This is a genomic window from Arcicella gelida (assembly GCF_034931025.1).
Taxonomy (GTDB): domain Bacteria; phylum Bacteroidota; class Bacteroidia; order Cytophagales; family Spirosomataceae; genus Arcicella; species Arcicella gelida.
The window spans coordinates 1-57,671 of record NZ_JAYGIL010000035.1; the positions used below are offsets into that span (position 1 = coordinate 1).

A 57,671-nucleotide genomic window follows, 5' to 3' on the forward strand; every position below is an offset into this window, starting at 1 on the left:
TGAGATAACATCTTAAAATACATTAATAAATCTATTTCAAGATACAAAAAAACGAGCAGAAAAGCTAAGGCTTTCTGCTCGTTTATGAGAGTTAATAAATAGACTTTTTCAGTAGCCTCCAATTTCTTGGGGCTTTTTTGTTAGGTTTTAACATATAAAATACTGAATAAAAGCGATTAAAATTTCTCTTTTAACTCTCTAAACATTTCAATTGGAGTAATAAATCGTACACCAAAATGATTACAGGGTTCTGGAATCTTAATTTTAGCTTTCATTTCAGGTCGGCTTACTTCATAGGTTACAATTACATTATTATTTTTCATAGCATAAGCAATTAACCAAGGGTCTGCTAAATCTGGAGATAAAAATTCGTCTATCGCTGTTTGTTTGTAATGATGATTGTTTGCTACTGCCCAATTAGCAATTAATCCATATTTGTCTATACAATTGCTACTATCAACAAAAAAGTTACTCTTAATATCATTATGACACCATTTTCCTAAAATATCTGGATTCTGATGATCGTATAACTCTTTTTTTACTTTGTCTATACTGAAAATAACGTCATCATCCGAAAGAGTAATGAGTTTGTCCCAAAAGCTCGGAACAACATCAAAAGGATAGTGCATCCTATGAGCTTGTATAAAAACGTTGCTATCTAATAAGTACTTGCTCATTGGTATAGATATTCTGTTACAAATTTGCTATAAGTGTCTCCTTTTAAATTTGTTAATTTATAAGCATCTCGGTATAATAGTTTATTATTTCTGACAGCACTATTAATAAAAGAAGCGAATCTCAAGCTAATCCTCTTTTTTGCCGTTGCGTAGTAGTTCCCTCCTGAGCCTTGTTGTTCTTTCTTGGCTTTAAAATCAGCCATGAAATTGTTATAAAAATTAAAAAAATCTTCTTTACTAATTAACTTTAAGTCTAAAGCTCTTCTGGCAATCACAATCTGACTTACTTTGAATATTCTACTTAAATACTTGAAATTTTGAGTTGTTTGCCATTTTGTAATGAAGTAAGTTTCAGGTACTAAAAATTCAGCAGCAACTTTATCACAAAGAATTTCAATGGGGTCGTCAGCTGGAAGTAGGTCTTTATTGTTAAATCCTGCACTCTTCCCCAACCAAACGTGAGCTAATTCATGAATGATAGTAAACATCTGAGCAGCCTTAGCATCAGCAGCATTAATAAATAAAAAAGGTGCTTTTTTATCAACTAAAACAAAACCTCTACATTCTTCAACTTCAATTTTTCTTTTTGTATTTGTACCAACAATTCCGTTATAATTAACAATTATTCCTATTTCCTCAATCTGTACTGTGAGAAACTCCAAGGCATCTTCCCATTTATCATATTTACTTGCCCAATCTATCTCTAAACTCAACGTTTTTCTAATATCATTTACGATAACTAATGGATTAAGATTAGGATTGTACTTGTATTTACCGACAAATTCTAAATCCTCAAAACCTAATTCATCAAGATATTCTACTAACCAATTTTGTCTATCTTGTATTAGTTGAATGGTATGAAATACATTTAAAGAAACTTTATTGCTAATATTATTCCCTGTTCTAAAAAAAGGAATATCTATTTTTTCATTTGGAGGTTGTGGTAAAAATAAATATCCAAATGGTACATGGACTTTGTGTGTAAAGTCTTCTAATTGTTTTACTGTGGGAAAGACTTCTTTATTAATCCACTTTTGTACTTTAGGGTTTTGAGCATAGAATTCTTCTGGTTCCATCCCATTTCTTCGGATAGCCCATTCAATAATTTCACTATTGATATTTTCAACTCTTGTACTCATATTACAAAGGTAATAATTTTGTTTTAGGCTTTTAAAAATAGATTTCAAACTTATTTCTTAAGGCTTCATTGCAGTTCCAAGTAATAATTTTCATTTTGTTTATAGGAAGTATTTTTTCGTAGTTTTTATATAAATATCTGAAAGTATTATAGTATTTACATTGAAAAACTACTCAAAGTTTAAATGTTTTTCCTTAGAGATAATTACATCTTCCTTAATCCATTTTTAATTTTCTTCTGAGCATTAATATTTTTCCTCAGAAGCCATTAAATCTTCCTCAATTCATTTTTAATTTTCCTCTGAGTATAAATATTTTTCCTCAGAAGCCATTAAATCTTCCTCAATCCATTTTTAATTTTCTTCTGAGCATTAATATTTTTCTTCATAAGCCATTACATTTTCCTCAATTCATTTTTAATTTTTTTCTTGGCATTAATTTTTTTCCTCTGAGACATTTGCATTTTTCTCAATTACTTTATTAACAGATATTTAGCTAAATAAATATTGCATTTCGTGCCAAATGATTCGATTATTTCTATAATTTTATAGTACAACCTATCCACTAATAAAGACTTTACAATTTCTATTCATCCTTTAAATAATGTGACCTATGGCATCTAACACAGAAGCTACCTTTGGGGCTAAAATTGCTAACGCTTCAGCAATTTCAACACATCTTAAAAGTTTTATTGGCTATATTGCCCCCACAGCCGATACAAGTATTGTTAATTATGATGCTTTGATTGAAGCAACGAAAGTCGAGAATAGTAATGTCATTCGAAAAAAGAGTGAATATTCGACGGCAGTTGATACCCGACAAAAGCATTTTTCCAATCTTCCCACTTCAGTAGGCAAATTACTAAGTCCGATTGCAGCAACGCTCAGGGCTAAATTGGGTAAAACATCAAAAGAAGTAAATGATATTTCTGTATTGATTACGAAAATCAGAGGAGAAAGAGCTACCAAACCCAAAGAAGGAGATACTAAGGAAAAGATTAGTCAGTCGGAACGTTCTTTCGGAAGTATGACACAAAACTTTGCGGATATTGTTAGTACATTAACGGCTTTAGGAAGTAATTATACACCTGTGAATGAGTTAATCAAGCTCCCGAATCTTCAAGCAAAGATTGCTGAAATTAATCAAGCCAATAATCTTGTAACAAGTACTTATGGAGGGTTAAAAGTGAGTGCTGAAAAACGGAATGCTTTGTATGAAACGCTTGCGGAAAGAACACAAAGGATTAAAGAATCTATTAAAAGTCAGTATGGCGTTAGCTCTACGGAATATAAATTGATAAAAGGTTTAAGAGTATAGTTTAAGAGGAAATAAATACTAACAATAAAGTAAAAACGGCTGCCTAAAATTTAGACAGCCGTTTTTGTTGATTAGTCAATGATACCTTTTTTGACAATCCTTTTGTTGTTTCCTGAATATTGATTTTATATGAGATGCTAACCTACTTCAACAGGTGGAACAATTACTACATCACGTTGCACTATGGTAAAATTTAGACCTTGCTTGTAAATCAGTAATGCAACGGGGTCGTTGATGTCTTTAAAATCAAACTTGTATTTACCTACTGTCGTAACAGGTATTAATGTGGTATTTTGAGCAGTGATAGTAATGGGTACTTTCGTTGTCAATTGTTTACTTGCCTTGAGTTTTAGATAATAAGTACCGTCTTGTTGAAGATTCTGAACGCTAACAGAGCCTTCTTTGCTAGTTTCGTAATCGTATCTGTTGCCATCCATATCTACAATTTCATAATAATCAATATCGGCGATGCCTTCCCAATCTACCTTCAAATGTAAGCCTTTATTAGCGTCGATAGTTTTGATGGCTAGTTCACTTTTCACTGTATCAACGATGACCTTATCATTATGAATATCCTTAATTTTTAAATTGTAAAGAAGGTTGCGTCCTTTGGTAGGGCGATAATCCATCAAGTTTAAAGAAACAATACTCTCTGTTGAACCAGCAGGAATCACAAAATACATTGAGTTGGTATTAATACTATAATAATGGTTATCACTTTGTTTTTCTAAAAGTACAACAAGGTCTTCATTGATAGGTTCGTTGATTTTAAGTTTTACTTTTACATCACTGGATTCATCCACATTTAGCGTGCTAAACTCAAACCCTACTAAAGCTTTAGTAATCGCTTTAGTTTCATAAATGTCAAATTCAAAAGAACCATTTTGCCCTAATTGAAGTGTGCTACTTAACGATTTAAAGGTAACTGTACAGTTTTCAATTTCAGGCTCAACCGCTGAATCTTTGATTATTTTTAATTTAATTATTGCCGTCGAATCACCAGTTTTGATAGTTAGAGGATTAGGAGTAATCAATTGAAAGTCTTGTCCAAGAGTAGCCGAACCATTGAAGTTAAATTCAATTACTTCATCTTTTTTAGATGGCTTATTCAAAGCAACTTTGATACTAAAAGTATCGCTTTTACTTTCCTCAAAAGTAATCTTGGTAGAGTTTGAAAATTGAATACTTGAAATTTCAGAATAGACATTAACTTCTTCTTCTGATGCACATCCCCAAGTAATTAATAAGAGCGAGATGAATACACTAATTTGTTTCATTTTCATGACTGAGTTTAAAGGATAAAGGTTAAAAATTGTTTTTCTTTTGATTTGATTTACAGGAAACTATGTAAGATTAAAAGTATAATTACTACATTGCTTCGTACAACGATAATACTGACACCAATAATGTTTTAGAGGTTGGAAAGGATGATTGAAAAAGGATAAATGGATTTTAAATAATGATGAGCGGTTGATGATTGAGAGAAAATAGACTAATCACAACATACATTTTATTGAAGCAGAGCAATAATCAATATAATGCGGTTTAAGTATATTGGGATGTAAGAAAAAGGGGACAGAGTCTTGCAGTTCCAAGTAATAATTTTCATGTTGTTCGATTAAATAAAAGAGTACCAGTAGCACGAGTTTCCAACTCGTTAAGCTTAATTATAAACGAGTTGGAAACTCGTGCTACTGTTATATAAAAAAAGGTCAGGCATCAATACCTGACCTTTTGATAAAACAATTCCCATTCCAATCACCTACTCAATCCCCAATAAAATCTCTGTAACATTCTCCGAAGAAGTTAAGTCCACCCAATTGATATATACTTCTCTGGTTTGAGTTGTTGGTTTATGTCCTTGTGCGAATAGTTGATTAAACAGCTCTTTATAAACAGGCATAATATTGCTGAAATCACCATGATGTGTATAAGCAAAAGCCTTGAAAGAAGGATGTTCTAGTAATTCATAATGTGCAGGAATTGTTACTTCTTCGTCACCCACAGGCAAGGCAATTTCTAAGATAAAAGGCTTTTCAACATCGCCAGTTGCACCCCAATAGATAAACTCAAGAGGTGCTGAAGTGTCTAAGCCCAATTGACCAGCGGTAGCATAGAGAGTCTCTATCTCACGCATAGCAATGGCGTTTACATTTAAAAGGGTTGTTTCTGTACGATAAATAAAATACTTCTGAGTAGGTACTTCTTTTACTTGTGTGTTCATTTGACTGTTGAGGTTTTATTTTTTGATTAACAGTACAAAGTAAATCATGCTTACTGACAACAGTATGTCAGTGAAAAATGCTTTTTTTTATAGATTTATTTTAATTGTTTTTCTTGATGAATATGTCCCCAACGTCTTATTTCTTTTACAATGGGATAAAGCGTTTCGCCGTACTCAGTTAGTGCGTATTCTACTTTTAGCGGTACTTCTGCAAAAACAGTTCTGTTTAAAATTCCATCGGCTTCGAGTTCGTCTAATTGCTTGGCAAGCATCCTTTCGCTAATGGTTGGTAAGGTTCTTTTCATTTCTCCAAAACGATTGATTCCCTTTTTAATCAGCACAATCAGCGTTGTTTTGCATTTTCCTTTGAGTACTTTCATAAATACATCCGAAGGACAATCTTGTTCGATATAGTTTTTTTCTAAAATCATAAAAATTAAGTACTTGATTATCAATAAAACTACACTATTTGTAAGTACCTGTAACGAATGTAACTACTTGACTTTCAATATTTTTTTGTGGAGGTTTACAGCATAAATATAAGCGAATAAACAAAACAAAGATAAAACCATGAACCATTCTTTTAAAGCTTTACAGATTATAGAAAGTGCTGAGAAACAATATACACGAGCGATTGTACAAAGAGAGATTTCAGATTTACCAGCGGGAGATGTTTTAATCAAAGTGCATTATTCAGCATTGAATTATAAAGATGCTTTATCGTCAATAGGGAATAAAGGTGTAACAAAACAATTTCCACATACGCCTGGCATTGACGCTGCTGGCATTGTAGAAGCGAGTGATTCTCCAGAATTTAAAGTGGGCGACGAAGTAATTGTTACCAGTTATGATTTAGGAATGAATATTTCGGGCGGTTTGGCTGAATATATTTCTGTGTCAGCCAAATGGATTGTGAAATTGCCCACAGGTTTAAGTTTAAAAGAAGCCATGATTCACGGAACGGCTGGATTAACTGCTGGTTTGTGTATCAATGCTTTAATCAATTATGGATTAAAACCAGCACAAGGAAAAGTTTTGGTAACAGGCTCAACAGGAGGAGTGGGGACTTTGTCGATTGCCATTTTAGCTAAATTAGGTTTTGAAGTTGTGGCTGTAACTGGTAAACCTGAAGCTGTTGAATTCTTAAAACAAATAGGAGCAAGCGAAATTGTAAGCAGAGAAGCCTTAGATGACCAATCTGGAAGACCATTATTAAAATCAACTTATGCAGGAGTAATTGATACTGTTGGTGGAAATATTTTAGCGACTGCTTTGAAGTCTTTAACTTACGGAGGTTCGGCAGCGATTTGTGGTTTGGTTGCCTCTGCCGAATTGCACACAACTGTTTTACCTTTTATTCTTCGTGGAAATACTTTGTTCGGAATTGATTCTGCCGAATGTCCGATGTCTTTGCGAGAAAACATTTGGCAAAAATTAGCATCTGATTGGAAACCAACAGATTTAACAATACTCGCTAAAGAGATTACTTTAGAAGAAGTACCCGCCCAACTGGATTTGATGTTGCAAGGAAAAGCTTTTGGGAAGACTATTGTTAAACTATAATTTTATGAACCGTAGCACGAGTTTCCAAACGCCAAATTACTATGACACGAGTTGGAAACTCGTGCTACGATTTATTATTCTTCCCACTCAAAACTACGAGTGACGGCTTTTTTCCAATAATGATATAATTTCTCTCTTTTTGACGCTTCCATATCTGGCTTCCAAGTTTGTGCGATTCCCCAGTTTTGTTTTAAATCGTCTAAATCTTCCCAGTAACCTATTGCTAAACCTGCTGCATAAGCAGCACCTAAAGCGGTTGTTTCAATCATGGCAGGACAAACCACGGGAACGTCCACCATATCTGCTTGAAACTGCATTAAAGTTTCATTGACTACCATTCCGCCATCTACTCTTAATGATGAAATCTCAATACCTGCATCTTTTTCCATCGCTTCCAATACTTCTAAGGTTTGAAAAGCAGTAGCTTCTAAAGCTGCACGAGCAATATGTGCTTTGGTAACATAACGAGTAAGTCCAACAATTACACCACGGGCATCCGCTTTCCAATAAGGTGCGTACAAACCAGAAAATGCTGGCACAAAGTAACATCCACCATTATCTTCAACAGAATTGGCTAAAGCTTCAATCTCAGCACTATTTTTAATGATTTCTAAATTATCACGAAGCCATTGTACTAACGCTCCGGTAATGGCGACAGAGCCTTCTAAAGCATATTGTACTGGATGATTCCCAAACTGATAAGCAACGGTAGTAAGCAAGCCATAAGTTGATGGCGTGATTTTCTCGCCTGTATTCATTAACATAAAACAACCCGTGCCGTAAGTATTCTTTGCTTCACCTGCGGAAAAACAAGTTTGTCCAACCAATGCGGCTTGTTGATCGCCTAAATCACCTGCAACGGGTACGCCTGAAAGTACGCCACGAGCTTCTCCATAAATTTCACTGCTTGATTTAATGGCGGGTAACATGGCTTTAGGAATATTCAACTTGGTAAGAATATCATCATCCCAAGCTAAAGATTGCAAGTTCATTAATTGCGTTCTACTTGCATTGGTGACATCTGTAATATGGATACCTCCATCTGTTCCTCCTGTTAAATGCCAGATGATAAAAGTATCAATATTTCCAAAAATAGCAGTTCCTTCTTCGGCATCTTCACGCAAGCCTTCTACGTTTTCTAAAAGCCATTTTAATTTTAAGCCACTAAAGTATGTTGCTAAAGGCAAACCTGTTTTTGCTCGAAAACAATCTGCTCCGCCTTCATTGGCTAATTCAGCTACCATGTTTCCGACACGAGTATCTTGCCAAACGATGGCATTATAATATGGTTGACCAGTGAAACGATTCCAAACAACTGTTGTTTCTCGTTGATTAGTAATGCCCACCGCTGCAATATCTAAAGGCGAAAGGTTGGCTTTGCCTAATGCTAAACCGATTACTTCTTGGGTATTGCTCCAGATTTCATCTGAATCGTGTTCCACCCAACCTGCTTGTGGATAAATCTGTGAATGTTCTTTTTGTCCGACAGAGATTTGATTGCCTTGTTTGTCGAAAATGATGAAGCGGGTACTAGTAGTCCCTTGATCGATTGAGCCGATATACATTTTTATGATTGCTTTTGATAGTTAAATTAGAGCGATTGTTTTAATCGAAATTTAGTGATTTCAGCAAACATTACCATTCATGAATGGAATTAATATCAGTCTTTTATTACGATTGAGAGAAATAAGCATAAACGTCTATAACATAAATACTGTTTTTGTATCAATTAAAGTAGCGTATTTTAATTTAACAACTCAGCATTCATCATTCACAATTCAAAACTCATACTTATTTCTCTCAATTGTAATCTTTAATGTATTTTACTTCTTAGCGTCAATATCTTTCAAAAGTGTATCTACTGCGACTTTCAATTGCTCGTCTGTTCCTTTAGCAATCCAATCTGGTGTGTTTTCAACGATAATATCAGGAATGGCTGCACCCAATTCTTGGTTTTTATCAGTTGCTTTAGTGTACCATCCTCTTCCCGGTAATCTTACAAAAGAACCATCCATTAAAGATTTTCCTCCCGTAGAAATTACTGAACCATTGGTTGGTAAACCTACTAGTTTACCAATGCCTAAAGATTTATAAGCATGCGAGAAAATTTCTGCATTAGAATAACTTCCTTCATTACAAAGTGCGATTGAAGGTTTTGTCCAAGCGGCATAAACCAAACGTTCTCCGATTGGATAATACTCTCTGAACTTTTTCTTATCTTTTTCTAAATCAGTACTTGCACCTCTTGGAATAGTATAAGCATGTTGTTTGTAGTTCAAAATCGTCATTAAATAATCGGTTGTTGAACCGCCACCATTATAACGAACATCAATCAAGATGCCTTCTTTTCCATAGCCAGCAGCCGTAAATTCTCTTTCTACTACTTCAAAACTTGGGAAATCCATTCCTTTGATGTGGATATACCCTAAACGACCATTAGAGAATTTCTCCACTAATTTCTTTCTGCTGTCAACCCACTCATTGTATAAATTATCGCTGATACTTTGTGTAAGACGAACTACAACTTCTCTGTTTTTTCCATTGGCGTCGCTAACATTTAAGAGTACTTTTTCATTAGCCAAGCCATTTAATAAACCATAAAAGTTCTCGCTTTCACTTACTGCCTGTCCATTTACAGCCGTAATCACTTCTCCTTCATTGATTAAGCTCTTACTTTTAGTCACTGGAGTTTCTGGCACTACGTGGTTTACTTTCATTCCTGTTGCCGTTGGAATCAATTCAGTTCCTAATAAACCTGTAATTTCTCTTTGTGTTTCAGCACGGTCTGGTGCTGTTAAGCCCATGTGGCTTGAGTTTAATTCACCCAATAGTAAATTAAACATATCTCTGAAATCATTTGAAGTACTGGCATTGATACAACGCTCTTTGTATTTATCATGCAATTGTAACCAATTATTTCCGTGGAATTTAGGGTCGTAAAAACCATCACGAATGGTTCTCCATGCTTCTTCAAATACTTGTGTACGCTCTGCCAAATAATCAATTTTCATTTTAGCAACGAATGGCAAGGCCTCAGGCAATCCTGTTTTCACATCAACACGAGAAAGTGCACCACCTAATTTTGTATAATAAGTGTACTTGCCTTCTTTATCGAGCGTCAAATTATTAGGGTTACTACCACCTTTGGTAATTTCTTTTAATTCTTTGCCATCCCATTTAATACTAAATAAATCCCTTCCTTTTGCCGAACTACTTGTAGTTGTGTAAAAGAAGGTTTCGCCATCTTTTGAAATCACAAATTCGCTTTCATTACCAGGAAAATTTGTTACTTGTACTACTCTTTCATGAATATTGTCAAAATCAATCACAATTGGTTTCACTCCTTTTTTGTCTGGTTTAGCATCGGCTGCTGGCGTTTCTTTTTCTTGCCAATCTTGTGTCTCTTTCTCCCAGTCTTCTTTTTTCAACCATACAAACCAAACATCTGCACTACGAGCAGCGCTTCTTTCAGAAACAAAACCTAATTTTGAACCATCAGCACTCCAAAACGGATTACCATCGCCACGTGGGTGCATAGATACGTTGACAGGCTTGCTTGAATTATCGGCAGTTCTGATAAATACTTCTTGGTTAAAATATAAATCTCCTTGACTATAAGCTAAATATTTGCTGTCTGGACTCCAAGCTATATCACTAGGTTTGTTCCAGCCTTCACTTAATATTTTTTCGTTCGTTAATTTCCCATCAGCACTGATGTCTGCTACTACAAAATTTCCTCTGCCTTTAATGTAGGCTATTTTCTTATTATCTGGTGAAACTACTGGTGAAGATTCATCTTCTGTAGTTTTTGTAATTTGTGTGATTTGATGTTTCAGCGATTTAAAAATATTACGTTCTGAAGCATCGGATGAATTTACTAAATACAAATCAAAATTGCCATTGTTTCTATCACTTGTGAAAAGTAACGTTGAATCATTCAACCAAGCAGGTTCAATGTCACGGAATGAGTGCTGAGAAACATTGATACTCTTTGTTTTTTCTTTATCTGCTTCTTTGATAAAAATTTCACCACGAAGACTATACGCTACTAATTTTCCATTTGGCGATACTTTAAAGTTGTCTAACCCTGTGGCAAATGTTTTTTGTTCAGAGGCATCAAAGCGTTCGTCGGCATTGATGTTTACATTAATTTTTGCAACCGAACCGCTCGTTACGTTATAAGTAAAAAGAGCCATTTCTTTTTCAAAAACAATAGTATTGCCATCTTTTGAAATACTGAAATGACGAATTGATTCATCCTTGAATTGCGTTAGTTTTTTAGGAGTGCCTTCTGCTTTTCCGTCGCCTGAAATTTTGATTTGATAAAGGTTATAAGCACCATCTACACTACTTAAAAAGTATAACAAACCATTTTTTCCCCATTGTGGAATAATATCGTTGGTTTCGAACAAAGCAATTTTGTTAAAGCTTTTTGCTTTGATATTATATACCCAAATATCCCTGTTTGAACTACCATTATAAGCCTGACGAGCTACAGGATTGATGTCTCCACGTACAAAAGCAAGAAAATTCCCATCAGGAGAGAGTACTGGGTCGAAGCCTACGGCGTCTAGCATTCTTGATTCTGTTCCTCCTTTTGCACTAATTGAATATACTTCTTGTGGGCGTTCAATTTGCTTAAATTCACGACTGGTCGAGAATAAAATTTTATCTGCTTGCGTCCAACTTGCTACTAAATCTTGAGCTGAATGGAAGGTCAAACGTTTGGGTAAACCACCCGTTGAAGGCATTACAAAAATATCATTATTGCCAAAACGAGTACCTGAAAAGGCGATTTGCTTGCCATCTGGACTAAAAATTGGATTACTCTCATAAGCTTCATGGATAGTTAATCGAGTGGCATTTCCACCTGTACTAGGTACTGTCCAAATATCTCCTTGATAGGAAAATGAAACAACAGAACCATCATTATTAATACTTGGCTGACGAAGTAATAATGGACTTTGTGCCATTGTACTGCCTGCGGAAAGCATTGAAAGAAATAGAAAAAGATGCTTTTTCATGAATAAGAAATTGTTTGATGAAGATTTAAGCTACAAATAAGTAATAATTTGCTAAAATAATAAATTATCAAAAGGTTATTCGCCAAACAGCATCAATAAAGCTATGTTTGTTTAGTGATAAATTAAAATGATGAATTAAAAAGCAAATTGTCATTTCTACTAAGAATTGAGTCATAAAAGTAGAGCAAAGTATTTTTTCCAATAAAGAGAACAATTTTTCTATACAGAAAAAAAATGTCACTATATAGGAATATTATTTTTCTGTATAACAATGGAGCATTGTTATACAGAAATAGGATTTTGTTGTATGTCAATGGAGCATTGCTATATAGGAATAATATTTTTCTGTATAACAATAGAGCATTGCTATATAGGAATGATATTTTTCTGTATAACAATAAAGCATTGCTATATAGGAATGACATTTTTCTGTATAACAATAGAGCATTGCTATATAGGAATGACATTTTTCTGTATAACAATAGAGCATTGCTATATAGAAAAATGGTATTCCTAAAAAGAAAAATAAAATACAAGTACAAAAAAGATATTTTGCTTTATGTCTCTGTCTTCTTGAAGTGCTATAAATCTTTAAGTCCTAAAATCTATGCAATTAAAGTCGAAAGAAAAGTTAAATATAAGTACAAAAAAATGGGCTATCCATCTCTGAATAGCCCATTACTTAATATCTAAAGTATTGAAATGCTTTAAACTATAATCTTGCCTCTTTTGTCTTTAAACTCTAAAGTCCTCCCAAAAAAATCTTGCTTCTTGTGTCTTCAAGTCCTAAAGTCCTATATCTTAAAGTCTATTTGTTACAATCCTTACAAACTCCCTGTACCAACAAATTTGTTTCCACACGTTTGTAACCTTCTGGAAGGATAAAGTTAGGAATTACTACATGGTCTAAACAAGTAGTTAATCCGCAAGCTGTACATTTAAAATGAACATGGTCATGATGATGCGTATGGTCTCCTGCATGGCAATTATCCTTACAAAGTGCATATTTTACACCACCCTCATCATCCAATACTTTATGAATCAACCCTTTATCAACAAACGTTTTCAGCGTTCTATAAACCGTTACTCTATCGAATTGTTCTGTTAATTGTGATTCCACGTCGGCATGAGCAAGAGCGTGTTCTTTGCTCATGAAAACATCCAAAATACCTTCACGACAATCAGTTTGGCGAAGGTTATATGTTTTTAATGTATCTTTTATTGCTGGTTTCATTCTATCATCATTGCATTGTCAAACTGCAACTTTACTAAGTTAGCATAAATTCCTTCATCAATCAAAACCAATTCATCATGCGTTCCTTTTTCTGCTACTCCGCCATCTTTCAACACATAAATGGTATCAACATTGCGAATGGTAGCCAAACGGTGAGCAATAATAATGGTAGTACGGTCTTGCATCAAACGGTCTAAAGCATCTTGCACCAGTCTTTCAGATTCCGAATCCAAAGCACTTGTAGCTTCATCCAGTACCAAAATGGCTGGGTCTTTCAAAATGGCACGGGCAATCGCAATTCTTTGTCGTTGACCACCCGAAAGCTTCACGCCACGCTCGCCAACGATGGTTTTAAATCCTTCTGGAAACGAATTAATAAATTCTAAAGCATTCGCTTTTCTGGCTGCTTCAATCACTAAGTTTTCATCTGCTTCTGGATTTCCATAAGCGATGTTTTCATAAATCGTTCCACCAAAAAGCATTACTTCTTGTGGTACAATGGCAATGTTTTTCCTTAAATCTGTAATATCGAAAGTATTGATGTTTTTACCATCTACCAAAATATCTCCTTTTGCTAGTTTGTAATAACGCATCAACAATTGTACAATTGTTGATTTCCCTGCTCCTGAATGACCCACCAAAGCTATTTTTTCACCTGATTTTACTGATAAAGAAATATCTTTTAATACTGGCATATCTGGACGAGAAGGATATTGGAAAGCAACATTGCGATACTGAATTTTTGGTGTTCCATCATTGGATACTTCTGTTTTAGTTACTTTACTTGGAACAGTAATGTCAGTAATTTTTACTTCAGATTCTTCTCCTAAAATTTCTAAGATACGTTCAGAAGCTCCCACTGTTTTTTGAATTTGTGCATACATATCGCCCAAACCACCTACTGAACCACCAATAAAACCTGTGTAAATAATAAACGTGAAGAGGTCTTTGAAAGCTAATTCGCCTTGCAAAACCAAGTTGCCTCCATACCAAACTACGCCCACAACACCACCAAACAGTACGAAGATGATAAAAGAAATAAAACCACCTCTGAAACTCGCTGCTTTCAAAGCATAATCAACTACTTTTTGTACGGATAAACCATAGCGGTGTGCTTCAAGACTTTCGTTGGTAAATGCTTTTACGACGTTGATAGACTGTAGCGTTTCTTCAACGATGATATTGGTAGCGGCTAATTCATCTTGTACTTTCTTTGCATTTTTACGGATGAATTTCCCGAAAATAATAGCGGCTATTACTAAAAACGGAAATGTAAGCAACATAAAAAGAGTAAGCTTACTCGACAAGTAAGAAATTAAAATAATACCACCCACCAAAGTAAATACTTGGCGAAAAAGCTCAGCCAATGTAATCGAAAGAATATCTTGTAATTGAGAAACGTCGGTTGTGATTCTACTCATTAATTCACCCACACGATTTTTCTCGAAAAATGGTACTGGCAAAGTAATGATTTTAGAATAAAGTGCATTGCGGAGGTCACGCATAGACTGCTCCGATACTCTTGTAAAAGTAATTACTCTAAAGAATGAGAATACCGATTGAAGAATTAACAGCCCTACAAAAATTAAGGTTACTTCATTCAACGTGAACTTAGGTGCTTCATGAAAAACATTTTGCAATTTGTCTGTTACCATTCCACTACTCATTCCTGTAGTAGCGTTTGCCATTTGTTCTGGTGAAACAATTGCACCAACCATTTGCCCCATTAATAAAGGAATACTCATAGTGGTGATTTGAGAGAGTATCAAAAACACAAAACCTATGGCAAATGTGCCTTTATAAGGAAGGGTGAATCTGAAAATCTTCAAAGCTTTTTTGAAACCTTCTTTACTTACTTTTTTCTTATCTTCTGGAGAAACTCCTGCTCCAAAACTGCTACTTCGCTTTGCCATTATTGGGTTTAATTATTAATTAGCCTTCAGCCATTGGCTTTCAGCTTTGAGTCAAATGTATTTATTTTGCTTTAGGCTCTAAGCCATAGGCTAAATTGTATGCGTTTTATAAAACCTAAGTAAAAGGACGTTATTAGTTAACTGTATATCTGTTATCTGTATTTAATTTAAAATCAGATAGTTAATACTATATTCAAACATAAATTTATTGTCAATTTAATTTGTCCTTTTACTTATAAGGATTTGAGAATAAAGTTCTCATTAATAGACAATTATGTAAGTCCTTATAGGTTTAAAAAACTAGGGCTGAGAAAAATCCAACATCCGAAATCCCAAATCTCTGACATCGAACATCATTCTTCGTCTGGTAATCCTTTATAATTTGATTGCTCGAAGATTTTCTGAGCATCTGTTTGCTTCATTAATTCTTGAATCGTCAGTTTTTCGTTTTCATCAAAGTATTTTCCAATAATTCGCCAGCCTAACCAACGACCGATAGCTCCTGGACAGGATGCACCAATTTCTGCTGTGACTGGTCTGTCCATAATATACCTTGCTTTGATAGGGGCATCGTTTGTATAGAGTAATTTATTATCAATAAAATGTGCCCAAATATCTTTTTGAAAAGTATAGCAGTCTGTCAATTGTGCATCAGAATATCCAATAAACAAACTATCTGCTTTAGAGGGCATCATTGTATGTCCGAAAACATAACTTTTCCCATACCAAACCATATCCGATAATAACGATTTTTCAGAAGGTTTGGTTGCATTGTATTTGGCCGAAAGTAAAAGTACAGCTTGTGGCACGATGGCATTGGGTGCGGCTTTTCTTAATTGGTAATCGTAGATGTCTGGAAGGAATTTACCTTTCTTTCCCATGAAATAATCTAGTCCAATAATAATTAATGAGTCCGAAATCATTAATTCTGGACTACTTAGTACATCTTGAGCAAAAAAACCTGTGAAAATTGTAATAATTTTAGGCTCTTTAAAGTCTGGGTAGTAATATTTGAGATGCTGAAAAGCTTCTTTAAAATCATCTTCAAGCTGAGTATTTCCGAAAAAAGCAGGTTCTTGAGATTGTTTGTAAAAATCTTGAAAAGCTTGATTGGTAATAACAGGCAATAATCTTTCTGCTAATTTCTCAAAATCTTGGGGTAAAACCTGAAAATAAGTACTGGTGAAGCTTTTGTGTGTATTGAAAAAATTTATGAGCTGATTTTTATCTTTGCATGCAAGTAATTCTTTGTCAAGTCGTTGAATAGAAACATTTACTTGTACCTTACTTACATCAGGGTCAGAAGCTTCATTTCCTTCAGAAGAACAAGCAAAAGCCAGACTTACGATGAAAATGGAGATACAATATATTTTTAATTTTAGAAGCATACGCTTTTGGATTAATAGTTTTACCGCTTTAGTCGTGTTTTATTGAAAACAACTTATTTAACAATACAAAATTATGAAGAAAAACGCATTCTTAATTCTTTTTATTCTGTTGATGACCTCCAAAGCCTACACACAGAATTATGGATACGGTTCCAGATACAGCAGTGGCTACCGTAGTGGTTTGTATAAATTAAAAATTGGCTTCAAGTTCTCCCCGAATATTACGCTCAACGAAGTAGAAACTACTAAAGATTTCAGAGATTTAGAAGCTTCGGGCATTAACTTGAAAATGAGCTTAGGACCAATCATTGATTTTTACTTTGCTGAGAAATACGCTTTTAGTACAGGTTTATGGTACACTGTTAAAGGTGAAAGTTATTCCGTTGGTAATAATTTTTATAATAATGATTTGTTTGCAGAGTATCCGCTCAGCACAGATGAACGTACTGGTAACAAAGCCGCTTTCAATTTACAATATTTACAAGTACCCGTAACGCTAAAAATCTTTAGTGATGGAGTGATGTCGGATACTCCGGTTTATTTACAATTTGGAGGAGTATTAGATTTGAAAATTGCAGAAAAACCTATTGACAAAGCTAGTAATCCACTTTATCAATATAGTCAAAGAGTAGGAAATCAACCCAGTATATTCAATATGGGCGATGTTGGTTTATTATTAGGTTTAGGATTTGAAAAAAGAATTAGCGGAGGAGACGACTCTTTTATTTTTGGCATACAATATCAAAGAGGACTCACAGAAATCAATAATACTAAAGCCTATAAAGATTTAATCACGAAAAATGGTTTAATCTTACTTGATTTAGGTTTGAAGTTTTAGAACTTTTCAGCTTTGAAATCTATTACTTTTTTGCCTTTCATTTTTACGAGATAAAGATTGTCGTATTCGGTATCAGGAATGATTTTCAAATCAAATTTGACGCCTAAAAATCGAATAACTTCTGGAACAGTATTAGAATGACCGATGATTAAAATGTTTTTACCTTGCATGTTATCGTGCTTGATTTTATCGAAAAAGTAAGCAGTTTTAGCACTGTAAATAGCAGTATCTATTTTTTGATTGATTCTTAAAGAATCTCCAGTTTGTTGTACTCTTAGGTATTCGGTAGCATAAATTTTAGCTATTTTTTCATTAGCTAATCGCTTGGCTAAAATTCCTGCTCGTTGATGTCCCGCAGTATTTAAAGGGCGAAAATGGTCATCTCCTTTATACGCCAAATCTTTCTCAGCATGACGGACAACGAAAATAGTAGCTTCTTTAGCACAAGAAGAAAACAACAAAGTAATTCCTAAAAAGAGTATTAGTTTTTTCATTTCATCAAGCTTTATAGATTATTTATTTACAGATTTTCTTTTAATCCGTAAATACCTATCTGGGTTGTCTGGAAAATTTTTCAGCGTAAATCTACGGGTTATATTCCCTATAAATTTACGCTGAAATTATTATTGTTACCTGAAATTACTTAAACTCAATTACTTCTGGCATTAAAGTCATTAAGCCTTCACGAGCTTTCAAATCTTGAATTTGTTTTACATAAGGAGCTAATTCACCAAATTGTGCTTTCATGATTTTCGCTTGAACAGCATCTTCTTTTTTATCAAAAATCTCTTCAAAGAAAGATTTTGGTTGAGGATAGAATTTTGCTTTATAGTCACCTTCTTTCAATTTTGCCTTTTTAGCCGCAATTTTAATAGCATCTTCTAAACCACCTAATACATCCACCAAACCATTTGATTTTGCTTCAATACCCGACCAAACGTGTCCGCCAGCTAATGATTTCAATTTTTCAATACTCATTTTACGTCCTTTTGCCGCTTTAGAAGTAAAGGTTTCATAACCTGCATCTACACTTCTTTGAAACCAATCTTTTTCAAAATCCGTCATTTCACGAGTAACCGTTGGGAAGTCAGAGTGAGCGTTAGTATTTACACGGTCGTTAGTGATTCCTAATTTATTCTTTAAGAAATTCTCAAAGTTAAAAAACTGAGCAAAAATTCCGATTGAACCTGTAATCGTTGTTGGTTCAGCCACAATTGTATCAGCAGCCATCGCCATATAATAACCACCAGAAGCCGCATAGTCAGCCATTGAAGCGATTACAGGTTTTACTTTTCTTGCTAATTCTACTTCTCTCCACATCACATCAGAAGCCAACGAAGAACCTCCTGGACTATCAATTCTTAATACAATGGCTTTTACTTTTTTATCATCACGAGCTTTACGCAATTCAGCCACCCAATCGTCTGAACCAATATTTCCTTTATCCGCTTTAGAACCAATAATCGCACCTTCGCCGACAACTACCGCAATTTTATTTTGGGTATCGTTAAAAGGAATGGCAGATTCAGCTTTTAAGAATTTAGAAAGACTCACAAAATCAATTTTATCTTCAGATTCTTTCTTTAATTTCTTTTTGAAATCAGCTTCAAATTCATCGTAATAACCAACATCGGTTACCAATTTTGCCGCTAAAGCACCTTTAGGTTTGTATGCGATTAATTCATCAGCTACTTTTTTTAATTCAGGAACAGTAATACCACGAGAAGCAGCGATTTGTTCGAAAATATGATTGTTAATGCTATTCAACAAAGAAGAGTATTGAGCTTTGTTGGCATCGCTCATGTTTTCACGGAGATAAGGTTCAACAGCAGATTTGTATTCACCTACTCTGAAAACGACAGGTTTGATGTCTAATTTATCCAAAGCACCTTTATAAAAACTTACTTCCGCACTAATTCCGTTGAAATCCATTCCACCAGCTGGATTCAAATAGATTTTATCAGAAACAGATGAAACATAATATCCTTTTTCAGTGAAAGATTCACCGTAACTATAAATGAATTTTCCAGATTTTTTGAAAGTAAGAAGTGCATTACGAATTTCTTCTAATTGAGCATAGCCAGCTTGAGGATAATGTGCTTGTAAGTAAATTCCTTTGATATGGCTATCAGCAGCGGCACGTTTTAAGGCTTCTCTGATTTGTACCATTCCGATACTTTCATTGTTATCCATGAATGGACCACCTAAATCTTTGAAAGGATTTTCTTCATCGCTTACATTTTCTTCGATGGCATGGTTGAGGTCTAATTTTAAGACAGAGTTATCTTTAAGGCTTGTTTCTTCTTGAGAAGCACCCACAGCCGCAGCAATACCAATAACAAGGATAAAGCTAACGATGGAGAAAACAATTAACCCAACAATAGTAGCTAAAACATATTTAAGAAATTGTAACATGAGTTTTAAGTTTTGGTTTTTTAACGCTTACAACTTACAAGATTAATCAAAATTCAGATAAGTCTTAAACCCAAAAATAAATTGACTTGTTTCCCAAAAAAAGTTTATGTGTTCAATGGAGAATTGACTTGATAGGAGGGAGGATAAAAGAAAAGACAAATACGCTAAAGATTGTTATTGACAAATATTTTGTCATTTCTTTAAATTTGTATATTTGCAACAAATGGAAAAATTCGGAGATATAGAGATAAGAGTTGTTGGTAATTATGGAAATATCAAACTTTCACCTGATAGTTATGATATTAATGAAATTGCTGTGCTTCTTCAAAATGTTGAAGATTTGCTCTATCCAATTAATAAAAAAGATAGACCTTTAATTAGTTATAATCTTGAAGAGGGTTCGGTAAAGAATACCTTCAGAACAGGTCTTCAGGCAGTAATAAGTCTAAGTGCCATTTTAGCTCAAATTAATAATGTTAATTCCATAGATTTCTTAGAGCTAAAAACAGCTCAAGCAATTGAGAATATTCAAGCTTTATCTATACAGAAGAACTATGAATTTGAATTTAAAACTTCATTGAAAAAAGATGATGAAGTAGAATTAAGGATTACTCCGCAAACGAATTTTGTTAGAACAAAAAATATTTGGGTAGATGCAGAGCTATACTTTTACGGAACACTTACTAATGCGGGAGGGAAAAGTAAAGCTAATATTCACATTGATACTTCTGATTATGGCTCGTTAACAATTGACACATCTAAGAAGTTTTTAGAAGGACACGAAGAAAACTTACTTTACAAAAAGTATGGAGTTAGGGTATATGGAAAACAAAATATTGATACAGGTGAAATTGATAAGAGTACTCTAACATTGTTGGAGTTGATTGATTTTAATCCCAAATATGATGATTCATATCTTAATGCTTTAATTGGTAGAGCAAAAAAGAATTGGAGCGGTATTGATGCCAATGATTGGGTATTTAATCTAAGAGGAACTTATGAATTATAGTGTTTTGCTCGACACCAGCTTCTTCATTAGATTATTAAATGATGAAGACCCTCTACATATTAATGCAAGAGGATATTTTAAATATTTTCTTGAGCAAGGAGTTACCTTGAAAGTATCTACAATTACCATAGCAGAGTACTGTGTAAAAGGTTCAATTACAGATTTACCTCTCAATAATATTCAAATTCTTCCTTTCAATTTAGACCATGCCAAAAGAACAGGTGAGTTTGCAAGAATTGTGTTTAATGCACAAGGAAAAGTAAAAGATAATTCTATTTCCCCTCGAACAATTATACCTAATGATTCTAAATTATTTGCACAAGCAGATGTTGATAAAAGTATTCATTACTTTGTGACTTCCGATGCTCGTTCTTTTGCTATTTATAATATCCTACGCAGTGAAGCCAGCCCCCAATTTCAAATAATTGACATTAATACTCCCTTCAATGAAATATTTGGCAAATTAGACTTTGGTTTTTGAAATTGATTTACTCATCTGAAATCTCTAATTTCTTAAATCACCTAATTCTCTCAACTCTCTACCCTTTTACAGCTTTACTTCCTACCTTTGTGTTATGAATTATTTATCAGCAGAAAATATCTCGAAAAACTACAGCGAACGTTGGTTATTTCGTAACATAAATTTTGGTATCTCGAAGGGAGATAAAGTAGCGTTAGTCGGACAAAATGGAGCGGGTAAAACTACTTTAATGAACATTTTAGCAGGTTTGATTCCTTCTGACGAAGGTACAGTGAGTATCCGTAAAGGTATTTCGGTTGGCTACCTTTTCCAAAACCCTGACTTTGATGAAAACCTTAGCGTAATGGATACGCTTTTCACGGGCGATTCTCCTGCCAATCAAGCCTTAAAAATGTATGAAAGAGCCATGGAAAATCCAGAAGATTCTGATTTACTGTCGGACGCTTTGGAGATGATGGACAAACACGATGCTTGGGATTATGAAAGTAGAGTAAAACAAATTTTGGGCAAATTAGGAATCCATGATTTTGAACGCAAGATTTCTCAGCTTTCGGGTGGACAACGCAAGCGTGTAGCAATGGCAAAAGTACTAATCGAAGAACCAGATTTAATGATTTTCGATGAGCCTACCAACCACTTGGATTTGGAAACTATCGAATGGCTGGAACAAACACTTTCTGCACAAAATATCACTTTACTGTTGGTAACGCACGACCGTTATTTCTTGGACAGAGTGTGTAACAACATTGCCGAATTAGATAACGGAACGATTTATCCATATCGTGGAAATTACAGTTATTTCTTAGAGAAAAAAGCTGAACGTGAAGCTTCGGAAGCGGCAAGTATCGACAAAGCCAAAAATACTTTACGGACAGAATTAGAATGGATGCGTCGCCAGCCGAAAGCCCGTGGCACGAAAGCTCAGTATAGAATTGATGCTTTCCATGAACTGAAAGAAAAGGCTTCGCAAAGCAAAGATGATTCAAAAGTAACCTTGAACGTAAAAATGTCTCGTCAAGGAAGTAAGATTTTGGAAATTGAAGGCTTAAATAAAGGTTTTGGAAATCAAAAAATTGTAGAAGACTTCTCTTACATTTTTCAACGTAAAGACCGTATCGGAATTATTGGGAAAAATGGTATCGGGAAATCTACTTTCTTGAACATGATTACCCAAAATCTACAACCAGATTCGGGAAGCATTACTACAGGCGAAACCGTTGTTTATGGTTATTATACACAAGGTGATTTGGACTTCAAACCGGGCGATAAAGTAATTGATGTTATCAAAGATATTGCAGAGGTTGTTACGGTGGGAACGGGTGAAACCATTTCGGCAAGTCAGTTTTTAACGCACTTCAAATTTGAACCGAAAGTACAATATGCTGCGGTTGATAAATTATCGGGGGGAGAAAAAAGACGTTTGCAATTGATGAAAGTACTCATCAAAAATCCAAATTTCTTGATTCTTGATGAACCTACCAACGACCTTGATATTCAGACTTTGAATATTTTAGAAGATTTCTTGATTGCTTTTGGTGGTTGTTTACTCTTGGTTTCTCACGACCGTTACTTTATGGATAAATTGGTAGAACATCTTTTTGTTTTTGAAGGCGACGGACAAATCAGAGATTTTCCTGGAAACTATACCGATTACAGAGAATGGTTGGAAGAAAATGAAATTACTTTAGGCGAAAAACCAAAAGTCAAAAGCGAACCCGTTTCGACGAATAATCATAAATTAGAGCCTTCGGTTCAAGTTTCGACTACGAAAAGAAAGCTTTCTTTCAAAGAACAAAAAGAGTACGAAGATTTGGGAAAAGCCATTGAAAAATTAGAAAAGAAAAAAGCTGAATTGACCGAAAGACTCAATAATGGAGGTAGCTACGAAGATTTGGGAGCTTGGGCAAAACAAATCGAAGAAATCACCGACGAACTCGACGAGAAAGAATTGCGTTGGTTAGAGCTTTCCGAATAGTTTGAAGTATTACTTATTTCATTTCTAATTGAGCGAATTATTCGCTCAATTAGAAATGATTTTTTTGCCATTTATCTACTAAATTGTACTAAAAAGCTTCTCACCATTTCCTCTGATTCTCTCGCCACTTTCGCATCTCTCAATGCCAATCCTAATCTTCTCTCCAGAATATCTTTACTGGTCATTGCCATTTCTTCTTGAATTACATAGACAATTTCTGCTCTGATAAATGGATGCTTTGGATGAATTAATACTTTTAATTCAGGTTGATTGTCTGTTAGTTTTAATACGTTTTCAGCAAATACACCGTATTTCTTCATTAAATGTTGTGTGATTTCTGGCGATACTTGATATTGTGCTGAAAGCTTTTCCCAATCTTCAAAACGATAACCTTCTGCACCATGTAATAATTGATAATCTGAAGTACAAGCAACAGGTTCTTGTTGCCAAAGATGCTCATAAATTTGGTCGATAGTATCTTTTGCCATCAATCGGTAAGTAGTCCATTTTCCGCCCATGATACTTACTAATTGACTGTTTTTATCAATTTCTACTTCATGGTCACGAACCAGAGATTTAGTATCAGAACCTTTTTCTGCTTTTCCCAACAATGGTCTTTGTCCTGCAAAACCGCTAGTAATTTCTTCAGGGCTTACTTCTTTTCCCAAATAACGATTTACGTAGCTTAATAAGTAAGGAATTTCATATTGCTCTAAATCTGGATTTTCAGAAAGTTTATCTTCCTCATCGGTTGTTCCTACCAAAAGATGGTCTTGCCAAGGAATGATAAAAAGTACTCGTCCATCATCCGTTTTCGGGACTAAAATGGCGGTTTCATTCTTCATTAAAGAAGCAGGGAGAACAATGTGCGCTCCACGACTTACTTTCATTCTTGGTTTTAATTTGGGGTTTGCCATTTTACGAACATGGTCAGCAAATGGTCCTGTAGCATTGATAAATACTTTTGATCGAATCGAGAAAGTATCACCATTTAAAGTATTCTTAATGTGAAGCCCCGTTAATTTTCCGTGATTATCTTTTTCAAAGCGAATGGCTTCGGCATAATTCAAAATTGTAGCACCTAACGTTTCTGCTTTTTGAAGTATTGCCAAACAGTAACGAGCATCGTCCAATTGTCCATCATAATACAATACTGCGGAGGTTAAATTTTCTTTTTTTAGTTCAGGAATTGTTTTCAAGGCTTCTTTACGAGACAGCCATTTACTTGCTCCAATACCATGATTTCCCGCAATCCATTCATAAAGTTTTAGTCCGATAGTCAAGTAAATTCCTTCTATCCAAGTATAACAAGGCGTTAATAAAGCTAATGGACGAGTAAGATGTGGTGCATTTTTTATCAGCGTATCTCTTTCATGCAAACTTTTCTGAACCATTTTGTATTGTTCCCAATCCAATTTTTTAACAGCTTGCTCCAAGTAACGAACGCCTCCGTGAATCAATTTGGTGGACTTTGAAGTGGTTTGCCCAGCAAAATCATTTTTATCAATTAATAATACTTTCAATCCTCTCAGGCTTGCATCCAGAGCAATACCTGCTCCTGTAGCTCCTCCACCGATAATACATAAATCAAATTGTTCTGTAATCGAAATTTTTCTTAACTGTTCTTTACGATTCATAATGGAATTGTTACCTGATGATTCACAAATATACCAATAATTGTTAATGTCAAAGATTATCAAAAAACTAAAGTATAAAAACAAAATAAAAGGCTCATCTACTTACAAAATTGTAAATAAATGAGCCTTTTATAGATATTTTTTTTACTATTGATTAAAGAATAACCATTCTATCGCTTTTGGAAATTCTTTGCCCCATTGGTCTTCGTTGTGCATTCCTTCTGGTTCATAAGAAAGATTGATTTCCGTTTTTCTAATGCCTTGTCTTTGGAAGGTTTGTTTCAGTTTCTCAACATTCGGAATCATCATTGTTCCTTCATCACCACCAGCGTAAATGTAGATATTGGTTGGTAAATGAGAAATAAAATCAATGGCATCAAAATAAATATTGGGCGAAACCCAAAGTGACGGAGAAAATACCATCAATTTTCCAAACACTTCTGGAAACATCAAACCTGCATAAATACTGATTAATCCGCCTAAAGAACTTCCGCCAATGCCTGTGAATTCACGTTCTGGTAAAGTTCTAAAATTGTTATCAATGTATGGCTTTAATGTTTTTGAGAGAAACTGAGCATATTTTCGTCCTTGACCTTTTCCCATTTTTGGGTTATTGTAAGGAGAATACTCTTGATAACGTTGTTCGCCACCATGTGCTACCGCAACAACAATGACATCGCCATGACCACGGGCAGCCAAAACGGCTAATTGTTTATCAATACCCCAGTTGCCAAACTCAGAACCACCACCAAAAAGGTTTTGGGCATCTTGTAAATAAATGACAGGATAATGTTTTTCTGATTTTTCGTAATTATGAGGAAGTAAAATATAAACCGCACGCTTTCTGTCAAACTGAGGAATTTCAAAAGCATCTGAAATCAAGCGAATTTCTGGCATTACATCTCCAGAAAGGTTTTCGCCGTCTAATCTCCAGTGTGGTACAAAATCTTTTAAAATGCCCGTTCTTACTTTGGCAATTCTGTTTGCGGTGGGTTTACCAAATTCATCTAATTCTACTTGATTCCATCCGCCTTTTGTATATTTATACTCAAAGCTTTCTGGCAATTTAATAGTATCTGGTAACTTCAATATGTATTTTCCGTCTTCAACTTTGTTTAAGCGGAATTCTTCTTTATTAGGAAGCCATTCGTTGAAACTGCCTGAAATATACACAGGTCTGTTGTCTTCAACGGGCGTGGTTAGTTCAAAATATAAAACACTTTTACTCATTATTGATCTGTTTGTCGAACCGCAAATTTAATCAAATAAAGTATGATATTTAGCTTTCGAAGGACGGATTTAGGCTATCTGTTCTCTTTTTTGTGTTGAATGGACACAAAATAATTAAGAGTGATGAATTATGAATGATGAGTTTCGATTTTAAAGTATTGATATGCAGGTGTTTAATTCTCAACGCTTTTCATGAACTACTTATAATAATAGTCAAGAAAATAGAAGTTGAAATTTTTATTTTATCCTAAATCAAACAATTAGCATCAAAAAATTACTCACTCAACACATACAAGTCTGCTAAATTCCTACCCAATCCATCGTAATCTAAACCGTAACCCAACACAAATTTATTTTCAATCTCGAATCCAATGTATTCTATCTCAATCGGTTGTTTCAAGGCTTCTGGTTTTTGGAAAAGTGTTGCAATCGTCAAAGAACTTGGGTTCTGTGCCAATAATTGCTTTTTGATTTCAATCATCGTCAAACCAGTATCAATAATATCCTCAATAATGATAATATCACGATTTTCGATACTTTCTGACAAACCCAAAATTTGGTGTACTTTTCCCGTAGATTCAGTTGCTTGATATGATGAAACCCGTAGAAAAGTAATTTCACAAGAAACAGTGATTGATTTCATCAATTCGGCGGCAAACATAAATGAACCATTCAAAATGGCTAAAAACAAAGGTTGTTTTCCAGCATAGTCTTGATTGATGGATGAAGCGAGTGCAGCGATTCGCTTTTCTAAAACACTTTGTTGGATGAATACTTCAAAATGTTTGTCGTGTACTTGTATCGTGGATTTCATAAATACTTGATTGCTAATTTGTAAAAATACGCTAAACTGAACGTTTAGACAAATCTTGAAATATCAGAAAATATTTAATGAAATATATTCTCAAATCTTCACAACACTTTTTAATAATGCTTTTCGTTGTATCATTCGTTAGAGCAATACTTAAAATTTCCTTAAATTTACATCCAGAAAAGACAATCATCCATGAAAAAAATATTTGATTTCTCGATTTATATAAAAGTATTCCTCTTGTGTTTTTTGATGTTTTCGCAACAACAAAACGCCAAAGCACAATGGTGGAAAGATACTGAAAAAGCAGAACAGGAGCGTTCAAAAGGGATGCTTTTGCTAACGGCTGAAGTTCAGATTGAAGCTACGCAGGCAATCAATCACATGTATAATTTTAAGTTTTACGAAGCCGAACGTGAATTCAATTACTTGAAAGTAAAATATCCTGACCATCCACTTCCTGATTTTTTATTGGGTTTGATGGAGTGGTGGAAAATTGTACCTAATACCGAAAATGTAATTTACGACGAACGTTGTATTGATTACATGGACAAGAGTATTGAAAAAGCAGAAAAAATTTGGGATGATTCTGAAAACCCAGAAGCGGCTTTTTTTATGGCGGCAGCTTATGCTTTTAAAGGACGTTTACATTCTGAAAGAAAACATTGGACGAAAGCGACTTTTGCCGCAAAAAATGCGTTGAAGTATCTCGACCGCTCAAGAAGTTTCTCTGATTTTAGTCCAGAATTGATGTTTGGCGACGGATTGTATAATTACTATTTTCATTATGTAAAAGAAAATTATGCTATGCTTCGTCCAGTACTTTGGTTGTTCCCAAAAGGTGATAAGCCAAAGGGAATCAGTCAGTTAGAAAAAGTAAGTTATAATGCTTTTTATACTCGTACAGAAGCCCGTTACTTTTTATTGCAGATTTATGGCATGGAAAACATGAATGAAAAAGCCTTGAATTTGTCGAAATACACTTATGAAACTTATCCCGACAATCCATTTTTTCAAAGATTTTATGCAAGAAGTGCTTTTGTAGCGGGTAGAGTAACGGAAGCAAAAACGATTGCCAAAAGTATCCTTCAAAAAATAGAGGAACATTATCCCGGTTATGAAGGCGTAAGTGGTAGATATGCCGCTTATATTTTGGGCTATTATGCCATGAATTATGACAGAGATGCCAAAGAAGCAAGAGCTTATTATCAAAAAACGATAGATTTTGCTAAACAAACTGGCTCTACAAATTCAGGTTATTACTGGTCATCGATGATTGCTTTAGGAAAAATCGCTTCGCAAGAACAAGATTATGATAAAGCAATTGAATACTTCAAACAAGTAATTGAAGATTCTGAGCGTAAATCGTCACAACGAGAAGAAGCTAAAAAATTACTTGCCGAAGCTAAAAAGGCTCGCAGAAAGAAAAAGTAATGATTTACACAAGGTAAAATCTTTCATAGATTTATTACAATATAAAGCCCTGACGCAAGTCATGGCTTTTATTTTTTAATGCCTGCTCCTCCAAATTTGTAATGAATTATTTGGGAAGTATCATCATATTTGTCTATATTTAAAATTCATAATTATTCAAATAAATGTACTTCTCGCTCTGTTCAGCAACTTTATCGTTGAAAATTCATTACCTCTACTGTATTTCAGAACATTGAATCTATTTAACATATCATGAAAGTTTCTACTGCTCAACCATTTCAAATCATTTATTCGGTACTCAGTCATGAATATCTCGGATACCTCTTTGAAGCTTTTATTGTTCAACTCGACGATAAAGAAGAACTTACTTTGTTGAATCAAAACGTATCCATCAAAAACATCAACGAGTTTGCACATGGCTTAGATAAAAATGATTTACAACTCGTAAAACTGATAAATTCGCTTCAATCAGAAAATATTTACAAAAAATTTGTAGGCTCAAAAAAGCGTTCAGTCGTTGATTTTTTCTTGAAAGTATATGACTCACAAAAAGGGGAAAAAGCTTTACAAGAAATGATTGCTACCTATGTAGAAAAAGTAAAAGCTGAAATGATGCCTTTGTTGCTTGGGAAAAAACTGTTCATCATGGGCAGTGATGGTAATCCAATTTGGCAACAAGTAGAAGTATTACCTGAAAAAGCGACCGTACTTTTTCATTTCATGAGGAATACAGATAATACACACTATTTCCCGACGATTAAATATGCGGGTGCTAAAGTGGATTTTCAATATAAAAATGCCTTTATCGTTTGCGACGAACCCGCTTGGATTATTATCGAAAACAAACTTTACCATTTTGCCAAAGAAGTAGATGGGAAAAAGCTTCGTCCTTTTCTACAAAAGCGTTTTATCGTGATTCCTAAAACCATTGAGGAAGATTATTATCGAAAATTCGTTTCGTCAATCATTACTATGTTTGATGTTTATGCAAAAGGTTTTGAAATTCGTTCGGAAGCTTATGCAGGCATTCCAATTTTGAATCTTGCGGAATCTCGAAGTCTTCAAACAGCACTAGCAGATAACGACGATATTGATAACCTGAAAGATGAAGATGTAGAATTGTCGATAAGTTTGGCTTTTAAATATGGAGAATATGCTTTTAAGTTCGATAGTTTTTCTACAGAAGTGAATGTTAGCATGGAAAAAAAGGGAGACGACTACGTTTTCCATAAAGTACGAAGAGATTTAACTTTCGAAAAATCTACTTTGGCGATGCTTGACACATTGGGTTTGGAGCTTAAAAATGGTAAAATGATTTTACCAAAAAGTGAAGCTTTTGCTTGGATTCAGAAGAATTATCAAACCTTAACCGAAGCGGGTTTTGGCATAGAACAAAGCGTGGAAGATGATGGCAAAAAGTATTTCTTGGGTTTTTCAAACATTGAAGTAAATATTACAGAAGGAAACGATTGGTTTGATATTAATGCCATTGTTCATTTTGGGGATTTTGAAATTCCTTTTTTGAAACTTCGTAATTTGATTTTACAGAAAAAGAAAGAATTTACTTTGCCCAACGGTGAAGTTGCCGTGATTCCAGAAGTTTGGTTTACTCAATATTCAGAGCTATTCGCTTTTATCGAACATCATACTGAAAGAGATGGCTTTATTCTGAAAAAGCATCACCTTTCATTGGTACAAGATTTACAGAGTGAATCTTTGGCTACGGCAGTACTCAGCAGAAAATTAGAAAAGCTACGAGATTTTGATGAAATCCATGCTTATGATTTACCAAAAGGTTTCAGAGGGAGTTTGCGTCCATACCAAAAAGCGGGTTACGATTGGATGCGCTTTTTGAACGATTATCATTTTGGCGGTTGCTTGGCAGATGATATGGGTTTAGGAAAAACTGTTCAAACCTTAACATTATTGCAATCGCAAAAAGAGCAAAAAATAGGGCAACCCAGTTTATTGATTTTGCCTACTTCCTTGATTTATAATTGGGAAATGGAAGCTCGCAAATTCACACCTGAACTAAAAATATTGACTTATACTGGTACTTATCGGGATAAAAATATTGAAGTATTTGATAATTATGATGTTGTATTGACAACCTACGGCATTATTAGAATTGATATTGATTTACTAAAAAATTACCGTTTTAATTATGTGATTTTGGATGAATCGCAAGCGATAAAGAACCCGTCATCATACATTACGAAAGCGGTAATGCAATTGAATTCCCGCAACCGTTTGGTACTTACTGGTACTCCGCTTGAAAATAGTACGATGGATTTATGGTCGCAAATGACTTTCATTAATCCAGGATTATTGGGAACTCAACATTTTTTCAGAAATGAATTTCAAGTTCCGATTGAAAAAAAGGGCGATGATGCAAAAATCCATCGCTTGTATTCAATCATCAAACCATTTATGTTGCGAAGACATAAATCGCAAGTAGCTACAGAATTGCCTCCGAAGATAGAGAGTATTCATTATGCACAAATGTCGGAACACCAAGAAAAGGAGTACGAAGAAGCAAAATCGTATTTCAGAAACTTGATTCTAGCACATATCGATGAGCAAGGAATGGCTATGTCGCAAATGATTGTGCTACAAGGTTTAACCAAATTAAGACAATTGGCGAATCATCCAAGAATGGTTGATACTGACTATGAAGGAGATTCTGGAAAATTGGAAGACGTGATGGACAAACTGGAATCTATTTTAGGTAAAGGACATAAAGTGTTGATTTTTAGTCAATTTGTAAAACATCTTGACCTTTTCAGAGAACGCCTTGATAAAGAGGCTCGTCCTTATGCGTATTTGGATGGAAGTACGCACGACCGCCAAGCACAAGTAGAGAAATTCCAGCAAAATGAAGATATACAGATTTTCTTGATTTCTTTAAAAGCTGGAGGTTTGGGACTCAATTTAACGGCTGCCGATTATGTCTTTATTTTAGACCCTTGGTGGAATCCTGCGATTGAGGCACAAGCCATCGACAGAGCACATAGAATCGGGCAAGTAAATACAGTATTTACCTATAAATTCATTACAAAAAATACCGTTGAAGAAAAGATTTTGGCTTTACAACAAAGCAAACAACGTCTTGCCAATGAATTAATTACGACAGAAGAAAGCTTTGTGAAATCTTTAACCAAAGACGATGTTTTGGCTTTATTAGAATAAAATTTTCTTTTTCTCCGAACTAACCAATTTGTCAAATTTCACCTTCATGAAATACGTTAGAATCGTTAAAATGATTGTGATAATGATTCCTTCTTCAAGGTAATTAGCACTTGTATTGGCAGGTGTTGAATACCAAATATAAATTAAAAAGGCAACCAAGATGATTTCTACGAAGAAAAATACAGATAGTATCCCAGCAATGAGGGATAATAAAAGAGGTCTGAGTTTATCGAAAATTGATTTCTTTTTTTGCATTTTCTCAAAAAAATAGGCGGATTGAAAACCCGCCTTATGTAATTGTAATAAAGTATTTTTTAGAAGAAAAATCCACCAACACGTAATACCAATGGACTACCGTAAGGAGAATTATATTCTTTATAAGTAAGGTTATACAGAGCGGTGATTTGAAAACCTCCAAAACCAAAGCCAAGACCTGCCAAGGTTTGTACAGGATATTCAAATGAAGCACCCGCTTGTTTATAATAATACTTTTGTAGTTCTGCCTGAGCAAACATATTCGATGCAATATTATCCAAGAAATGCAGACGATACTGTCCGAAAACTCTTGGTCCGTACTGGTTTAGCGAAGCAAAGTATTTTTGCTTGTAATATTGATAGTCAACTGCAACACCAACGATAAAATCATTAGTGGCTTGATAACCAACCATCGGCGAAATACCAATTACTGTTGGATTTCCAAATTGCAAACCACCAAGTCCGCCACCAAAACGTATTCTTTGGCTAAAAGGTAAATCTCTAACGTCTTGTTCTTCGTCTAAATCCCGAACAGAACTATCTTGTTTAATAACAACAGGAGCTTGTGAATAAGAAGTTGTATAAGCAGCAATAGAGATTAGAATGATAAAAAGTAATTTTTGCATGGTTATAATTTATTTTTTCCTAGAAACCTTAATAGAATCCGCTAATTTAACGCAAAGATTATCTATTTTCTTGTAAAGCACGAAACAATCTTTTTGGAAAACGTGTCTCCTAATAAATAGGTTTAATTTCTTGCCTTTTTTATCATTGTTTGATTGTTGAAAAGCCAGTTTTCACAGTCTAGAATTTCTTATCTTTGTTTCATGAACAATTCCGAAATCATCAACCAGCCTCATACTGCATTTGAAGACCTTGACCCAAAACGTTTTATCATCATCAAAGGGGCAAGAGTAAATAACCTAAAAAATATTGATGTTGCCATTCCTCGCAATAAACTGGTCGTGATTACGGGTTTGTCGGGTTCGGGAAAATCGTCCTTAGCTTTTGATACACTTTTTGCCGAAGGGCAACGGATGTACGTTGAAAGTTTAAGTTCTTATACTCGTCAATTCTTGGGACGAATGGAAAAACCTGATGTCGATTACATCAAAGGAATTTCGCCAGCGATTGCCATCGAACAAAAAGTTTCGAGTAAAAATCCTCGCTCTACGGTGGGAACTACCACTGAAATTTACGATTATCTAAAATTGCTTTTTGCCAGAATTGGAATAACCTTTTCGCCGATTTCTGGAAATGAAGTACGTAAAGATACCGTGACGGATGTTGTGAATTATTTGTTTACTAAAGACGAAGGACAAAGAGTAATGGTGCTGTCGCCGCTGTATTTGAAAGAAGGACGGAAGCTTTCAGAAGAAATGAAAATTCTACTTCAAAAAGGCTATACTCGTATTGTCATTGATGAAGAAACGAAATTTTTAGAAGAACTTTTAGAAGATAAAGAAGCACTGAAAAATCTTCCTGCCATAGATTTATTCAGTAATAATTATAAAATTCTCATCGACCGTGTGGTGATTAAAAAAGAAGCCGACGGACAACCTGAAGAGGAAACACAATTTCGTCTTTCGGATTCTATTCAAACGGCTTTTTTTGAAGGAAATGGTACTTGTTTTGTAGAAATTGTAGGCGATGAAACGAAAATATTCTCCGATCGTTTTGAAGCCGACGGAATTGTTTTTGAAGAACCTTCTTTGAATTTATTGAGCTTCAACAATCCTTATGGTGCTTGTAAACGCTGTGAAGGTTTTGGTAGAATTCTCGGACTTGACCCTGATTTAATCATTCCTGATAAAGGTGTTTCTGTTTATGAAGGAGCGATTGCTCCGTGGAGAACCGATAAAATGAGCGAATGGCTGATTCCATTGTTGAAAAAGGGTACAAAATTCGATTTCCCAATTCATCGACCTTACAAAGATTTGACAGACGAGCAAAAGGAATTACTCTGGACGGGAAATGAGTACTTTCAAGGTCTGGATGATTTCTTTGCGATGTTGGAAAAAGAAACGCATAAAATCCAGTACCGAGTAATGCTTTCACGCTATCGTGGGCGAACTACTTGTCCAGATTGTAAAGGTTCACGTTTGCGAAAAGATGCAGGTTATGTGAAAATCGCAGGAAAATCAATCATTGATTTGGTACTCATGCCTTTGAGTGATGTAAGCGATTACTTCAAAAATCTTGATTTGCCTGATTATCAATATGGGGTTTCTAAAAGAATTTTAGTAGAAATAGAAACTCGTTTAGAATATATGGAGAAAGTTGGATTGGGCTATTTAACACTTAACCGCTTGTCTTCAACACTTTCAGGAGGCGAATTCCAACGCATCAAATTGGCTACTTCTTTGGGAAGTGCCTTGGTGGGTTCAATGTACATTTTAGATGAACCTTCTATCGGTTTACATCCAAGAGATACGCAAAGATTGGTTTCAGTGTTGGAATCTCTGCGAGATATGGGCAACACCGTCATTGTGGTAGAACACGAAGAAGAAGTAATGCGTGCGGCTGACCAAATTATTGATATTGGTCCAGATGCAGGAAGTAATGGCGGGAAATTGGTTTTTCAAGGAAATTGGGAAACCATTAATGATATTGAAACGAAAGCAAAACCAGAAGCTGGGTTTTCGCATACGATTAATTTTTTAACAGGACACGATACGATAGAAGTACCCAAATTCCGTAGAAAATCAACCAGTTTTATTGAAGTAAAAGGTGCTTACGAAAATAATTTAAAGGATGTTAGTGTTAAGTTTCCTTTGGGAATTTTGACGGCTGTAACGGGTGTAAGTGGTTCGGGAAAATCTACGTTAATTCGTAAAATTTTGTATCCAGCTTTGGGTCGTCATTTGGGAACTTATACCGACGAAGCAGGGAAATATGCCGAAATTAGTGGAAGTATTGGCAAAATTGAAGCTGTAGAAATGGTTGACCAAAATCCGATTGGGAAATCGTCTCGCTCAAATCCTGTGACATACATTAAGGCTTATGACCAAATCAGATTATTGTATTCCGAACAACCAATTGCCAAAGCCAGAGGTTATAAGCCTGCACATTTTTCATTCAATGTAGAAGGCGGACGTTGCGAAACCTGTCAAGGAGAAGGCTTCGTGACGATTGAAATGCAATTTATGGCGGATGTAAAATTGAAATGTGAGTCTTGTGGAGGAAAACGTTTTAAACAAGAAATTTTAGACGTAAAATTCAATGAGAAAGACATTGCAGATATATTAGACATGACTGTCGATGAAGCGATTGACCTTTTCAAGAAAGACCAAGCTAAATTAGCCGATAAATTATTGCCTTTACAAGAAGTTGGTTTGGGTTATGTGAAATTGGGGCAATCGTCTAATTCACTTTCGGGCGGAGAAGCCCAAAGAGTAAAATTGGCAAGTTTCTTAGGAAAAGGAAACTCGAACAAAGGTAAAACGCTTTTCATTTTTGATGAACCAACCACAGGCTTACATTTTCATGACATCAAGAAACTTTTGAAAGCCATCAATGCTTTAGTAGAACAAGGAGATTCAGTAATTATTATTGAGCATAATATGGAAGTGATAAAATCTTCAGATTATATCATCGACTTGGGTCCAGAAGGCGGAGAAAAAGGAGGTTTTGTTACTTTTGAAGGAACACCCGAACAAATGGCTAAGATAGAAGGGAATTACACGGCAGACTTTTTGAAGGAAAAATTGAAATAATTTACTCATTTTGACTTTATGGCGGTAAAGTTAAAATGATTTAGTTGTTCTGTTGACTAGTGTTGATGAGTTGCTGTTTTCTGATTAATTTTTGATAGGTAAGTGTTCTAAGCATACCAATTTTAATCTTGCGTTTCAGTGCGTCTGTTTCTGATTTGTAAGTGTTTTGTCCTTTCAATAATTCTTCGACGATATTAGTTACTAAGACTTCAACGGATTCCGCTGTTAACATGAGAGGCTTTTTTTTCATCGTTTTGGGGCTTGTCTAAGGTGAAATGCGTTTAAAGGTCATTTTCTATTAATTCTGAACATAAGTTAATATTTTTTGTTTGACAAAAAAATAATTTCTTCCTGTTTTTTGTCAAACAACACGTTTTTTTATCTCTTAAAATATTGGAAATAAATCAAAAGCTTATTTTCAGTCAATATTAATAGCTTTTCAATACTAAATACCTATAATCCCTGATGTTTGCTAAATCGTTACAACTTTATAGAAATGCTTACTTAGGATTACCCAAATCTGTATGGTTACTTTCTGGAGTAATGTTTGTAAACAGAAGTGGTACAATGGTTTTACCTTTCTTGTCGCTTTACTTAACCCAGAAATTACATTTTAGTGTAACCGATGCTGGTATTGTGATGGGCGTGTATGGAACAGGAGCATTATTTGGTACTTTTTTAGGAGGAAAACTGACGGATAAAGTCGGGTTTTATTACATCCAATTTTTCAGTTTACTGTTCGCAGGAATGATGTTATTGGTGATAATGCACCTCACTAATTTTTATGCCATTTGTACAGGAGTATTCATTTTTACTTTATTGGGTGATTGTTTTCGTCCAGCCAATGCTGCTGCTTTAGCGTATTATAGTGAAGTGGAAAACCGTACTCGTTCTTTTTCTTTGAATCGTTTAGCAATTAATTTAGGTTGGTCGATAGGTGGTGGAATGGGTGGAATTCTTGCCGAAATCAATTACGATTTACTCTTTTGGGCAGATGGAATTACTTGTATTGTAGCCGCCATTTTGTTAAGAGTTTTACTAAAAGTACCTGTTCAAAAAAGTAAAAATGAGGCTGAAACATTGTTAGCAAAACCATTAATACGTTCACCTTATCAAGATAAAGTATATTGGTTTTTTATGGTTTGTGTTACGCTATACGCCATTTCATTTTTTCAATTATTCAGTTTAGAACCGCTGTATTTCAGAACGGTGTATCATTTACCCGAATCGCAAATTGGTTTATTGATGGTTTGTAATGGCTTGATGATTGCTTTTATCGAAATGATTTTGGTACATCAATTAGATGGTAAATTCCTAAAAACAAACCTGATTGCGATTGGAACAGCCTTAACAGCTTTGTCTTTTTGGGTTTTTAATACCTATTTTTTTGTCGGAATATTGTGGATTTCCATCATTTTGAATACTGTAGGAGAAATGTTTGCGATGCCATTCATGCAAAGTTTTTCGATAGAACGCTCAGATGAATCTAACCGTGGACAGTACATTGCCATGTACACCATGTGTTATTCTTTTGCACAAATTACCTCGCCAACCATTGGCTCGCAAGTAGTTGATAATTTCGGTTTTACTACTTTGTGGTATGTAATGGGTTGTTTTTGCTTGTTATCAACAGTTGGCTTTTTGTATTTAAAAACTTTGAAGTAAAATCTGATGCAACCTTTGTTATCAATATTGTATCTTTGAATAAGCTGTCAGCTTTCAGCCATGAGCTTTGAGCTATCAGTTTTGAACTTTTTAACTATAACCGCTCACTCTGTTTAAAAAAGCTTATAGCTCAAAACTCATAGCTTAAATCTCTAACATGTCTCTAAAAAACGCCAAAATACTTGCTATCGACGATGACCCAGATGTACTGGTTGCTGTGAAAATGTTACTTCGTCCTGAAGTAAAAGAAATCGTTACCGAAAAAAATCCTGAACGTATTCAATCATTATTGGCTCAAACTCAATTCGATTTGATTTTGCTGGATATGAATTACAAAAGTTCATTAAATACAGGAAATGAAGGCATTTTTTGGTTGAGAAAAATTAGAGAAATTAATAAATCTGTAGCCGTAATTATGATTACTGCTTATGGAGATATTGATTTGGCAGTACGTTCGGTGAAAGAAGGAGCAACTGATTTTGTATTGAAACCTTGGCGAAATGAAAAATTATTGGTCACTATTGAAGAAGCTCTTGAAAAATCTGCTTTAGAAAATCCTGTCTCAAATAAAAATAAAAAAAGTGTAGCACCGACCATTATCAATTCTTTGCTTGGTAAAAGTGAAGCCATGCAGGATATTTTCTATAAAATTGAAAAGATTGCTCCGACGGATGCTAATATTCTAATTTTGGGAGAAAACGGAACAGGAAAAGGAGAAGTAGCAAAATTGATTCATCAGAAATCATTGCGAGCAGGCAAACCTTTTGTTCATGCAGATTTGGGTTCTTTAACGGAAAGCTTATTTGAATCTGAATTGTTCGGACATAAAAAAGGAGCATTTACCGATGCCCGTGAAGATCGTGCTGGTCGTTTTGAATCTGCTAATAAAGGCACTTTATTTTTGGATGAAATCGGAAATATTTCTTTGCCACAGCAAGCAAAATTATTGACTGTTTTGCAGAATAGAGAAGTAACTCGTTTGGGAACAAACACGCCTGTATCTATTGATATTCGTTTAATTTCTGCAACGAATGCTCCAATCAAAGAAATGTCGGCACAAAATCAGTATCGTAAAGATTTAATTTATCGACTCAATACCATTGAAATTACTTTGCCACCACTTCGTAGTCGTGGCGATGATGTTGTTTTACTAGCGGAGTATTTTACAAAAACTTACGCTCAACAATATCATAAAAATCTTCATGAAATTGACGAAAAAGCCAAAGACAAATTGCGTAAATATGCTTTTCCTGGGAATATTCGGGAATTGCAACATGCCATCGAAAGAGCCGTAATTATGTCGGATGAACAAGTATTAACAGCTCGTGATTTGGACTTAAGTTCTTCTATCGAAAATCCGATAGCTGTGAGTAGTGAACCAAATACTTTACGGATTGATGAAATGGAAAAATCAACCATTCTGAAAGCCATCGAAAGACATGACGGAAATATCACCAAAGCTGCTCGTGAATTAGGTTTAACTCGGACCGCTTTGTATAGACGTTTAGGGAAGTATGATATTTAATCAAATTTCAGCGATAAATGATATGCTAAACAACTAAATTCAATGCACAATTAGATAAAAAACATGAATAAAAACGTAGAAAAACTTTATCAACTAGCTGGAAAAACATCTCGAAAAATTATTGGTTTAATGTCTGGTACTTCAATGGATGGTTTGGATGTTGCTCTTTGTGAAATTTCAGGAAGTGGCGAAGGAACAGTTGTTAAGCTATTGAATTTTGAAACGGTTGATTATTCAGAAGCCATCAAAATTGAAATTAGAAAGGTATTTGCCAAAAAAACAATAGATTTTCAACACTTAGCTTTATTGAATGAATGGATAGGTTTATTACATGCTGAAATGATTTTGGATTGTTTGAAAACGTGGAAAATTGACGCAGAAGAAATAGATTTAGTCGCTTCGCATGGACAAACTGTGATGCACGCTCCTAAAATTTTGCATCAGCAAGAAATGTTTCCGAATGCCACTTTACAAATTGGCGATGGCGACCATATCGCTGTAAAAACAGGCATTATTACCCTGTCTGATTTCAGGCAAAAACATATTGCGGCTGGTGGTGAAGGTGCTCCTTTAGCCGTTTATGGAGATTACTTTATTTTCGGAAAAAAGGGTGAAAATCGTATTATGCTCAATATGGGTGGGATTGCTAATTTTACTTTTTTACCCGCCAGTATGAATCCAGAAGAAGTATTTGTAACGGATACTGGAACAGGAAATACCTTGATTGATGCTTTTACAAGATATTATTTCCCTGAATTGGCTTACGACAAAGATGCTGCCATTGCCAAACAAGGAACTGTAAACACAAGATTATTAGAAGTATTAAAAGCAGATAATTTCTTTTTTGCACCTTTTCCAAAAACAACTGGTCCAGAATTATTCAGTATTGATTATGTCAAGAATGCTCAAGTACTCAGTAAAACAGAAAATATTGCGGTGAATGATTTATTGGCAACGCTTACTCGATTCAGTGCTGAAACCATTTCAGAAGCTATTCATTGGGCGGTTGGTTCGCAATCGTTAGCAGATTTCAATATTTATCTTTCGGGTGGAGGAATGCATAATCCATTGTTGGTTCAATGGTTGAAAGAATTAATTCCTGCTAATTTCTTTAAAACGGATGATTTGGGTATTTCTGGCGATGCGAAGGAAGCAGTACTTTTCGCCATTTTAGCCAATGAGACAGTTGCAGGAGGAGAATCAGATTTTGGCACAAGAAAAGGAATTCCTTCGGTAGCGATGGGCAAGATTTCTTTTCCAAGTTAGTGCAACCTTTGATTGTTGCTTTGCATCTAATGAGAGAGTTGTAGGATGTCGGATTTCTGATGTCGGATTTCGGTAACTTTTTAATTGATTTCAAAACTCATACATTCACAATTAGACAATAAGCATCATGAAAAACATCGCTAAATCTCTTTCAATCGTATTTATTACGTTTTTTTCAGTAGTAACCACTTTTGCACAACTTACTAAAGAAAACCGTACAATTGGTAGTTTCAAAACTATTCGAGTTACAAGTGGGATAGATTTGTATATTAAGCAAGGAAATGCACAATCAGTTACTGTGAGTGCTGATAAGGATAAAATCAATGACATCGTTACAGAAGTAAAAGATGGAGGCTTGAGTATCTATGTTGAAAACTCTAAATGGGGTTGGTTTAATTGGAATTCTAAACCAGTAAAAGTATATGTTACGATAAAAGATTTAGCTGGTATTTCTGCCACAGGGGGGTCAGATGTTTATTCAGAAAATAGATTAGATTTAATTAAACTTAACGTAAGTGCCACAGGGGGTTCGGATGTTAAATTAGAACTTGATGCCGACGAACTTACTTGTCAAACAACGGGTGGTTCTGATGTTACCTTGGTTGGAACGGCTACTGTTTTTAAAGCATCATCAACAGGAGGAAGTGATTTAAAAGCTTCTGATTTAAAAACAAGTTTCTGTAGTGTTTCGTCAACTGGTGGTTCTGATGCCTATGTTTGGGCTGAAAAAGAAATTAGTATTACTGCTACTGGTGGTAGCGACGTATATCACAAAGGCAATGCAAGAGTAGTGAAATCAAGCTCTTCGGGCGGTTCTGATATTCATAAACGATAGATTTTGACTAAACATGAGTCATCCCGAATTTTCTCATCAAATAACGAGTTTTGGGTTGTTTTGTAGTTTTTATCGCCTTGTCCTTACTTTTCTTTTCTTGATAAAAGAAAAGTAACAAAAGAAAATCAAGAATTCCTAAACTCGCTTCGCTCAAACAGTAGGAATTCGTTGCTCATCAATCATAAAAAAGAGGTCGAAATTAGTTTTTCGACCTCTTTTTTATGATTTTTAAAATTCGGGATGACACATGTTGTCAATTCTCATCTTCATCTTCACTTTTCTTTTTCGCTTTGGGTGCTTCGTAAATGATTTTCCCTTTGTTGTCTCGTTCCTGCAAAACTACTGTTTCAGAAGTGTCAAATTTATCTTTTGGATAAAGCGTTTCCTTTTTTAAACGTCCCATCGCACCAAATTGATGATACTCTCGCCAACGACCGATTTTTACGCTATCATCAAATTTCCCTTCTTCTTTTAGCTGTCCGCCTTCATAGAATGAGCGATATTCACCTGTTACTTTGCTGTATCTTACAGGAATTACTTCCTTGATTTTGGTCTCAGTTTTGTCGTAATAACTAATTTTTGAATCAGCAAAAAAGCCCTTTTTATACTTTTCTTTTGTAAGAAGAATATACTCTTGATTATAAGTTTCCCAACGACCATCTTTTACACCAACATAGAAAAAACCTTCTTCTACTAACTCATCGTTTACATATTTTTTATAAGGTCCGTGACAAATTTCTCCGTAGTTTTTATCTTTTCTAGGCACATTGGTTACTCTTCTAAGTTTTGGGTCGTACCACCAAATTTCTTTGGCATAAATACTTGGCTCGGCTTCGTCAGGATTTCTCAGTACATGAATTTCTTCAACGGTTAATCTTGTTCCTGAGCCATATTCGCCAATGCGTAATTCAAATTTTATATCTTCGTAGGAATCTTTAGGCTGTTTCTTGACTTTACTTTTCTTTTTTGATTTATTGATTTTTAAACCTAAATCAGCAGTTAAATCAGCTGCATCGCTACTTAGTCTTTTAAATTCATCTTGATTATTTTGTATTGTTTTCTTGGCATTTTTCACATTGTCTAATAAATCAGACTGGATTAAACCTAAACCGCCTAAAATCCCACCTTTTTTCTTGGCAGAAGTATCGGTTTGTGGTTTGGCGTTCGTTTTGAATTCATCATTTTGTGCAAATGAGCATTGGGAAACGAACGAAAATATAAATATTAAAAAGAAAAAGATAGACTTCATTTTTATAGACGAAAAGATATTATGGAATCAAAAGAATCGAAAATCAGCAGGTTTACCATAGCAGATTTTCCTGTTATCAACTTGAAATGGTTACCTTTGTGAACGAAAATACGAATAATTTATTTTTATAAGTAAAGATAAGGAATTTCGTTCTATCACAAGAACAGAGCAAATCATACGATATATATCTTGGAAAAAGACGCTAAAATTTACATCGCTGGTCACCGAGGAATGGTGGGTTCGGCAATTCATAGAAAACTACAAGAAAAAGGTTTTACTAATTTTATCTTGAAAACCTCTAAAGAACTTGATCTTCGCAATCAGCAAGCCGTTGCCGATTTTTTTGAAAACGAAAAGCCTGAATATGTATTTCTGGCTGCGGCAAAAGTAGGAGGGATTATCGCTAACAATACTTATAGAGCCGATTTTTTGTATGAAAACTTGTCTATCCAAAACAATGTTATTCATAGTTCCTTTGTGAACAAAGTGAAAAAATTGATGTTTTTAGGTTCTTCGTGTATTTATCCAAAATTAGCTCCACAGCCTTTAAAAGAAGAGTATTTGTTGACAGGCTTGTTGGAAGAAACTAATGAACCTTATGCCATTGCTAAAATTGCTGGAATTAAAATGTGTGAATCGTACAGAAGACAGTACGGTTGCGATTTTATTTCGGTAATGCCAACGAATTTGTATGGACCAAATGATAATTACGATTTACAAAAATCGCATGTGATGCCTGCGATGATTCGTAAATTTCATGAAGCTAAATTAGCTGGAAATGCAGCCGTAACGCTTTGGGGAACAGGGTCGCCAATGAGAGAATTTTTACATGCTGATGATTTAGCAGAAGCTTGTGTTTTCTTGATGGAAAATTACAGTGAAGAAGAGTTTATCAATGTTGGAACAGGAACAGACGTAACGATTAAGGAATTAGCGGAAACCGTAAAAAAAGTAGTTGGTTTTACGGGTGAATTGATTTGGGATACTGCTAAACCAGATGGTACTCCAAGAAAATTGATGGATGTTTCAAAACTTCATGCTAAAGGGTGGAAGCATACAATCGCATTAGAACAAGGAATTGCTTTGGCATATCAAGATTTTCTAGTTCATCACGATACTTTGAGATTGTAATGAATTCTTCTCTATTTAGGAAATGAATTTTTCCTAAATAGAGAAGAAGAAAATTATACTTTCTTCGCTGGATTTCCGAAAACTGTTTCACGAGCTTTCACGCTTTCAACGACTACCGAACCTGCACCAATTCTGGCTCCTTTTCCGATTTTCACGCCTGAAACAATGGTTACGCCTGAACCAATAAAAACGTTATCATCAACCGAAACGCCTGCTCCGATGATACTTCCAGCTCCAATTTGAACGAAATCTCCTATTTTGGCATCATAATCCACAATCACACGACTGTGAAGTAAATTATGACTTCCAATTTCGGCACGTGCGTTAATGATTGTTCCTGCTGAAATCAAATTTCCATGTCCGATTGTGGCAGTGGCGGCAATGGCAGTTTGTTCGTGAATGGCATTTACAGGTTGTACTTTTTTATCATTATGCAACATTTCTACCAAATTCTGACGAACTTTCAATTCGTCGATTGCGATAAATACTTCACATCTTTTCCCGATTAATTTGGTATAATCATCGTCGTCAGTACTTCCCATCACGATTACATCGTCGATTTCTGTATTGTGCAATTCCTTGTTATCGTCCAAAAAAGCATAGACTACCACATTATTTGTCTTGAAAATATCAAGGGCGACAGCTCCTAAACCGCCTGCACCTAAAATCATTACTGGATTCTCCATACATTTTTCCTGATTCGTTGAATCAAGTTACAATTTTACTCCGTTATTAATTTTATAAATTACTTTTCCGTCTTTTACTAATTCAAAATCCGCTTTTTGCCCCAAACCAATTTTTTTTTCTGCACTGAATGTCAAGCCTGTGGCATCAATTTCGTCTGTACCAAAAAATACCGACATATCGCCAATTTCCTCAATGACAGAACTTTGCGTAAAATAGTCTCTGCCTTTTACAGGTTTTTCGTTTCTATTAATGGCAATATCAGCTTGATAAGTACTATTTCCTTTCTTGATGGTGGCATTTCTGATAATTAAATCAAAAATCACTTTATCGTTTACAGGAATTGCATCGTACTCTTTGATATTTTCTTTTTCGTAAGATTTATCCGAAATCATTTTCAAACCTGTAAGTATCGAAACAAAATTCAATTTTCGGATATACTGTTTTTCTGGGTCGCCTTTAAAACCACCCGATTCTATCAAAATCAGGGTCGAACCCCATTTTTGAATATTATCGCCAAAAGCTCGTGGTTCAAAATCTGAAGGCCATTTCCCAACGGCATTCGGAATAAAAGGCTGTAAAGCATGATTCATTCCAACGATAATCAACATGGCTTTTTTTCGGGTTTCGTTTACTTCTTGGGCTTCGTTATAAGCCGTTGCCAAAAAAGAAATAGTGGCTAAGTTTCCCGTTTTACCAGCCGAATAACGTCTGCCTTTGTCGTGAAGATTGAATGAAAAATCAGGTTTTAAATCGAAAACTAATTTTTTCAATAAACTTCCTTCTGGCGTTTGCGTTGCCAAAGCGTCACGATTCATATCAATTCCCAAAGCCGTGTAGCGTGTCCACGCCTCAGCCCCGTCAGGATTCAACATCGGAACAAAATAAAAAGTGCATTCTTTCAGCAAATTTGTTCGTAATTGCGTCAGTGTTTGGTCTTCGTTGGCGGTACTTTTTTTATTTTCCAAAAAATTAAAAATATCCATCAAAGCCATTGTTGCCGTAGCTTCATCGCCGTGCATTTGCGACCAAAGCAGTACTTTAGTTTTTCCTGTACCACATTTTATCAAGAAAATATCTCTTCCTTCGCTCGACTGCGTAGCTTTTGATACTTCAAACAAAGGATTTTTCTTCATTTGTTCAATTCTGTCCACCAAAGTTTGGTGTCCGAATCTACGTTTTGTTACGGTCGATTCACGGAAAATATCGTGATTTTCGTGAAGTACTTTCCCTAAATTCTGAGCGTAATTTTCTGATATAACATTCATCATAAACATCAAGGTAATTATTATCTTTTTCATGGCTTTGTTTATAAAAAAGTTTCGTCGGGTTCTTGGTATTTTTTTACGGCAATTTTCTGGGCTGAATAAATTCCTGAATGCCCCGAAAATGCGTAAGCCATCACGCAAGCCAAAGCCAAATAAATAGCAGACTCTGCTCCGAATAATTCTATTCCCATTAAAGTACAAGCAATGGGCGTATTAGAAGCTCCTGCAAAAACACCTACAAAGCCCATTCCAGCCAAAAGAGCTATCGGAAGCGGAATAAAATTCGTCAAAGCATTTCCCATCGTTGCTCCGATATAAAACAAGGGCGTTACTTCTCCACCTTTAAATCCTGAACCTAAAGTAAGCGTTGTAAAAAATGTTTTTGCCAAAAAATCATAGAAAGGTAGTTTTTCGCTAAATGCTTCCACAATCACGGGAACGCCCAAACCATTATATTTTGAAGTACCCACCGCAAAAAATAAAATGGCTAAAATCACGCCACCGATTACTGGTCGCAAAGGTGGATAAGGAATTTTACTTTTGAATAAATTACTCCAAAAATGAGTGCTTTTGGCAAATAACATTCCAACCAAACCAAACAAAATACCGGCGAGCATTGCCCACAAAATTGTCGGAATTGTTAAATGTGGTACAGCTGGAATAGCATAATGTGTATGACCAACATGCCAAAGTTCCTGACAAGTATAATCTGCAATCAGAGCCGAAAAGAGACTTGGCAAAATGGCTTCGTAACGTACTTTTCCGATAAAAGCTACTTCTAATGCAAAAAATGTTCCTGCCAAAGGAGTACCAAAAACCGAAGCGAAACCAGCACTTACACCCATTATCAGCAATATCTTTCGGTCTAAGTCGTTGAATTTTAAAGGTTTTGTAAAAAAATCAGCAATTGCTCCGCCCATTTGTACAGCCGTTCCTTCTCTTCCTGCCGAACCACCCACCAAATGCGTGAGCAAAGTAGTCAATAAAATCAACGGCATCATTTTAGAAGGAATAGTTTTTTCAGGATGCTGAATTTCTTCAATCAATTGATTATTTCCTTTGGCTACGTCTTGTCCGAAGTAATGATACATAACACCAACTGCTAAACCTCCTAATGGTAAAAGCCAAATCAACCAAGGATGATTTTCACGGAAGTGAGTTGTCCAATCGAGTGAAACTAAAAAGAAAGCCGAAGCCGAACCAATTGCCAAACCGACAAGTACTGCCATTAAAAGCCACTTCAATGTGAATTTCAGCACAAAGATTTGTTGATTCATATCATTTATGTTGGTGAATTAATCAAACAAAATTACGGAATGTATTTCAATATAAATAAGCGTACTGAATGGCTGATTGGGCGTTAGCGGTTTCAGATTAGTATTTTACGAAGGATTAAGCGAAGTTGGCGTAGCGGCAAAGCCTTGCGGTTGCTGTTTTGAGTGCGGCAACCGCAAGGCTTTGCCGCTACAAAAATTAATCTAAGAAATATTTTGAACAAATTAAATCATCCATACAGCTTTAAGTTCGGATGTGTGAATGGGTCGTGTTTTATTTTTTTTTCAAAAAAAATAATTCGATTGAACCTATTTTATATTTGTATGTTATAACATTAAATGTATAGACATTGAATATTTCAAAAACTTTTTAACTAACAATACAATGGCAAATGCAACTTGGGCAATCGACGCTTCACACTCAGAAATTCAGTTTAAAGTAAAACACTTAGTAATTACAACAGTAACAGGAAACTTCAAAGAATTTAGCGGTTCAGTAGAAGCTGATGATGATTTTGATGGTGCATCAATTTCATTTGAGGCAAATACGGCATCAATTAATACGAATAGCGAACAACGTGACGGTCACTTGAAAAGTGCAGATTTCTTTGATGCTGAACAATTCCCAACTTTATCATTCAAATCTACTTCTTTCACAAAAGACGGTGACGATTTTGAATTAGTTGGAGATTTAACAATTAAAGGAACTACTTTACCAGTAAGTTTAGCAGTAGAATATAACGGAACTGCTACTGACCCTTGGGGAAATGTAAAAGCAGGTTTTGAATTGAAAGGTAAAATCAATCGTAAAGATTTTGGTTTGTCTTGGAACGCAATCACAGAAGCAGGAAGTGCTTTGGTAAGTGAAGAAGTGAAATTAATTGCCAATATTCAATTGGTGAAACAAGCGTAATTTGAATTTTGAGTGCGGAGTGCAGAATGAGGAGTAAGAATAGTTTTGAATGTTGAGTGCAGCGTGAGGAGTAATTTATAAAATTTACTCCTCACTCTGCACTCAACATTCATCACTCTATTGATGTTCATCTCTTAATAAATCATTCACTGTTTTTACAGGATTGAAAGTAATTAAGGGAACTTCTACAAAAATCGTATTCCAATCAGACATTGCACCATTCCAAAGTCCTGGTAGTTCTTGTGCTTTCAAGTCTTTACCATCTTTAGATTTTTGAGTTACAAAACCTGTTTTGGGGTCACGGAATTTCAATAAATCGAATTTCTCGCCTTTATTATTTTTCAAAGAACAAATCAAATCAACTGGATTGAAGTGTGTTGAATTATTGAAAATAGCTTTTTGGTCTTCATTGTCTAAATCTACTTGCGCAGATTCTACAATTTGTAAAGAAGTAGTGCCATCAGCATTTTTACACCAGAATGGTCCTCCGCCCGGCTCGCCAGTATTTTTTACCACGCCACAAACACGCAATGGACGATTTAGCTTTTTCAAGAAATAAGCTACTTTTTCGTTATGAGGCAAATCTGTAAATGCTGAGTTTTGTAATACACACAGTTCTTTTTCAAAGAATTCTGTCAATTCATTAATCAAAGGTTGTGAAGCCCATTCTGTTAATTGATGTTGATAATCAAAAATCTTGTCTTGATAATGAAGTAAAACGCCTGCCAAAGCTTTCTTATAATCATAAGTAGTTTGTTTGATGCGGTCTGGTACTACATTATCAATATTTTTAATGAACACAATATTGGCATCAATATCATTCAGATTAGCCAACAAAGCACCATGACCCGCAGGACGGAACAGTAACGAACCATCTTTTTCACGGAATGGTGTATTGTCCAAATTCACAGCAATTGTATCTGTCGATTTTCTTTGCTCAGAAAAAGCAATGTCATATTTTACACCATAATCAGCTTCATAAGTAGGCAATACTGCATCTAAAAGTGTCTTGAAACGGCTTAAATGCTCTGGAGAAACAGTAAAGTGTAATTTTACAATTCCGTCTGTATTAGCATAATTTGCACCTTCTACTAAATGCTCTTCAATAGCAGTTCTGTTAGCTTTTTCGTATTTATGAAATTTCAAAAGTCCTTTAGGCAAAGTACCATATTCCAAACCTTTGCTTGTTAAATAATAATCTGCAATGGTTTTTTCATCGGCATTTTCAGGGAGAACTTTTTTTAAATCGTCATAAAACGCAAACTCAGATAATCGCTCAAAGAATTGATTTGTTGATTTATCTGATTTTCCTTCTTCCAAAAAGGCAAATAAAGCTTTAAACATTCTTGAGGCTGCACCAGAAGCAGGAACAAATTTCAAAGGCGTAATGCTTTTTACTTTACTTTCATAAAGGGCTACATACTCAGCCAGTTTTTCTTCAGAAAGTTGTGTTACGCCATTTTCAGGAATTGCTGCTTTTTGAAGTTGCATGAACGGAAAGCCATCTGTAAAATCTTGAATTTGTTGTTCAACAGTTGCTAAGTCAATGCCTAATTCCTGAATTTGATTGAGGTCGTTTTTAGTAAACATAGTAATTTGGTTTGCGGTAATCAATATATGCGATTATTCTTTATTACAAATATATAAGTTAATCGTTGTCTTCAGCGGTTAGCATTTATTTTTTGTAGATAATACCATTTTTCATAACAAATATCACATTTTTCAGACTTGAGATTTGCTTTTCAGGTTCTCCTTGAACAGCAATAATATCAGCTAAATACCCTGTTTTGATATTTCCTAAATCTTTTAGTTTGAATACTGCTGCATTTACTGAAGTACTCGACTGTAAAACATTTATTGGTTTCATGCCATATTCTACCATCATTTCCATTTCACGAGCGTTTTCTCCATGTGGAAATACGCCCACATCACCTCCCATGCAAATTTTCACGCCAGCGGCTAATGCTTCTTTGAAACTTTTACGTTTTAGTTGAATGCGTTCTGGTTCGGGTTCTTGTCCTTTTTTCCAACCTTTGTATTGAGAAGTAGCATCGCCAGCGGCTAAAGTCGGACAAAAGCATACATCCTTTTCTTTCATTAATTGAAAGATTTCTGCCGTTGCACCATCGCCATGTTCAATCGTTTTTACGCCTGCCATAATTGCTCTGCGCATTCCTTCGGCTGTGGAAGCATGAGCAACTACATCACGACCAGAACTTTTGGCAATATCAACAACCAATTTTAATTCTGATTCTAAAAAAGTTGGTTGTGCATCTTTAAAAAGTCCCCAGCGATAATCGGCATAAACTTTTATCACATCTGCACCTTTCCCGATTTGGGTTCTCACTGCTTTTGATAAATTATCTATGCCATCAGCTTCCTCCGCACCTTGAACAACGGTTACATCCGACTGAAAACCTTTTGGCCCATAGCTACCTGTAACTACCAAAGCACGACCAGCAACCAACATTCTTGGGCCAGGAATAATACCTTTTTCGATAGATTGTTTCAAACCAATATCATCATAATCAGCTCCTTCAGTTCCTAAATCTCTGATGGTTGTAAAACCTGCCATTAGAGTATTTTTGGCGTGAATAGTGGCTCTGACGATGCGTTCTGCACGAGATTCTTTCAGAACTTGGTCATCCCAAGTGGTTTCGTTGTATGGATGAAGTAATAAATGTGAATGACCTTCAATCAATCCGGGCAATAATGTAGCATTCGGCAAATTGATAATTTCTGTGTTTTGAGGAATCTTTAGATTCTCTCCGACAGCTATAATTTTTTCTTTTTGAATCAATACTTGCCAATTTTCATGAATATTTTCTCCATCAAATATTCGGGCAGGTTTGAGTAAATAAATTCCTTGTTGGGCAAAGATTGGGACATTAAAGAAAAAAAGGAGACATAATTTAAGTAAGGATACTTTCATATTTGTTGAAGAAATGAGTTTATAAACAAAAATAGCACGATTCCGCAGAGTCGTGCTATTAATTGAAGGAAATTGTTTTATTAAGACTTGAGGACTTTAAGACTAAAAGACTTTAGGATAAAAAAGCTAAAATTTATACTAAAAAAGACCCTTAAAAAATTACCTCTAAATACCTTAGCGTCTATAGTCTTTAAGTCCTAAAGTCATTAAGTCCGCATTCTAACCCTACTTAATTCTAAAAACGGCTTTTACTTCGTATCTCACTTTTATCTTCTGAACGTCGATAGTACTTTCAGGCATTGCGTCGGCGGATTCCATTCTTGCTGATTTCAACATCATATTTGAATACATTGGTGCTGGAGAATAACCATTGTCGATTTCATAAATTTCCAAGGCTTCGCCCAATTGTTCGCCAATACCTTCTAATAAGTACTTCGCTTTTTCTTTAGCCGCTTGCAAAGCTTTAATTTTTACTTCTTTTCTTAATGCTTCTATTTTAGAGTATTCGAAGCGACTGATATTTGTAGAAGCAACGCCTTTATCATCTACTTTAGCGATGATTCCATCAATTTTATACAAATTGGCTACTTTCACGATATAGCTTTTACTTTCTAAAAAGGTTGTTGGTTTTTTCTTGCCAAACCATTCACGATAACCGTTGATATCGCCCACACTAAAATTTTCTTTAGTAATACCAGCTTCTTCTACTGCTTTTTGAAGTTGCTTTTCCAAAACCATAATATCAACTTTATTTTTGTTGTTATTATCCTTAAAATATTCTCTTAAAGTAATAGAAACATAAATTTCGTCGGGCAATACTTCTTGTTCGGCACTTCCTGTTACTTCAATTTTTTTAGGTTGAGGTTTCTCTACGATTACTTGTTGTGCAGTACTTGCAAAAGCTCCTAATCCGAATGGGATAACAAGCATTAACATTTTAGCTAATTTTTTCATTTGAGTATTTAATTTGATTTGACTGAGAAACGAGACTTTACTTTTAAAAGTATGATATTAACAAAAGATTAACATTAGTTCGTAAAACGAGTTTTCAACTCGTCAATAATTAAGAATTCTTTTCCAAACGCAATCTAAACAAAAAAGCCATCATTTGGGAATTCCCCAAATGATGGCTCATCAGAATGTTATTCACTGACTATTTCACAGAATTATTTATTATACTGCAAAGCACTATCGTTCATAGAATATTTTCCAGATTTCATCAATTTCAACATTTCTGCTCCTGCTAATAAAACTGGACCATAACCATGTGCCGCCAATACATTTATTGGGCGATAATAATAGAAAGCTGGGTCAAAGCCCATTCCTGTTCCTACACAAACACCTTCTACTTGTCCGCCAGCATTTACTTTTGTAGCTACTGCATTCCAAGCCAATAAAGTAGCTGGTCCATAAGCTTTTGCATCAAGCCATCCATTATTGATTGCTCTTGCAAAAGAATAAGCATAAATCGCTGTAGCCGAAGTTTCTAAATAAGAATCTGGACGGTCTAATAATTGATGCCAGAAACCGCTTCCTGTTTGGTACGAAGCCAAGCCTTTAGCATGTGCTTTCAATAAAGTCAATACTTCTGCACGACCCGCATGATTTTCTGGTAAAACATCCAATAATTCAACCATTGTTAGAATAGCCCAGCCGTTGGCACGTCCCCAGTGAAATTCTGGATGCGTTTCCATATCTGCCACCCAACCGTGCATAAATACGTTTTTCTGATGGTTAAACATTCTTTTTGAAAATTGTGATACTTGTTTTACTGCATCATCAAAGTAACGATTATCGCCTGTCAATTTACCCATTTGTGCTAAAGCAGGTACGCCCATGAATAAATCATCCAACCAAAGTGTATTAGCTTGCGGACGATTTCTAGCTAAAGTACCATCAGTAAAACGAAATTCTTTTGTACTGATATAATTCATGTAATTATCAATCAATGGACGTAAATCTGTTTTCACAACATTTCCTCTCGTCGCTTTAATCATGGCAGAACAAACTGCACCGCAGTCGTCCAAAGCATGTGGCATAATTACTTGGCGAAGTCCTTTGCTACTCGGATTTTGCTTTAATACTTCCTTAAAATAAGGTACTTTTTCAGCCAAGAAAGTCATGCGTTTACGAGCATAATCATTAAAACGCTCATCGCCAGTAGCTTCACTTGCCGCCAACATTCCTGAATAAGTAACGCCCCATTCGTAGCTTGTTAAGCTGAATGTTCCTCTTTCTACAACCGCACTGGTATCTATTTTGCTAAAGTCTGTAATTTCTTTTTTTGTCGTGTTGCTAATTACTTTCATTGGCGTAACAGCATCTAAATATTTGTGGATTCTGTTAAGTACTTGTGTTACTTCTTCCACTTTGGGTGTAGTGTAAGCCACTGGATAATCTGGTTGTGCTGTGTGCAGCATTTCCGAATGAAGCGATGGCTTTTGCTGTGCTAAAGCTGGTAAAGTAGCCAAACATAGCAATGAGACTAAAGAGATTTGATTAATTTTTTTCATGCTTTAATTTTATTAAGAGTGATGCAAACATAAAGACAGTAATGTATAAAATCTAATCAATTCATGATAAGATTGGTCATTAAACTATGTGAAATGACTTATTTTGGCATAAATAATCTAAAAAATGCAAATGTCCAATTACTCTCCAAAAACCTTCTATGTTATTTTAGGAATCTTTTTCATCAGCTTTGGTATCAATGCCCAAAAGTTGATTACTATTCCTATCGAAACTTCACAAAATGCTTTGGTCTTTCAAACCGATAAAGACAACCGTTTAGGAACTGTTTTCTTCGGAAAAAAACTAGCCCAATCAGCAGACTACGGCTTGATTACCAAAGAGTACAAAATCAATGATGAAAATTCAGGAATTTTTAATTCGGTTTACACGCCAAGTGGTACTTGGAATTTGGTAGAACCTGCCATCGAAGTAAAACACGCCGATGGAAATTCTTCTTTGGAACTTAAATACGTTAGTCACGAAGTAAAGAAAATTGATGATAATGTTTCTGAAACCGTAATCGTATTAAAAGACCCCGTTTATGCCCTTGAAGTACGACTTTTCTATAAAGTTTATTACAAAGAAAACGTCATTGAACAATGGTCGGTCATCAAACATCAAGAAGCAAAAAATATTACTTTACAAAAATATGCTTCTGCCAATTTGTACTTCATGGCAGACGATTATTACCTCAATCATTATCACGGTGGCTGGGCAAAAGAAATGAAGCCCGAAGAAACTAAACTGACGGCGGGTATCAAAACGCTAGATTCTAAATTGGGAACAAGGGCGAATTTATTTCAACCACCAACTTTTATGTTGTCGTTCGATAAACCTGCTACCGAAGATGCTGGTAAAGTATTATTAGGAACGTTGGCTTGGTCGGGAAATTTCAAAATAGATTTTGAAATGGATACTTATCATAACCTTCGTTTATTGGCAGGAATCAATTCACATGCTTCGGAGTATTCCTTGGCAAGCAATCAAGATTTTAAAACACCGTCTTTTATTTTTACTTTCTCTGAAAACGGAAAAGGCGAAGCCAGTAGAAATATGCACAATTGGGCAAGAAAGTATAGAATTTTGGACGGCGAAGGTTCAAGACTTACTTTGTTGAACAATTGGGAAGCTACTTATTTCGATTTCGACGAAGCTAAATTGACCGAACTTTTTAAAGACGGAAAAAAATTAGGCGTTGATATGTTTTTGTTGGATGATGGTTGGTTTGCCAACAAATATCCAAGAAATGGCGATGTTGCAGGTTTGGGAGATTGGCAAGAAAATCGAAAAAAATTACCAAACGGCATTGGTTATTTGGTAAAAGAAGCAACAAAAGCAGGTATTAAATTTGGGATTTGGGTTGAACCCGAAATGGTAAATCCAAAATCCGAATTATACGAAAAACACCTTGATTGGGTAATTCGTGAACCTCAGCGACCAGAACATTATTTCAGAAATCAATTGCCTTTAGATTTATCAAATCCAGAAGTACAAGATTTTGTGTATGGTGTTATTGATAATCTTTTTACCAAAAATCCAGAAATCGCCTTTATCAAATGGGATTGTAATGCCGTTGTCTATAATGCTCATTCGGCTTATTTAGAAAAGAAAGGTTTACCACAAACGCATCTTTACGTAGAATATGTACGAGGCTTATATAAAGTATTAGAAAAAATCAGAGCGAAATATCCAAAAGTACCGATGATGCTATGTTCTGGAGGAGGCGGTAGAGTAGATTATGAAGCGCTGAAATACTTCACTGAATTTTGGGTAAGTGATAATACAGACCCACTCGAAAGAGTATTTATGCAGTGGGAATATTTATATTTTTATCCTGCCATTGCTCAGTGTAATCACATTACTGATTGGAGTAAAGTGGGCATTAAATACCGCACTGACGTTGCGATGATGGGCAAAATGGGTTATGATATTGTAGTGAGTCATTTATCTGAAAAAGAATTGCAATTTAGTCAGCAGGCATTGGCGAATTATAAGAGAATCAGTGATGTCGTTTGGCATGGCGATTTGTATCGTCTGAAAAACCCTTGGGAAAACCCTTATGCTTCGTTGATATTTAGTAATGCCGCACAAGATCATGCTGTGATGTTTTCTTATTTAACCACCAATCGTTACGACGGTGTTTTCAGTGTGACTCCTGTAAAATTGAAAGGATTAGACCCAAAAAAGAAATATAAAATTCAAGAAATAAATGTCTATCCAGATGCAAAATCAAGCATTGAAAAAGACCTTGTTTATTCTGGAGATTATTTGATGAATGTAGGAGTGAATCCAAATATTACTTTAAGAAGAACAAGTGTTGTATTGGAGTTGACAGAAGTGAAATAATTTTGTATTTTGAGTAATGAGCTAAAAATCATAGATTCACGATGCAAATAAGATTTTTCATCCTTAGCGAAAACATTTAATACGTTTGCTGAGGATGAAAATTGTTTTAAGCCGCATTAATGGTTTGCTCATTACTCACAATTCACAACTTCTAAATCACGTATGTTCAAACTCAATCGCTATGAAGTCAGTCTGACGTTAAGAGTACTTTTACTTTTGGGAAGTATTACTTTGGCGGCTTTTTGTATCGTAAACAGTAAGTTTACTTTACTCTTTTTTATCGGATTGGTACTGTTTTTTCAGATTTTGAGTTTTGTACAATTCATCAATAAAACTAATACCGAACTGACTCAATTTATTGAAGCTGTTCAGTACAGAGATTTCTCCTTACAATTTGCCGAAAAAAATGCACCTGTTTCGGTTCGGCAATTGCGTAGAGCTTTCAATCAAATCAACGGTACTTTCAAACAACTTTCTTCCGAACGTGAAGAACAATATCAATACCTTCAAAAAATATTAGAGCTGGTGGATACTGGAATACTTTCTTATGACCAAAATGGGGAAGTAGGCTGGATGAACGAGGCTTTTAAAAAGATGTTAAGTATTCCTTATTTAAGAAATATTTCTTCTTTAGAAAAACGGAATCTCTTTGTTTTTCAGGCAATTAGTTCTTTGAAAAGTGGTGAAAATCAATTGGTGAAAATAGACCATAAACAGGTTTTGTTAGCCAAAACTACTTTTATGAACGAAGGGAAATTAACACATCTAATCGCCTTCCAAAACGTAAACGAAGCCATTGAAGACACAGAAGCACAAGCTTATCAGAAATTATTGAGGGTAATGACCCACGAAATTATGAATTCCGTTGCTCCGATTGCCTCTTTGGCAGAAACGATGGAAGGACGATTGAAAAGTGGCGAGAATCCCAATCCTGCCAATAAACAATTATTGGAAGACATTACTTTGGGTGTTTCAACCATCAAAAAACGAAGTGCCAATTTGTTGAAATTTGCGGATACTTATCGACAATTAGCAAAGGTTTCTATTACTTCTTTCTCTACTTTTTATATTCGAGATTTGTTTGAAAGCGTAGAGATTCTACTTGAAAATCAGATTGAACAAAAGAACATTGAATTAGATGTAATCTTGAAAGATTTCGATTTACAAATAGAAGGCGATTTGGCTTTGATAGAGCAAGTAATCATCAATTTGATGATTAATGCGATGGATGCTGTTAAAGAATCTGAAAAACCTAAAATCCAAATAGGAGCGTATTTAAACCCACAAGAGAAAGTAGTGATTGAAGTAAAAGACAATGGCATCGGTATGTCGGCAGAATTGTTGGATAAAATTTTTGTGCCTTTTTTTACTTCAAAAACCAATGGTTCGGGTATAGGTTTAAGTTTATCAAAACAAATAATGGCATTGCACAAAGGTAGCATCACAGTCAATTCAGTAGAAGGGCAGGGGACTATTTTTAAATTAGTGTTTTAATCCACAAGACTCAGCATGAGTCTCCTGTACAAAGGCTTAAGTTTATCTTTAAAGCTGATTTGATGTAGCGGCAAACCCTTGCGGTTGCCGTTTTGAGTGCGGCAACCGCAAGGGTTTGCCGCTACATCAAAATATTAAGATAAAAAATATTTGCACACAAGTATATCCTTCTTACAATACTAATTCATCACTCAAACTATTACTTATCAACCTTCATTTATGAAACGCTACTTTTTACTTACTTTGTTGTTCCTCAATGTTTTAACGGTTTTTTCTCAAAGCAATTTGGTCGATAAAACACGTGCATTTCGTCAAGCGAATGAACATCGACTTCTTCAGGAATTCATGGGCTTGTTGTCTATTCCTAATGTCGTTTATGATACTGTTGGCATTCAAAAAACAGCAAATTATATCGTGAAAATGATGGAGGACAGAGGCATTAAAACCCAAAAATTAGATGCCAAAACCAAAGGTGTTCCTCCTGCTATTTATGGAGAAGTAATCGTACCAAATGCTACAAAAACCTTAGTGTTTTATGCACATTACGATGGTCAGCCAGTAAATCCTAATCAATGGGCGGAGGGAATAAAACCTTTTGAAGCGGTTTTCTTAGATGCTTCTTTAGAAAAAGGCGGTAAAATTATTGATGTTCCAAAAGCTTCGGAAAGTATCAATCCTGAATGGAGAATTTATGGTAGAAGTGCTTCGGATGATAAAGCGGGCGTATTTACCATTTTATCGGCTTATCAAGCCATGACTAAAATGGGAATCAAACCTTCGGTAAATTTAAAGTTCTTTTTTGAAGGCGAAGAAGAAGCTGGCTCTACTCATTTAGAAGAAATTCTAGCAAAACATAAAGATAAACTCAAAGCCGACCTTTGGGTAATTTGCGATGGCCCCGTTCATCAATCTGGACGAAAACAAGTAGTATTTGGGGTGCGTGGGGATGTAAATATGGAAGTAAAAGTATTTGCGTCGAAGCGTCCGTTGCATAGCGGACATTATGGAAATTGGGCGCCGAATCCTGCTAATTTATTAGTAAATCTATTAGCAACGATGAAAGATACCAAAGGCAAAGTATTGATTAACGGTTTTTATGATGATGTTACTC

The 57,671-nt window shown here is 35.1% G+C and carries 44 protein-coding genes (1 of these 44 running past the window's edge); 18 read left to right on the forward strand and 26 right to left on the reverse strand.

Going from position 1 to position 57,671, the window contains the following annotated elements; all coding sequences use genetic code 11:
* Positions 1-176: 176 nt before the first annotated feature.
* Positions 177-677: a DUF4411 family protein gene (locus VB776_RS20695; protein WP_323698776.1), complete on the reverse strand. Its 501-nt coding sequence runs from the start codon at positions 675-677 to the stop codon at positions 177-179.
* Positions 674-1,816, reverse strand: a complete 1,143-nt coding sequence (locus VB776_RS20700; protein WP_323698777.1) for an ImmA/IrrE family metallo-endopeptidase — start codon at positions 1,814-1,816, stop codon at positions 674-676. Before VB776_RS20700 ends, VB776_RS20695 begins: the two co-directional genes overlap by 4 nt.
* 610 nt (positions 1,817-2,426) lie before the next feature.
* On the opposite strand from VB776_RS20700, the gene VB776_RS20705 reads away from it, so the two are divergent.
* Positions 2,427-3,131, forward strand: a complete 705-nt coding sequence (locus tag VB776_RS20705; protein WP_323698778.1) for a hypothetical protein — start codon at positions 2,427-2,429, stop codon at positions 3,129-3,131.
* A 137-nt stretch (positions 3,132-3,268) separates the two neighbouring features.
* Here VB776_RS20705 and VB776_RS20710 read toward each other — a convergent pair whose 3' ends face one another.
* The 3 genes from VB776_RS20710 to VB776_RS20720 form a co-directional block, all read right to left on the reverse strand.
* A complete protein-coding gene (locus tag VB776_RS20710) occupies positions 3,269-4,408 on the reverse strand; it encodes a hypothetical protein (RefSeq protein ID WP_323698779.1) in 1,140 nt (379 codons plus the stop codon).
* A 485-nt stretch (positions 4,409-4,893) separates the two neighbouring features.
* Positions 4,894-5,355 (reverse strand): GyrI-like domain-containing protein, encoded by a 462-nt coding sequence (locus VB776_RS20715; RefSeq protein ID WP_323698780.1) that lies wholly within the window; start codon positions 5,353-5,355, stop codon positions 4,894-4,896.
* Between the two features lie 95 nt (positions 5,356-5,450).
* Positions 5,451-5,786, reverse strand: coding sequence for a winged helix-turn-helix transcriptional regulator (locus tag VB776_RS20720; RefSeq protein WP_323698781.1), 336 nt, complete (start codon positions 5,784-5,786; stop codon positions 5,451-5,453).
* A 139-nt stretch (positions 5,787-5,925) separates the two neighbouring features.
* On the opposite strand from VB776_RS20720, the gene VB776_RS20725 reads away from it, so the two are divergent.
* Positions 5,926-6,918 (forward strand): YhdH/YhfP family quinone oxidoreductase, encoded by a 993-nt coding sequence (locus VB776_RS20725; protein ID WP_323698782.1) that lies wholly within the window; start codon positions 5,926-5,928, stop codon positions 6,916-6,918.
* 74 nt (positions 6,919-6,992) lie between these two features.
* Here the strand turns inward: VB776_RS20725 and glpK are convergent, their stop codons facing one another.
* The 5 genes from glpK to gldB all read right to left on the reverse strand — a co-directional run bounded on the left by glpK (position 6,993) and on the right by gldB (position 16,477).
* Positions 6,993-8,483: a glycerol kinase GlpK gene (glpK, locus tag VB776_RS20730; protein ID WP_407653860.1), complete on the reverse strand. Its 1,491-nt coding sequence runs from the start codon at positions 8,481-8,483 to the stop codon at positions 6,993-6,995.
* 258 nt (positions 8,484-8,741) lie between these two features.
* Positions 8,742-11,942, reverse strand: coding sequence for a S41 family peptidase (locus VB776_RS20735; RefSeq protein ID WP_323698783.1), 3,201 nt, complete (start codon positions 11,940-11,942; stop codon positions 8,742-8,744).
* Between the two features lie 808 nt (positions 11,943-12,750).
* Complete coding sequence (locus VB776_RS20740; RefSeq protein ID WP_323698784.1) at positions 12,751-13,176, reverse strand: Fur family transcriptional regulator; 426 nt, start codon at positions 13,174-13,176, stop codon at positions 12,751-12,753.
* Complete coding sequence (locus VB776_RS20745) at positions 13,173-15,089, reverse strand: ABC transporter ATP-binding protein (RefSeq protein ID WP_323698785.1); 1,917 nt, start codon at positions 15,087-15,089, stop codon at positions 13,173-13,175. The genes VB776_RS20740 and VB776_RS20745 overlap by 4 nt, the downstream gene beginning before the upstream one ends.
* 353 nt (positions 15,090-15,442) lie before the next feature.
* On the reverse strand, positions 15,443-16,477 hold the full coding sequence (gene gldB, locus VB776_RS20750; protein ID WP_323698786.1) for a gliding motility lipoprotein GldB: 1,035 nt from the start codon (positions 16,475-16,477) through the stop codon (positions 15,443-15,445).
* Between the two features lie 73 nt (positions 16,478-16,550).
* Between gldB and VB776_RS20755 the strand changes: the two genes are divergently transcribed.
* On the forward strand, positions 16,551-17,315 hold the full coding sequence (locus tag VB776_RS20755) for an outer membrane beta-barrel protein (protein ID WP_323698787.1): 765 nt from the start codon (positions 16,551-16,553) through the stop codon (positions 17,313-17,315).
* Here the strand turns inward: VB776_RS20755 and VB776_RS20760 are convergent.
* Both VB776_RS20760 and sppA read right to left on the reverse strand, forming a co-directional pair.
* Entirely contained in the window at positions 17,312-17,809 is a 498-nt protein-coding gene (locus VB776_RS20760; protein WP_323698788.1) for a SixA phosphatase family protein, read from the reverse strand. The genes VB776_RS20755 and VB776_RS20760 overlap by 4 nt on opposite strands.
* A 145-nt stretch (positions 17,810-17,954) precedes the next feature.
* Entirely contained in the window at positions 17,955-19,730 is a 1,776-nt protein-coding gene (sppA, locus tag VB776_RS20765; RefSeq protein WP_323698789.1) for a signal peptide peptidase SppA, read from the reverse strand.
* Between the two features lie 223 nt (positions 19,731-19,953).
* Here sppA and VB776_RS20770 point away from each other — a divergent pair, with 223 nt between their 5' ends.
* The 3 genes from VB776_RS20770 (at position 19,954) to VB776_RS20780 (ending at position 23,195) form a co-directional block, all read left to right on the forward strand.
* Positions 19,954-20,739 carry a hypothetical protein gene (locus tag VB776_RS20770; RefSeq protein ID WP_323698790.1) on the forward strand — a complete coding sequence of 262 codons (786 nt, stop codon included), beginning with the start codon at positions 19,954-19,956 and terminating at the stop codon, positions 20,737-20,739.
* A complete protein-coding gene (locus VB776_RS20775) occupies positions 20,729-21,220 on the forward strand; it encodes a PIN domain-containing protein (protein WP_323698791.1) in 492 nt (163 codons plus the stop codon). Before VB776_RS20770 ends, VB776_RS20775 begins: the two co-directional genes overlap by 11 nt.
* Positions 21,221-21,314: 94 nt before the next feature.
* Positions 21,315-23,195, forward strand: a complete 1,881-nt coding sequence (locus tag VB776_RS20780; RefSeq protein WP_323698792.1) for an ABC-F family ATP-binding cassette domain-containing protein — start codon at positions 21,315-21,317, stop codon at positions 23,193-23,195.
* 71 nt (positions 23,196-23,266) lie between these two features.
* Here VB776_RS20780 and VB776_RS20785 read toward each other — a convergent pair whose 3' ends face one another.
* From VB776_RS20785 to hpt, 3 genes are all read right to left on the reverse strand, one after another.
* The gene (locus VB776_RS20785; protein WP_323698793.1) at positions 23,267-24,832 is read right to left on the reverse strand and encodes a glycerol-3-phosphate dehydrogenase/oxidase; all 1,566 of its coding nucleotides are present in this window, start codon (positions 24,830-24,832) and stop codon (positions 23,267-23,269) included.
* 147 nt (positions 24,833-24,979) lie between these two features.
* On the reverse strand, positions 24,980-26,062 hold the full coding sequence (locus VB776_RS20790) for an alpha/beta hydrolase (protein WP_323698794.1): 1,083 nt from the start codon (positions 26,060-26,062) through the stop codon (positions 24,980-24,982).
* Between the two features lie 274 nt (positions 26,063-26,336).
* A complete protein-coding gene (hpt, locus tag VB776_RS20795; protein WP_323698795.1) occupies positions 26,337-26,876 on the reverse strand; it encodes a hypoxanthine phosphoribosyltransferase in 540 nt (179 codons plus the stop codon).
* Positions 26,877-27,068: 192 nt separating this feature from the next.
* On the opposite strand from hpt, the gene VB776_RS20800 reads away from it, so the two are divergent.
* A complete protein-coding gene (locus tag VB776_RS20800) occupies positions 27,069-28,307 on the forward strand; it encodes a tetratricopeptide repeat protein (RefSeq protein ID WP_323698796.1) in 1,239 nt (412 codons plus the stop codon).
* Between the two features lie 252 nt (positions 28,308-28,559).
* On the forward strand, positions 28,560-31,496 hold the full coding sequence (locus VB776_RS20805; protein ID WP_323698797.1) for a DEAD/DEAH box helicase: 2,937 nt from the start codon (positions 28,560-28,562) through the stop codon (positions 31,494-31,496).
* Here the strand turns inward: VB776_RS20805 and VB776_RS20810 are convergent.
* Together VB776_RS20810 and VB776_RS20815 are read right to left on the reverse strand one after the other, a co-directional pair.
* Positions 31,488-31,751: a hypothetical protein gene (locus VB776_RS20810; RefSeq protein WP_323698798.1), complete on the reverse strand. Its 264-nt coding sequence runs from the start codon at positions 31,749-31,751 to the stop codon at positions 31,488-31,490. The two genes, VB776_RS20805 and VB776_RS20810, sit on opposite strands and share 9 nt — an antisense overlap.
* 59 nt (positions 31,752-31,810) lie before the next feature.
* Positions 31,811-32,377, reverse strand: coding sequence for a hypothetical protein (locus tag VB776_RS20815; RefSeq protein WP_323698799.1), 567 nt, complete (start codon positions 32,375-32,377; stop codon positions 31,811-31,813).
* A 201-nt stretch (positions 32,378-32,578) separates the two neighbouring features.
* Between VB776_RS20815 and uvrA the strand changes: the two genes are divergently transcribed.
* On the forward strand, positions 32,579-35,467 hold the full coding sequence (gene uvrA, locus VB776_RS20820) for an excinuclease ABC subunit UvrA (RefSeq protein WP_323698800.1): 2,889 nt from the start codon (positions 32,579-32,581) through the stop codon (positions 35,465-35,467).
* A 40-nt stretch (positions 35,468-35,507) separates the two neighbouring features.
* Here the strand turns inward: uvrA and VB776_RS20825 are convergent, their stop codons facing one another.
* Complete coding sequence (locus VB776_RS20825) at positions 35,508-35,699, reverse strand: hypothetical protein (protein ID WP_323260537.1); 192 nt, start codon at positions 35,697-35,699, stop codon at positions 35,508-35,510.
* 233 nt (positions 35,700-35,932) lie between these two features.
* Between VB776_RS20825 and VB776_RS20830 the strand changes: the two genes are divergently transcribed.
* The 4 genes from VB776_RS20830 to VB776_RS20845 all read left to right on the forward strand — a co-directional run bounded on the left by VB776_RS20830 (position 35,933) and on the right by VB776_RS20845 (position 40,758).
* The gene (locus VB776_RS20830) at positions 35,933-37,132 is read left to right on the forward strand and encodes an MFS transporter (protein ID WP_323698801.1); all 1,200 of its coding nucleotides are present in this window, start codon (positions 35,933-35,935) and stop codon (positions 37,130-37,132) included.
* Between the two features lie 157 nt (positions 37,133-37,289).
* Complete coding sequence (locus tag VB776_RS20835; protein WP_323698802.1) at positions 37,290-38,657, forward strand: sigma-54-dependent transcriptional regulator; 1,368 nt, start codon at positions 37,290-37,292, stop codon at positions 38,655-38,657.
* A 63-nt stretch (positions 38,658-38,720) separates the two neighbouring features.
* Entirely contained in the window at positions 38,721-39,923 is a 1,203-nt protein-coding gene (locus VB776_RS20840; RefSeq protein WP_323698803.1) for an anhydro-N-acetylmuramic acid kinase, read from the forward strand.
* Between the two features lie 127 nt (positions 39,924-40,050).
* The gene (locus VB776_RS20845) at positions 40,051-40,758 is read left to right on the forward strand and encodes a head GIN domain-containing protein (protein WP_323698804.1); all 708 of its coding nucleotides are present in this window, start codon (positions 40,051-40,053) and stop codon (positions 40,756-40,758) included.
* Between the two features lie 253 nt (positions 40,759-41,011).
* Here the strand turns inward: VB776_RS20845 and VB776_RS20850 are convergent, their stop codons facing one another.
* Complete coding sequence (locus VB776_RS20850; protein WP_323698805.1) at positions 41,012-42,007, reverse strand: toxin-antitoxin system YwqK family antitoxin; 996 nt, start codon at positions 42,005-42,007, stop codon at positions 41,012-41,014.
* A gap of 189 nt (positions 42,008-42,196) precedes the next feature.
* Between VB776_RS20850 and fcl the strand changes: the two genes are divergently transcribed.
* Positions 42,197-43,138, forward strand: coding sequence for a GDP-L-fucose synthase (gene fcl / locus VB776_RS20855; RefSeq protein WP_323698806.1), 942 nt, complete (start codon positions 42,197-42,199; stop codon positions 43,136-43,138).
* A 53-nt stretch (positions 43,139-43,191) separates the two neighbouring features.
* Here the strand turns inward: fcl and VB776_RS20860 are convergent, their stop codons facing one another.
* Genes VB776_RS20860 through VB776_RS20870 form a run of 3 tightly spaced genes read right to left on the reverse strand, consistent with a single transcriptional unit; the run spans position 43,192 to position 46,367 of the window.
* Positions 43,192-43,824 carry a NeuD/PglB/VioB family sugar acetyltransferase gene (locus VB776_RS20860; RefSeq protein WP_323698807.1) on the reverse strand — a complete coding sequence of 211 codons (633 nt, stop codon included), beginning with the start codon at positions 43,822-43,824 and terminating at the stop codon, positions 43,192-43,194.
* A 27-nt stretch (positions 43,825-43,851) separates the two neighbouring features.
* Positions 43,852-45,123, reverse strand: a complete 1,272-nt coding sequence (locus VB776_RS24635; RefSeq protein WP_323698808.1) for a M14 family zinc carboxypeptidase — start codon at positions 45,121-45,123, stop codon at positions 43,852-43,854.
* A gap of 8 nt (positions 45,124-45,131) precedes the next feature.
* Positions 45,132-46,367 carry a voltage-gated chloride channel family protein gene (locus VB776_RS20870; protein ID WP_323698809.1) on the reverse strand — a complete coding sequence of 412 codons (1,236 nt, stop codon included), beginning with the start codon at positions 46,365-46,367 and terminating at the stop codon, positions 45,132-45,134.
* A 382-nt stretch (positions 46,368-46,749) separates the two neighbouring features.
* Between VB776_RS20870 and VB776_RS20875 the strand changes: the two genes are divergently transcribed.
* Entirely contained in the window at positions 46,750-47,277 is a 528-nt protein-coding gene (locus VB776_RS20875) for a YceI family protein (RefSeq protein ID WP_323698810.1), read from the forward strand.
* A gap of 117 nt (positions 47,278-47,394) precedes the next feature.
* Here VB776_RS20875 and VB776_RS20880 read toward each other — a convergent pair whose 3' ends face one another.
* The 4 genes from VB776_RS20880 to VB776_RS20895 all read right to left on the reverse strand — a co-directional run bounded on the left by VB776_RS20880 (position 47,395) and on the right by VB776_RS20895 (position 52,722).
* The gene (locus VB776_RS20880; RefSeq protein ID WP_323698811.1) at positions 47,395-48,867 is read right to left on the reverse strand and encodes a DUF4301 family protein; all 1,473 of its coding nucleotides are present in this window, start codon (positions 48,865-48,867) and stop codon (positions 47,395-47,397) included.
* A gap of 85 nt (positions 48,868-48,952) precedes the next feature.
* Positions 48,953-50,209: a metal-dependent hydrolase family protein gene (locus tag VB776_RS20885; protein WP_323698812.1), complete on the reverse strand. Its 1,257-nt coding sequence runs from the start codon at positions 50,207-50,209 to the stop codon at positions 48,953-48,955.
* Positions 50,210-50,434: 225 nt separating this feature from the next.
* On the reverse strand, positions 50,435-51,163 hold the full coding sequence (locus VB776_RS20890) for an SIMPL domain-containing protein (RefSeq protein ID WP_323698813.1): 729 nt from the start codon (positions 51,161-51,163) through the stop codon (positions 50,435-50,437).
* Between the two features lie 212 nt (positions 51,164-51,375).
* Complete coding sequence (locus tag VB776_RS20895; RefSeq protein ID WP_323698814.1) at positions 51,376-52,722, reverse strand: glycoside hydrolase family 88/105 protein; 1,347 nt, start codon at positions 52,720-52,722, stop codon at positions 51,376-51,378.
* 130 nt (positions 52,723-52,852) lie between these two features.
* Between VB776_RS20895 and VB776_RS20900 the strand changes: the two genes are divergently transcribed.
* From VB776_RS20900 to VB776_RS20910, 3 genes are all read left to right on the forward strand, one after another.
* Positions 52,853-55,066 carry an alpha-galactosidase gene (locus VB776_RS20900; RefSeq protein WP_323698815.1) on the forward strand — a complete coding sequence of 738 codons (2,214 nt, stop codon included), beginning with the start codon at positions 52,853-52,855 and terminating at the stop codon, positions 55,064-55,066.
* A gap of 162 nt (positions 55,067-55,228) precedes the next feature.
* Positions 55,229-56,560 (forward strand): sensor histidine kinase, encoded by a 1,332-nt coding sequence (locus VB776_RS20905; protein ID WP_323698816.1) that lies wholly within the window; start codon positions 55,229-55,231, stop codon positions 56,558-56,560.
* A gap of 219 nt (positions 56,561-56,779) precedes the next feature.
* On the forward strand, positions 56,780-57,671 hold the 5' portion of the coding sequence (locus tag VB776_RS20910; protein WP_323698817.1) for a M20/M25/M40 family metallo-hydrolase. It continues 641 nt past the right edge of the window; 892 of the gene's 1,533 nt are visible here — the first part of the coding sequence; the start codon lies at positions 56,780-56,782; the stop codon falls past the right edge of the window.

Excerpts from the sequence above, each read along its gene's own strand:
- VB776_RS20695 (WP_323698776.1), bottom strand. The coding sequence starts at position 677 with ATGAGCAAGTACTTATTAGATAGCAACGTTTTTATACAAGCTCATAGG.
- VB776_RS20700 (WP_323698777.1), bottom strand. The coding sequence starts at position 1,816 with ATGAGTACAAGAGTTGAAAATATCAATAGTGAAATTATTGAATGGGCT.
- VB776_RS20705 (WP_323698778.1), top strand. The coding sequence starts at position 2,427 with ATGGCATCTAACACAGAAGCTACCTTTGGGGCTAAAATTGCTAACGCT.
- VB776_RS20710 (WP_323698779.1), bottom strand. The coding sequence starts at position 4,408 with ATGAAACAAATTAGTGTATTCATCTCGCTCTTATTAATTACTTGGGGA.
- VB776_RS20715 (WP_323698780.1), bottom strand. The coding sequence starts at position 5,355 with ATGAACACACAAGTAAAAGAAGTACCTACTCAGAAGTATTTTATTTAT.
- VB776_RS20720 (WP_323698781.1), bottom strand. The coding sequence starts at position 5,786 with ATGATTTTAGAAAAAAACTATATCGAACAAGATTGTCCTTCGGATGTA.
- VB776_RS20725 (WP_323698782.1), top strand. The coding sequence starts at position 5,926 with ATGAACCATTCTTTTAAAGCTTTACAGATTATAGAAAGTGCTGAGAAA.
- glpK (WP_407653860.1), bottom strand. The coding sequence starts at position 8,483 with ATGTATATCGGCTCAATCGATCAAGGGACTACTAGTACCCGCTTCATC.
- VB776_RS20735 (WP_323698783.1), bottom strand. The coding sequence starts at position 11,942 with ATGAAAAAGCATCTTTTTCTATTTCTTTCAATGCTTTCCGCAGGCAGT.
- VB776_RS20740 (WP_323698784.1), bottom strand. The coding sequence starts at position 13,176 with ATGAAACCAGCAATAAAAGATACATTAAAAACATATAACCTTCGCCAA.
- VB776_RS20745 (WP_323698785.1), bottom strand. The coding sequence starts at position 15,089 with ATGGCAAAGCGAAGTAGCAGTTTTGGAGCAGGAGTTTCTCCAGAAGAT.
- gldB (WP_323698786.1), bottom strand. The coding sequence starts at position 16,477 with ATGCTTCTAAAATTAAAAATATATTGTATCTCCATTTTCATCGTAAGT.
- VB776_RS20755 (WP_323698787.1), top strand. The coding sequence starts at position 16,551 with ATGAAGAAAAACGCATTCTTAATTCTTTTTATTCTGTTGATGACCTCC.
- VB776_RS20760 (WP_323698788.1), bottom strand. The coding sequence starts at position 17,809 with ATGAAAAAACTAATACTCTTTTTAGGAATTACTTTGTTGTTTTCTTCT.
- sppA (WP_323698789.1), bottom strand. The coding sequence starts at position 19,730 with ATGTTACAATTTCTTAAATATGTTTTAGCTACTATTGTTGGGTTAATT.
- VB776_RS20770 (WP_323698790.1), top strand. The coding sequence starts at position 19,954 with ATGGAAAAATTCGGAGATATAGAGATAAGAGTTGTTGGTAATTATGGA.
- VB776_RS20775 (WP_323698791.1), top strand. The coding sequence starts at position 20,729 with ATGAATTATAGTGTTTTGCTCGACACCAGCTTCTTCATTAGATTATTA.
- VB776_RS20780 (WP_323698792.1), top strand. The coding sequence starts at position 21,315 with ATGAATTATTTATCAGCAGAAAATATCTCGAAAAACTACAGCGAACGT.
- VB776_RS20785 (WP_323698793.1), bottom strand. The coding sequence starts at position 24,832 with ATGAATCGTAAAGAACAGTTAAGAAAAATTTCGATTACAGAACAATTT.
- VB776_RS20790 (WP_323698794.1), bottom strand. The coding sequence starts at position 26,062 with ATGAGTAAAAGTGTTTTATATTTTGAACTAACCACGCCCGTTGAAGAC.
- hpt (WP_323698795.1), bottom strand. The coding sequence starts at position 26,876 with ATGAAATCCACGATACAAGTACACGACAAACATTTTGAAGTATTCATC.
- VB776_RS20800 (WP_323698796.1), top strand. The coding sequence starts at position 27,069 with ATGAAAAAAATATTTGATTTCTCGATTTATATAAAAGTATTCCTCTTG.
- VB776_RS20805 (WP_323698797.1), top strand. The coding sequence starts at position 28,560 with ATGAAAGTTTCTACTGCTCAACCATTTCAAATCATTTATTCGGTACTC.
- VB776_RS20810 (WP_323698798.1), bottom strand. The coding sequence starts at position 31,751 with ATGCAAAAAAAGAAATCAATTTTCGATAAACTCAGACCTCTTTTATTA.
- VB776_RS20815 (WP_323698799.1), bottom strand. The coding sequence starts at position 32,377 with ATGCAAAAATTACTTTTTATCATTCTAATCTCTATTGCTGCTTATACA.
- uvrA (WP_323698800.1), top strand. The coding sequence starts at position 32,579 with ATGAACAATTCCGAAATCATCAACCAGCCTCATACTGCATTTGAAGAC.
- VB776_RS20825 (WP_323260537.1), bottom strand. The coding sequence starts at position 35,699 with ATGTTAACAGCGGAATCCGTTGAAGTCTTAGTAACTAATATCGTCGAA.
- VB776_RS20830 (WP_323698801.1), top strand. The coding sequence starts at position 35,933 with ATGTTTGCTAAATCGTTACAACTTTATAGAAATGCTTACTTAGGATTA.
- VB776_RS20835 (WP_323698802.1), top strand. The coding sequence starts at position 37,290 with ATGTCTCTAAAAAACGCCAAAATACTTGCTATCGACGATGACCCAGAT.
- VB776_RS20840 (WP_323698803.1), top strand. The coding sequence starts at position 38,721 with ATGAATAAAAACGTAGAAAAACTTTATCAACTAGCTGGAAAAACATCT.
- VB776_RS20845 (WP_323698804.1), top strand. The coding sequence starts at position 40,051 with ATGAAAAACATCGCTAAATCTCTTTCAATCGTATTTATTACGTTTTTT.
- VB776_RS20850 (WP_323698805.1), bottom strand. The coding sequence starts at position 42,007 with ATGAAGTCTATCTTTTTCTTTTTAATATTTATATTTTCGTTCGTTTCC.
- VB776_RS20860 (WP_323698807.1), bottom strand. The coding sequence starts at position 43,824 with ATGGAGAATCCAGTAATGATTTTAGGTGCAGGCGGTTTAGGAGCTGTC.
- VB776_RS24635 (WP_323698808.1), bottom strand. The coding sequence starts at position 45,123 with ATGAAAAAGATAATAATTACCTTGATGTTTATGATGAATGTTATATCA.
- VB776_RS20870 (WP_323698809.1), bottom strand. The coding sequence starts at position 46,367 with ATGAATCAACAAATCTTTGTGCTGAAATTCACATTGAAGTGGCTTTTA.
- VB776_RS20875 (WP_323698810.1), top strand. The coding sequence starts at position 46,750 with ATGGCAAATGCAACTTGGGCAATCGACGCTTCACACTCAGAAATTCAG.
- VB776_RS20880 (WP_323698811.1), bottom strand. The coding sequence starts at position 48,867 with ATGTTTACTAAAAACGACCTCAATCAAATTCAGGAATTAGGCATTGAC.
- VB776_RS20885 (WP_323698812.1), bottom strand. The coding sequence starts at position 50,209 with ATGAAAGTATCCTTACTTAAATTATGTCTCCTTTTTTTCTTTAATGTC.
- VB776_RS20890 (WP_323698813.1), bottom strand. The coding sequence starts at position 51,163 with ATGAAAAAATTAGCTAAAATGTTAATGCTTGTTATCCCATTCGGATTA.
- VB776_RS20895 (WP_323698814.1), bottom strand. The coding sequence starts at position 52,722 with ATGAAAAAAATTAATCAAATCTCTTTAGTCTCATTGCTATGTTTGGCT.
- VB776_RS20900 (WP_323698815.1), top strand. The coding sequence starts at position 52,853 with ATGTCCAATTACTCTCCAAAAACCTTCTATGTTATTTTAGGAATCTTT.
- VB776_RS20905 (WP_323698816.1), top strand. The coding sequence starts at position 55,229 with ATGTTCAAACTCAATCGCTATGAAGTCAGTCTGACGTTAAGAGTACTT.